At 48.5% G+C, this 54,309-nt stretch carries 47 protein-coding genes and 1 tRNA gene; 29 read left to right on the forward strand and 19 right to left on the reverse strand.

The window, feature by feature from the left end; all coding sequences use genetic code 11:
* The 3 genes from AMS66_RS06570 (at position 1) to AMS66_RS06580 (ending at position 1,740) form a co-directional block, all read left to right on the forward strand.
* Positions 1–71, forward strand: a tRNA-Gly gene (locus AMS66_RS06570).
* 88 nt (positions 72–159) lie between these two features.
* Entirely contained in the window at positions 160–798 is a 639-nt protein-coding gene (locus AMS66_RS06575; protein WP_053780036.1) for a pentapeptide repeat-containing protein, read from the forward strand.
* A 336-nt stretch (positions 799–1,134) separates the two neighbouring features.
* Positions 1,135–1,740 carry a short chain dehydrogenase gene (locus AMS66_RS06580; RefSeq protein WP_053780037.1) on the forward strand — a complete coding sequence of 202 codons (606 nt, stop codon included), beginning with the start codon at positions 1,135–1,137 and terminating at the stop codon, positions 1,738–1,740.
* 135 nt (positions 1,741–1,875) lie between these two features.
* On the opposite strand, the gene AMS66_RS06585 is transcribed toward AMS66_RS06580, so the two are convergent.
* Together AMS66_RS06585 and AMS66_RS06590 are read right to left on the reverse strand one after the other, a co-directional pair.
* Positions 1,876–2,736, reverse strand: a complete 861-nt coding sequence (locus AMS66_RS06585) for a CYTH domain-containing protein (protein WP_144424430.1) — start codon at positions 2,734–2,736, stop codon at positions 1,876–1,878.
* Between the two features lie 144 nt (positions 2,737–2,880).
* Complete coding sequence (locus AMS66_RS06590) at positions 2,881–3,789, reverse strand: LysR family transcriptional regulator (RefSeq protein WP_082350596.1); 909 nt, start codon at positions 3,787–3,789, stop codon at positions 2,881–2,883.
* Positions 3,790–3,958: 169 nt separating this feature from the next.
* Here AMS66_RS06590 and AMS66_RS06595 point away from each other — a divergent pair, with 169 nt between their 5' ends.
* From AMS66_RS06595 to AMS66_RS33525, 4 genes are all read left to right on the forward strand, one after another.
* Positions 3,959–4,975 carry an ABC transporter ATP-binding protein gene (locus AMS66_RS06595; protein ID WP_053780110.1) on the forward strand — a complete coding sequence of 339 codons (1,017 nt, stop codon included), beginning with the start codon at positions 3,959–3,961 and terminating at the stop codon, positions 4,973–4,975.
* Between the two features lie 276 nt (positions 4,976–5,251).
* Entirely contained in the window at positions 5,252–6,328 is a 1,077-nt protein-coding gene (locus AMS66_RS06600; RefSeq protein ID WP_053780038.1) for an ABC transporter substrate-binding protein, read from the forward strand.
* An 81-nt stretch (positions 6,329–6,409) separates the two neighbouring features.
* Positions 6,410–8,095, forward strand: a complete 1,686-nt coding sequence (locus tag AMS66_RS06605) for an ABC transporter permease (RefSeq protein ID WP_053780039.1) — start codon at positions 6,410–6,412, stop codon at positions 8,093–8,095.
* Entirely contained in the window at positions 8,092–9,654 is a 1,563-nt protein-coding gene (locus AMS66_RS33525) for an MBL fold metallo-hydrolase (RefSeq protein WP_053780040.1), read from the forward strand. The genes AMS66_RS06605 and AMS66_RS33525 overlap by 4 nt, the downstream gene beginning before the upstream one ends.
* A 162-nt stretch (positions 9,655–9,816) precedes the next feature.
* Here the strand turns inward: AMS66_RS33525 and AMS66_RS06615 are convergent, their stop codons facing one another.
* Both AMS66_RS06615 and AMS66_RS06620 read right to left on the reverse strand, forming a co-directional pair.
* Positions 9,817–10,371 carry a GerMN domain-containing protein gene (locus AMS66_RS06615; protein WP_053780041.1) on the reverse strand — a complete coding sequence of 185 codons (555 nt, stop codon included), beginning with the start codon at positions 10,369–10,371 and terminating at the stop codon, positions 9,817–9,819.
* Positions 10,372–10,412: 41 nt separating this feature from the next.
* The gene (locus tag AMS66_RS06620; RefSeq protein ID WP_053780042.1) at positions 10,413–11,822 is read right to left on the reverse strand and encodes an N-acetylmuramoyl-L-alanine amidase family protein; all 1,410 of its coding nucleotides are present in this window, start codon (positions 11,820–11,822) and stop codon (positions 10,413–10,415) included.
* A 562-nt stretch (positions 11,823–12,384) separates the two neighbouring features.
* Here AMS66_RS06620 and AMS66_RS06630 point away from each other — a divergent pair.
* Positions 12,385–13,614 (forward strand): anhydro-N-acetylmuramic acid kinase, encoded by a 1,230-nt coding sequence (locus AMS66_RS06630; protein WP_053780044.1) that lies wholly within the window; start codon positions 12,385–12,387, stop codon positions 13,612–13,614.
* A gap of 124 nt (positions 13,615–13,738) precedes the next feature.
* Positions 13,739–14,578, forward strand: a complete 840-nt coding sequence (locus tag AMS66_RS06635; RefSeq protein ID WP_053780111.1) for a MurR/RpiR family transcriptional regulator — start codon at positions 13,739–13,741, stop codon at positions 14,576–14,578.
* A gap of 148 nt (positions 14,579–14,726) precedes the next feature.
* Here the strand turns inward: AMS66_RS06635 and murQ are convergent, their stop codons facing one another.
* The gene (murQ, locus tag AMS66_RS06640; RefSeq protein ID WP_053780045.1) at positions 14,727–15,632 is read right to left on the reverse strand and encodes an N-acetylmuramic acid 6-phosphate etherase; all 906 of its coding nucleotides are present in this window, start codon (positions 15,630–15,632) and stop codon (positions 14,727–14,729) included.
* 22 nt (positions 15,633–15,654) lie between these two features.
* Complete coding sequence (locus AMS66_RS06645; protein ID WP_053780046.1) at positions 15,655–16,617, reverse strand: N-acetylglucosamine kinase; 963 nt, start codon at positions 16,615–16,617, stop codon at positions 15,655–15,657.
* A gap of 360 nt (positions 16,618–16,977) precedes the next feature.
* Between AMS66_RS06645 and AMS66_RS06650 the strand changes: the two genes are divergently transcribed.
* The 7 genes from AMS66_RS06650 to nagZ all read left to right on the forward strand — a co-directional run bounded on the left by AMS66_RS06650 (position 16,978) and on the right by nagZ (position 25,177).
* A complete protein-coding gene (locus AMS66_RS06650; RefSeq protein WP_053780047.1) occupies positions 16,978–18,330 on the forward strand; it encodes an ABC transporter substrate-binding protein in 1,353 nt (450 codons plus the stop codon).
* Positions 18,331–18,385: 55 nt separating this feature from the next.
* Positions 18,386–19,309, forward strand: coding sequence for a carbohydrate ABC transporter permease (locus AMS66_RS06655; RefSeq protein ID WP_053780048.1), 924 nt, complete (start codon positions 18,386–18,388; stop codon positions 19,307–19,309).
* Positions 19,310–19,346: 37 nt separating this feature from the next.
* Positions 19,347–20,180 (forward strand): carbohydrate ABC transporter permease, encoded by an 834-nt coding sequence (locus AMS66_RS06660; protein ID WP_053780049.1) that lies wholly within the window; start codon positions 19,347–19,349, stop codon positions 20,178–20,180.
* Between the two features lie 49 nt (positions 20,181–20,229).
* Positions 20,230–21,339 carry an ABC transporter ATP-binding protein gene (locus tag AMS66_RS06665; RefSeq protein ID WP_053780050.1) on the forward strand — a complete coding sequence of 370 codons (1,110 nt, stop codon included), beginning with the start codon at positions 20,230–20,232 and terminating at the stop codon, positions 21,337–21,339.
* Between the two features lie 208 nt (positions 21,340–21,547).
* Entirely contained in the window at positions 21,548–22,258 is a 711-nt protein-coding gene (locus tag AMS66_RS06670) for a hypothetical protein (protein ID WP_053780051.1), read from the forward strand.
* On the forward strand, positions 22,258–23,424 hold the full coding sequence (locus tag AMS66_RS06675; RefSeq protein WP_053780052.1) for an exo-beta-N-acetylmuramidase NamZ family protein: 1,167 nt from the start codon (positions 22,258–22,260) through the stop codon (positions 23,422–23,424). Before AMS66_RS06670 ends, AMS66_RS06675 begins: the two co-directional genes overlap by 1 nt.
* 67 nt (positions 23,425–23,491) lie before the next feature.
* Positions 23,492–25,177 (forward strand): beta-N-acetylhexosaminidase, encoded by a 1,686-nt coding sequence (nagZ, locus tag AMS66_RS06680; RefSeq protein ID WP_053780053.1) that lies wholly within the window; start codon positions 23,492–23,494, stop codon positions 25,175–25,177.
* Positions 25,178–25,296: 119 nt separating this feature from the next.
* On the opposite strand, the gene AMS66_RS06685 is transcribed toward nagZ, so the two are convergent.
* On the reverse strand, positions 25,297–26,703 hold the full coding sequence (locus AMS66_RS06685; protein ID WP_053780054.1) for a serine hydrolase: 1,407 nt from the start codon (positions 26,701–26,703) through the stop codon (positions 25,297–25,299).
* A gap of 263 nt (positions 26,704–26,966) precedes the next feature.
* Here AMS66_RS06685 and AMS66_RS06690 point away from each other — a divergent pair, with 263 nt between their 5' ends.
* The 8 genes from AMS66_RS06690 (at position 26,967) to AMS66_RS06725 (ending at position 37,229) form a co-directional block, all read left to right on the forward strand.
* Positions 26,967–28,940, forward strand: a complete 1,974-nt coding sequence (locus AMS66_RS06690) for a methyl-accepting chemotaxis protein (protein ID WP_053780055.1) — start codon at positions 26,967–26,969, stop codon at positions 28,938–28,940.
* Between the two features lie 285 nt (positions 28,941–29,225).
* Positions 29,226–29,900 (forward strand): AzlC family ABC transporter permease, encoded by a 675-nt coding sequence (locus tag AMS66_RS06695; RefSeq protein WP_053780112.1) that lies wholly within the window; start codon positions 29,226–29,228, stop codon positions 29,898–29,900.
* A complete protein-coding gene (locus AMS66_RS06700; RefSeq protein WP_053780056.1) occupies positions 29,891–30,220 on the forward strand; it encodes an AzlD domain-containing protein in 330 nt (109 codons plus the stop codon). The genes AMS66_RS06695 and AMS66_RS06700 overlap by 10 nt, the downstream gene beginning before the upstream one ends.
* Before the next feature lie 96 nt (positions 30,221–30,316).
* The gene (locus tag AMS66_RS06705; RefSeq protein WP_053780057.1) at positions 30,317–31,120 is read left to right on the forward strand and encodes an NAD-dependent epimerase/dehydratase family protein; all 804 of its coding nucleotides are present in this window, start codon (positions 30,317–30,319) and stop codon (positions 31,118–31,120) included.
* Positions 31,121–31,228: 108 nt separating this feature from the next.
* Complete coding sequence (locus tag AMS66_RS06710; RefSeq protein ID WP_053780113.1) at positions 31,229–31,885, forward strand: SGNH/GDSL hydrolase family protein; 657 nt, start codon at positions 31,229–31,231, stop codon at positions 31,883–31,885.
* A gap of 213 nt (positions 31,886–32,098) precedes the next feature.
* Positions 32,099–34,117, forward strand: a complete 2,019-nt coding sequence (locus AMS66_RS06715) for a heparinase II/III domain-containing protein (protein ID WP_053780058.1) — start codon at positions 32,099–32,101, stop codon at positions 34,115–34,117.
* 19 nt (positions 34,118–34,136) lie between these two features.
* Positions 34,137–36,077, forward strand: coding sequence for a hypothetical protein (locus AMS66_RS06720; protein WP_053780059.1), 1,941 nt, complete (start codon positions 34,137–34,139; stop codon positions 36,075–36,077).
* Between the two features lie 15 nt (positions 36,078–36,092).
* Positions 36,093–37,229, forward strand: coding sequence for a glycoside hydrolase family 88 protein (locus tag AMS66_RS06725; RefSeq protein WP_053780060.1), 1,137 nt, complete (start codon positions 36,093–36,095; stop codon positions 37,227–37,229).
* A gap of 255 nt (positions 37,230–37,484) precedes the next feature.
* Here the strand turns inward: AMS66_RS06725 and AMS66_RS06730 are convergent, their stop codons facing one another.
* A complete protein-coding gene (locus tag AMS66_RS06730) occupies positions 37,485–38,102 on the reverse strand; it encodes a methyltransferase domain-containing protein (protein ID WP_053780061.1) in 618 nt (205 codons plus the stop codon).
* Between the two features lie 212 nt (positions 38,103–38,314).
* Here AMS66_RS06730 and AMS66_RS06735 point away from each other — a divergent pair, with 212 nt between their 5' ends.
* Complete coding sequence (locus tag AMS66_RS06735) at positions 38,315–40,690, forward strand: Ig-like domain-containing protein (protein WP_236703248.1); 2,376 nt, start codon at positions 38,315–38,317, stop codon at positions 40,688–40,690.
* Between the two features lie 220 nt (positions 40,691–40,910).
* On the opposite strand, the gene AMS66_RS06740 is transcribed toward AMS66_RS06735, so the two are convergent.
* From AMS66_RS06740 to AMS66_RS06775, 8 genes are all read right to left on the reverse strand, one after another.
* Positions 40,911–41,456, reverse strand: coding sequence for a chromate transporter (locus tag AMS66_RS06740; RefSeq protein ID WP_053780063.1), 546 nt, complete (start codon positions 41,454–41,456; stop codon positions 40,911–40,913).
* Between the two features lie 3 nt (positions 41,457–41,459).
* A complete protein-coding gene (locus AMS66_RS06745) occupies positions 41,460–42,050 on the reverse strand; it encodes a chromate transporter (RefSeq protein WP_053780064.1) in 591 nt (196 codons plus the stop codon).
* A 12-nt stretch (positions 42,051–42,062) separates the two neighbouring features.
* Complete coding sequence (locus AMS66_RS06750; RefSeq protein WP_053780065.1) at positions 42,063–42,557, reverse strand: Lrp/AsnC family transcriptional regulator; 495 nt, start codon at positions 42,555–42,557, stop codon at positions 42,063–42,065.
* A 277-nt stretch (positions 42,558–42,834) separates the two neighbouring features.
* Positions 42,835–43,947 (reverse strand): PAS domain-containing sensor histidine kinase, encoded by a 1,113-nt coding sequence (locus tag AMS66_RS06755; RefSeq protein WP_053780066.1) that lies wholly within the window; start codon positions 43,945–43,947, stop codon positions 42,835–42,837.
* Positions 43,940–44,590 carry a response regulator gene (locus AMS66_RS06760; protein WP_053780067.1) on the reverse strand — a complete coding sequence of 217 codons (651 nt, stop codon included), beginning with the start codon at positions 44,588–44,590 and terminating at the stop codon, positions 43,940–43,942. Before AMS66_RS06760 ends, AMS66_RS06755 begins: the two co-directional genes overlap by 8 nt.
* A 121-nt stretch (positions 44,591–44,711) precedes the next feature.
* On the reverse strand, positions 44,712–45,710 hold the full coding sequence (locus AMS66_RS06765) for an ABC transporter substrate-binding protein (RefSeq protein ID WP_053780068.1): 999 nt from the start codon (positions 45,708–45,710) through the stop codon (positions 44,712–44,714).
* Positions 45,711–45,827: 117 nt separating this feature from the next.
* On the reverse strand, positions 45,828–47,438 hold the full coding sequence (locus AMS66_RS06770) for a helix-turn-helix domain-containing protein (RefSeq protein WP_053780069.1): 1,611 nt from the start codon (positions 47,436–47,438) through the stop codon (positions 45,828–45,830).
* Between the two features lie 216 nt (positions 47,439–47,654).
* Positions 47,655–48,086, reverse strand: coding sequence for a GAF domain-containing protein (locus AMS66_RS06775; RefSeq protein WP_053780070.1), 432 nt, complete (start codon positions 48,084–48,086; stop codon positions 47,655–47,657).
* 385 nt (positions 48,087–48,471) lie between these two features.
* Between AMS66_RS06775 and AMS66_RS06780 the strand changes: the two genes are divergently transcribed.
* Positions 48,472–49,248, forward strand: a complete 777-nt coding sequence (locus AMS66_RS06780) for a Crp/Fnr family transcriptional regulator (protein ID WP_236703249.1) — start codon at positions 48,472–48,474, stop codon at positions 49,246–49,248.
* Positions 49,249–49,509: 261 nt separating this feature from the next.
* Positions 49,510–50,580 (forward strand): serine hydrolase domain-containing protein, encoded by a 1,071-nt coding sequence (locus AMS66_RS06785; protein ID WP_053780071.1) that lies wholly within the window; start codon positions 49,510–49,512, stop codon positions 50,578–50,580.
* Between the two features lie 143 nt (positions 50,581–50,723).
* Here the strand turns inward: AMS66_RS06785 and AMS66_RS06790 are convergent, their stop codons facing one another.
* From AMS66_RS06790 to AMS66_RS06795, 3 genes are all read right to left on the reverse strand, one after another.
* A complete protein-coding gene (locus tag AMS66_RS06790) occupies positions 50,724–51,254 on the reverse strand; it encodes a GNAT family N-acetyltransferase (RefSeq protein ID WP_053780072.1) in 531 nt (176 codons plus the stop codon).
* Positions 51,255–51,340: 86 nt separating this feature from the next.
* Positions 51,341–51,496, reverse strand: a complete 156-nt coding sequence (locus AMS66_RS32950; protein WP_181014094.1) for a hypothetical protein — start codon at positions 51,494–51,496, stop codon at positions 51,341–51,343.
* Positions 51,497–51,649: 153 nt separating this feature from the next.
* A complete protein-coding gene (locus tag AMS66_RS06795; protein WP_053780073.1) occupies positions 51,650–51,940 on the reverse strand; it encodes a hypothetical protein in 291 nt (96 codons plus the stop codon).
* A gap of 223 nt (positions 51,941–52,163) precedes the next feature.
* Here AMS66_RS06795 and AMS66_RS06800 point away from each other — a divergent pair, with 223 nt between their 5' ends.
* Both AMS66_RS06800 and AMS66_RS06805 read left to right on the forward strand, forming a co-directional pair.
* Positions 52,164–53,672 carry a DUF6359 domain-containing protein gene (locus AMS66_RS06800; RefSeq protein ID WP_236703263.1) on the forward strand — a complete coding sequence of 503 codons (1,509 nt, stop codon included), beginning with the start codon at positions 52,164–52,166 and terminating at the stop codon, positions 53,670–53,672.
* A 145-nt stretch (positions 53,673–53,817) separates the two neighbouring features.
* On the forward strand, positions 53,818–54,309 hold a 492-nt coding region (locus AMS66_RS06805; RefSeq protein WP_236703253.1), incomplete at its 3' end, for a diadenylate cyclase.

The raw sequence follows: 54,309 nt of genomic DNA on the forward strand, positions 1-54,309 counted from the left end.
GCGGGTGTAGTTCAATGGTAGAACTTTAGCCTTCCAAGCTAATAGCGTGGGTTCGATTCCCATCACCCGCTTCATGGTATCATCAAAGAGAGCTCTTGCTTACTGCAGGGGCTTTTTTTGATATAGTAATTTTATATAAGACAGATTGTGGGAGGACTTATGAAAAATAAAATGGAAACACCAAAGATTCCCTTGGAGCTTGAAGACTTATCGTTAGCTTTAGAAGCATGGGAGAGTAAAGAAGAAATCAAGCATGGGCGATTCAGTAATATCTCTATTGAGAATCAGAGCGCCAGCAGGGTTTCATTCGATAAAGTGGTCTTTGAGAACGTGATCTTTAGCGAGTCCTCTTTACCGGAAGTCGAGCTAACCGATGTGATTTTTGATAAATGTGATATATCCAATATGAACTTTAACGGCTCTTTCCTCCACCGGACAGAATTTAGAAACTGTAAATTGCTTGGTACCAATTTTGCAAATAGCAGGCTCCAAAATGTAAGCTTTCAAGGTTGTGTAGCTGATCTTTCTTTATTTCGATTCTCCAAGTTTAAACAGGTGAAGTACACGGAATGTTCTCTGGTGAGTGGCGATTTCTTTCAAGCTGCTCACCAAAAACTGGAGTTCTCTGAATGCAATATAGACCAAGCTCTTTTGTCTGGTGTTAAGCTTAAGGGAGTGGACCTTAGTGACTGTAGCTTTGAAAGGTTACATGTAGATATTGAGGATCTGGACGGATGCATCATCTCAGATTCTCAGGCAGCCTCTTTTGTTGGACTATTAGGCTTAATTGTGAAGTAGCTCTGCTCGGACTCGTAGTGAGAGAAGGAATTCGCTCGCGTTCGAGCTGTCACTTCCCTTGTTTTGCTTGCGCAAAGCCAAAAGTCGTTCCATTTCGATCACTTGCTCATGCAATATACCGTTTTATTGAAACTTGTTTACACAAGTCCAGCTAAAAGGAATGTCCTAATTCGCAAAATTTCGATTCAATATCTAGTTTTCAAAGAACAAGCTTCATGCAAAAGCAAGTGGCTATTCCTACAGTCAGCCGTTTGATTATGTGAATGAACTTTGTTTAAATGAAGAGATCAACGAATGAACAATTTCATGCTTTCACTGATAAAAAGGAGGCGTATTATGAAAAGGGCTCTGGTTATTGGAGGAAATGGGACATTAGGCAAGGCGGTTGTTGCGAAGCTTCAGGAATATTCCGTTGAGGTCATTACAGCCGGCAGGCAATCCGGGGATTACCAGGTGGATATGACCTCGACAGAGAGTATTACATCCCTTTTTGAAACGGTGACTAATATTGACTATGTCATTGTTGCAGCAGGCCAGACCCATTATGCGAAGTTGGAGGAGCTGACCCCTGAGAACAACATGATTAGTGTGCAGGGGAAATTACTCGGTCAGGTGAATATCGTCTTGATTGGACAGCACTACATCAACGACAAGGGGAGTTTTACGCTGGTCAGTGGCATTATACAGGACCATCCCATTCTGAAAGGCGCATCCAGTGCTATGGTCAATGGTGCAATTGATTCGTTTGCCAAAGCAGCAGCGTATGAGCTGCCCCGAGGTATACGTTTGAATTCCGTTAGCCCTAACTTGTTTGTTGAATCAGCGGAAAAATATAAAGGTGTGTTTATTGGATTTAATCCGGTGCCTGTGGAGCGTGTCGCCAATACGTTTATCCAGAGTGCACTCGGGATCGAAACAGCCCAGACCTTCAAAATATACTAACTGTAGGGAATAGTGAATATAAAGGAGATCAGCAGAATGTTCCTGCTGATCTCCTTTTGTTTTGGATGAAATGAGATTTAGGCTTTATTTACGGGGCAGACAGGACGAGCACCTGTTTGAACGATTCGATACCAATTAGTATCTTTCCAAAATCAGCTGAGTTTTCAGGCCATCGGCAGGAATGAGCCAGTTTTTGTTCTGAAGCACTTGCATCAATTGGGTACGCAGTCCGGAAACAGTCGTAGTATCTGTTGTTTTAAACGAAATCTCTACAATATTCTCTACTCCTGTGCCTGCTGCGTTACGAATCGGCCACACTTCAAGGGTAAGTTCTTGTCCATTCCATGTGCCTTCATAGCGTTGGAACGTTACTGGGCCGTAGGCACGGGATTGTGTGAGTTGTTGTTTACCCCAGTTGGAGGAGGACCAATTTTTTAATTTTCCAGGTAGCTTGTCCAATAACATGCTCAATGCTTCTTGCTGTGATGGAAGTTGTACGCCTGTAGCTTTGGTATCTACCTTTTTAGTGTTGGAGAAGCTCAATGTTTGTTTGCCATATCCCCAATCAATTTCAGCTTCGTAGTTATCATCTGATGCATCAAATCCCTCTTGATTAGCCAGAGTCAAAGCCGCATTAACATCACCATTGATAACAGGATAGCGCTTTTTATAAGTCAGTTCATAATTGTTCTTGTCATCTTTTTTCCGAAAACGGACGTTCCATCCCTGTTGATCGAGATTCAGCGCGTTAGTGTCGAAATACTCTGCGCTAATGCTTCTTGCTGTGGAGCTCAAGCCAAGCGTCTGGATAACTTCACTGCGTGGTGTCCCATCTGTGTTCAATACCAGCTCCGGCTTAGCCAGGAACTTCACTTCATAGGCAGGAACGGCATTGGCTGCTGCTGAAGCCTGAGGTGCTTCCAGAAACGTCAGTCCACTTCCCAATGTCACGATGCTCAACATGAATGAGGCGGTTACCTTTTTCCATTTTTTCAAAACCAATCACTCCCTAGGCTGGATTAACGTACAGTCTCACTTTATCGTCCGAGTATATGAAAGCGATTAAATGGAAGGACTCGTTGCGTTAACCCTGCATAGATTTGATGAATGCCAAGCGATAGTTTATATGGGATAGCAGGATTATGAATTGAAAAGAGAGAAGCTATGGCTCCTGTCCCGCAACACTTCTTTGAAGCGGTTGACCTGAACTGAAGGATGACGATCCTTGTTGTGGACGGTGTAAATATGTCGCGGAGCCTGCTCCCCCGGAATGGGGAGAACCTTGATTAGCCCATGCTGTTCTTCCCATTGTACGGCCATTCGTGACATAAACGAGATATGACCGCCGAGTAGAACCAACTGCTTGATCGCTTCCAGAGAATCCATCTCCACGGTGCTCCGCAGACGAATATCATGTTGCTCCAGCCATTGGTTGGTTAAACGGCGAGTGCTGGATTCATTCCCATGCAGTGCAAAAGGGACCTGTGCTATATGCTCCGGTCTCAACACATCCCTTTGGGCCAAGGCATGCTGTGGAGAGCAGATTAATACCAGATCGTCTTCACACAGCGTTTCTGCTTGCAGTACCGGACCCACAAATGGTTCGGAAGAGATCACACCCAGATCAATTTGGTGGCGGATCAACATTTCGCGGATAACGGGTGAAGGCTTGACCGATAACATAATTCGAATACCGGGGAATTCCTGAGAAAATGTGTTCAAAATAGGTGGCAGCAGATACGTTGCAGGTACATAGCTCGCTCCAATGTGCAGGGTGCCCCGATATAGGCTGTCGTATTCCTGAACTACTCTGCGTGCTTCCTGGGTCAGGGCATTGATTTTGACGGAATAATGTAACAGGGCTTGTCCAGCCTCGGTGAGAAACGTCTTTCCACTACGCGATTCGAATAATCGTACCCCCATCTCTTCCTCCAGAGACTTCATATGAAAGGTAACGGTAGGCTGCTTGATGCCGAGAAGCTCGGCCACACTGGTCATATGATGATGCTTATCAATGAGTTCAACAATTTGCAATTTAATCAGGTTCAACGAACTCAACACTCCTCTCCGGTAACTTGAATCACCTTATATAGATTTAATCTATGAACATCAACAGAATTCATCTAAAAAGTTAATTCCAATTTTACATTTCTAACATACAACTCGCGAAAGCGGACGTTAGACTGAGAACAGTACAAGAAGACAGGCAGGGATGCTTATGAAAATGGAAATTACGGGAATTCAAAAATCATTCAATCGCACTCCCGCGCTGCTGCCCACGGATTTAACGCTTCAGCATGGACAGTTTACGACGCTGCTCGGCCCATCAGGCTGTGGCAAAACGACGTTGCTACGCATGCTGGCGGGGCTGGAGCAACCGGATGCGGGAGAAATCGTCGCGGATGGCAAGAGTTTCTACTCGGCGACGAAGCGAATAGATGTACCGACACATAAGCGTAATCTGGGTATGGTGTTTCAGGACTTCGCATTATGGCCGCATATGACAGTATACGAAAATGTGGCGTTCGGCCTGAAGGCCGGAAAGCAAAAATCGGATCTGCGCCAGAAGGTGACCGAAGCACTTGGTATGGTTCGCCTGCAAGGCATGGAGGATCGTTATCCTCATCAGCTGTCGGGAGGACAGCAGCAGCGGGTTGCTTTTGCCAGAGCGGTAGCAGTGAGACCGGGGATTATCCTGTTCGATGAGCCGCTAAGTGCACTGGATGCCGTACTGCGGGAAGAGATGCGGATTGAGATGATGTCATTGGTGCGGGATATGGGACTGACCGCGCTGTACGTCACCCATGATCAGGTCGAGGCGATGTCGATGTCGGATGAGATTGTGGTGATGGAGAAGGGGCGAATATTGCAAAAAGGAACCCCGGAAACGATCTACGGATCGCCAAGCGACCCCTTTGTTGCTTCGTTTATCGGAAAGTCCAACTGGCTTACGCCTAATCAGTCCATGGTGAGACCGGAACATGTCTCCTGGAGCAAAACAGGTCATGACGATCTGTGTTATCAGGCGGTGGTGCTCAGCGTCAGTTATGTAGGAGAGCGTTATGAAATTCGGGTGCAGCTGGAAGGGCTGGGGGTATGGACTGCCTATCTGGATCGAAGAGTGCGCGTAGGGGAGAAGATTCAGCTCTATGTATCCCCGGAGCGAATCTGCCGAATGAATGGGGAAGACACTCCGAAAGTGAAGCCAAGAGAGTTCATTGCAGCAGCCAACTGATCATGATGAGCATAGAGACCTCGGAGACATGAACAGGAATATGCACAGGCCCATGAGCAGAATCGGGAGTAATGAAACGGATCATCAAGGAAGTGTAACTTCTAGACAGTGAATTATCAAGGAAACTTACCTTCCTGAGAGCGTAGTATCGGTCAGTCTTATGAATAGAGGCATGTGTTGGCGGAAATAGCGACGATAGCGGGAATGGCGTAAACAGCGTGAGTTTGCAGAAACTTGAATACGACTATAATCAGAAACCAAGGGAGATGGAATGAAATGTTGGGTATGAAAACACGGAAAAGAAGCGCGATGCTATTATTATCAGCGGTAATGAGTATCAGTTTGTTCGGATGCAGCACAGGTAATTCAACCACTGGGAATACGGGTCAAGCTGCGGGGGAAGGCAGTACGGCGACTGCATCGGCGGAAACGACAAAACCAGCTGGCGGTAAGCTGGTTTTGTACAGTGCAGGACCGCAGAAGCTGGCGGATAACATCATCAGCGGATTTACAGCCAAGACGGGCATTGAAGTGGAGATGTTCCAAGGTACGACAGGCAAAATCCTGGCTCGCATGGAAGCTGAGAAATCCAATCCGGTAGCGGACGTCGTTATTCTCGCCTCCCTTCCTTCAGCACAAGCGCTGAAAGCGGATGGACTGACACTCCCATATCCTGATGCCGAGAATGCAGACAAGCTGAACAAGGATTGGTCGGATGCGGAAGGCAACTATTTTAGCTCCAGTGCTTCTGCGCTCGGAATTGTCTACAATACCAAGCTGGTATCCACGCCACCAACCAGTTGGGCTGAACTTGCTACACCTGCCTGGAAGGACGTAGTCAACATCCCGGACCCTACGCTGTCTGGTTCGGCACTGGACTTCATTACGGGATACCTGAGTGTGAATGGAGATAAGGGCTGGGACTTGCTGGCCAGCTACAAAGCGAATGGTGTAGCGATGGCAGGAGCGAATCAGGAAGCGCTTGACCCAGTCATTACCGGAGCGAAAAGCATCGTAGCAGCTGGTGTAGATTACATGGCGTATTCCTCCAAAGCCAAAGGCGAACCACTGGACATCGTATATCCAGAGGAAGGGACTGTAATCAGTCCAAGACCGGCAGCGATTCTGAAATCGAGTCAGAATGTGGAGAATGCCAAGGTGTTTATCGACTACCTGTTGTCCGATGAGGCACAAAAACTCGTTGCAGATGCTTATCTGATTCCGGGACGTGAAGACATCGAGGCGACTAACCGGGCGAATCTGAAAGACATCCCGCAGCTTAAAGTGGATTGGAACTGGATGAGTGAACACGGAGATGAGACAGCGGCACGTTTCTCCGAGACTTTTAAATAAGCAGAGTATGATGACGAGCAAATCGAGCAGCTAGAGTGAAGAGACGATTGTCTTGTGGAAGTCATGTGAGGTGAAATCGTAGTGAAACCTGTTGTAGTAGACAACAACCGTATTTTTCGGAGAGTGGGCGTGATTCTGGCCCTCTTTCTGCTAACGATAAGCATTGGTGTACCGCTCTTGTTGATTTTCTGGCAAAGTGTGTATCCAGATGGGCAATGGGATTGGATGGCTCCGATTCGGACCATTACCGGACAGCATTTATCCGGGGTGCTACTGAATTCCGTCTGGCTGGGGATCTGCGTGGTGGCTGTAACAACGCTGCTGGCATTGCCACTGGCCTGGATGATGGCGAAGACCCGCATGGGTCAGCATCGCTGGGTGGACGTGATCCTGATGATTCCGTTCATGACCCCGCCGTATATCGGCTCTATGGGATGGATTCTGTTTATGCAAAAAGGGGGATACCTGCAGCAATGGGTGCCCTCCGCTGCAAGCTGGAGTGAGTTGTTCTTTAGCTTCTGGGGCATGGTGCTCATTATGAGCCTGCATCTGTTCCCCTTTCTGTATCTGTTGCTTCGGGATGCAATCATTCGCATTGGGGGCAATCTGGAAGAAGCGGGAGCGGTGCACGGGGGACGTGCGGGATACCGATTCAGACGCATTATTTTACCACTGCTGTTGTCTTCGTATGGCATGGGTATCATGCTCGTCTTTGTCAAAACGATCGCAGAATTCGGAACGCCAGCAACCTTCGGACGCAAGATTGGCTATTATGTCATGACCTCTGAAATCCACAAGTATATCTCCAGTTGGCCAATTGATTTTGGCAAGGCGACTTCGCTCGCTTCCGTGCTGTTGTCGGTCTGTCTGGTGATGTGGTACATGCAGTCTGCCATGAGTCGTAAGTTCACGTACCGTCTGGTAGGGGGCAAAGGACAGCGTTCCAAACGATACTCGCTACGCGGCGGAGCGGGTTGGTTGTGTGGCTTGTATCTCGCGTTGCTGCTGATTCTGTCAGTGGGCATTCCGTATTTCTCTATTATTGCTGCGTCGACCATGAAGCTGCGGGGCTCAGGATTGTCCTTCGACAATCTGACGCTGGATCATTACCGGGAATTGCTTTCCTGGGGGTCAGTCAGTATGAAAGCAATCGGGAACAGTCTGGGACTGTCACTCGCAGCTTCGACGGTTGCGGTTATTATCGGTACAGGTTTTGCCCTGACGATTGGCAAATCGTCTTCCTTTATGCAGCGTGTCATTGACCTGTTCAGTCTGCTGCCGAATACGGTGCCTGGCATTGTCATGGTGGTGGGCCTCATCCTGTTCTGGAATTCACCATGGATGCCGTTCACCCTATACAACTCGTACGGCATGGTTGTTCTGACGTATGTGGTGCTCTTCTTGCCGTACACGGTGCAGTATGTTAAATCAAGCTTCACCCAAATTGACGGAACGTTGTTCCAAGCGGGTCAGGTCTTTGGAGGAAAACCGCTGTATATTCTGCGGCGCATTCTTCTACCACTGATCATCCCCGGCATGCTGGCCGGGTGGATGATGACGTTCACCATTGCTACCCGGGAACTGGTAGGATCGCTGTTGATTTTACCTCCATCGATGCAGACCTCGGCTACGTATATTTTTGCACAATTTGAACAAGGTCAGGTCTCATTGGGAATGGCAATGGCCGTGGTTACTGTCGGTATGACGGTACTGATGCTGCTTGGTATTGAAGTTCTGAATTCGAAGAGAAAGTGGAATGCATCATGATCAAACTGAAGGTATGGGGCGGTGCAGGGGAACATGGACGTTCCGCCTATCTGCTGAGTGGGGGCCGGGTTCAACTTTTGCTGGATTGTGGCGTGAAAAAAGAAGGAGCCGGCGAGTACCCGCTGATTGAACCGGAAATCGTTAAAGAGCTGGATGTAGTGCTGTTGTCTCACGCCCATGAGGATCATTCTGTCGCTATTCCCTTGCTCTATAGGATGGGGTATCAGGGCGAAGTATGGACGACGCGGGAAACCAGGGAGCAGCTTGACACCTATTTCAGAGCTTGGCGCAGGAATATGGAGCGAGCAGGGCATGCCCTCCCATATGAAGAAGGCGATGAACAATTGATTCGTTACCGGTTTCTGGAGGACAAAGCCGAGGGTGGAACCTGGTTCGAACTTTTCCCTGGCGTCTCGGCGGTCTGGGGGCGCAGTGGACACCTTGCAGGATCGGTATGGTTCGGGCTGGAAATGGAAGATAAGCGGATATTTTATTCCGGTGACTACACGTCGGAGTCCATGCTTTTGCAGGAGGATTGTCCAGCCGATGTGTTCTGGCAGGCAAGGTTGCCACGTAACAAGCGGGGCCTTGATGCTTCAGTTAATACACGTTGGAAGCTGGATACACTAACTGCCGTGAATGGTGGGCATGTCTTGGCAGGAGAGCCATCCGCATCGCATACCTTGGCCTCTGCTTCATCCGAAGTGGTGTTGCGATCATCGGTATCAGCAGGAAGGTTTGTAGAGCAACGGCTTGGCAATTCCACATCTAAGGAAGCAGAAGTGACCAAAGCATCTCCAATCAGCTTGCTGGATTTGGCGATTGTGGATGCCGCATACGGTACAGATCGCGATACACAGGGCAACAAGTTGGAGCAACTGGAGCATGTCATCCGTGAGACGATTGCCCGGGGTGGAAAGGTGCTGATGCCTATGCCTTCGGTGGGTCGTGGTCAGGAAATCATGCTGTGGGCACAGCAGCAGTTCCCGGACGTTCCGATTGTAGTGGAACAAGGCTTGGTAGACGGACTGAAGCAGCTTTTACGTGCTCCATACTGGTTAAAGGAAGAGGAAGAACACATACCGGGTGTTGTGAAGGATGCAATTGCGCATTTTCTGAACGGGGATGGATGGGAGCTACCTGTGACAAAGGAAGAACGAGAGCGGCTACTGAATCACCATGCTGCCTCTTTGTGGTTCATTCCGGACGGGATGATGCAGTCCTCTCTTGCTCGCTGGTACTATAACCAGTTTGCGGACAGCGGAAATAATCTGGTGCTGCTGACCGGACATGTCTCTGCTGGCACCTACGCTCACAGACTTTTGCAGAATTCTGCAAAGTACGGCGCGTGCGAGGTGCGTAAAATACGTTATAAGGTGCATCAAGGTTGGAAGGATGTTGAGAGGATGCTGCACCAGGTTCCTGCAAGGCATACGGTGCTTGTGCATGCGGACCGAGCAGAGACGGATAAACTGAGAGAAGGCTTACTCGGAGAAAAATGGGTCTCGAGGAAGGGAATACTTCATTCGCTATCTCCTGGAGATGAGCTGTATCTGTAGGTGGAATTTTATTTTATAAGGGTTGGATCTATGTAGGGCGTCCCTGTGGACGTCTTTTTGAATGTTGATTTTTATAAAAAATGCATGATGAGAAGCTGTGCTTCTCATCATGCATGGGAGGTGATTCAAGGAGAGAATCACCTGGTGTCTTATAAAATTAGATTAGGGCTCGCGCTGAATAGGATGCTCGAGCTCTGAATGACCCATCAAGCTATCCAGGACTTCACCGTCCACCAGTATATCGATACTTTCTACTTCATCGTATTGAAACATCGTCTGGGTCAGTGCATCCAATGCAAGTAGCTCGCCACTGGTTCCCAATTTGGCCTCATCCGGAATATGAACATCCAAAGTGACTTTGCCCTCGCCGTACTTTAGGGAGAGCAATTCGACCTTTTCCCAGAGGGATACGAGCTCCGAATCGGTATTGTTTTGTAAAGCTTCAAATGTTTTTTTGTATTTCTCGGAATCGTCCTTGAATTCAATTTCCTGCTCTTTTTTCTCTAGTTCCAGTACCTGTGAATCTGCGAAATACACATCAACCGCTTGTGTGTTCATAGTGCCCAGATCCACCTTTGTTTCGGATGGGTTTGGTGACTGTCCCCCCTGAACAGCAGGTTCGGCCGATCCCGATTCACTGACTGGCTTCTGAGCACAACCAATGCCAACAATCATGAAGAAGGATAAGACGAGTGCACATCCCAATTTCGTTTTCAATGGATCACATCCTCCAGTGTATTTACATTATGTTCTATCATTTAATTTATACCCAGATATTCCTTAATCCCATCTGCTATAGCTTGAGCGGCTTTCATCTGAACGACATCGGACGACATCAGTTCTTCATCCATAACATTACTCAGGAATCCCACTTCCAAAAGTACTGCAGGCATGGTCGTGTCTCTGATCACTTCCAAGTTGCCATTTTTCACACCACGGTCTTTGAGACCCATGGCTTTAACCAAACGTTGATGAATAATATTAGCTAATTCCTTGCTGCTACTGCGTTGATAGTAGAACGTCTCCGTACCTGTCGCCTGGGGTGAGGACTCCACATTATTGCCATGGATAGATACAAATACATCCGCGTTTAGTTGATTGGCGAGCTGAACACGCTCCGGGCGGGTGGGATAGGTATCACCGTCACGAGTCATCACCAATTCGATATCCGGCTCATTGAGAAGCAGTGCTTGTACTTTGAGAGCCAATGCCAGATTATATTCTTTCTCGGGTTTGTTGGTGATGCTGGTTGAACCTGGATCTCTACCACCATGGCCTGGGTCGATGACAACAACCTTGCGCCCTGAATCCCCTACAGGAGTTACAGGAACGGGTGTGACGTTGTCGCCCGAAACATTCAGATCAATAATCAGTTTATCGGCAATTATGTTCTGGCTGTATTGGACATCCTTCACATGATTCAATTCTACGACAATTCGGACTTGACCAGGGTCTTGTTTAAAAAGAGAATATCTAACTTCCGTTACATTGGGGTATGCGTCAACATCCAATTTGCCATTCATGTTTTGATTCAAAGGTTGTGATAGATCACCAAACACTGCTCCGGGCAGATCCACGACCAGACGATCCGGATTCTTCAAAGTCGTCATCACGGGTTTGGATTCACCATCCATAGACACGACGAGCTGATTGTTGGCAAATTGGATATCGGTAACATGTGTTAGCGATGTTGGGCTACCGTTGCCCGGCTCAATAGTGGGCTCCTTACTGGTGTCGGTGTTGATTAAGTATACAATCTTCTCCTTGTTGTTCCATTTCACGTTGAGTCCCATTTGTTCACTGACAAATCGAATGGGTACCACCATGGTGTTATTTAAAATGAGTGGGGCTGTGTTCAGCGTGACTTGCTTGTCAGCAACCATGGCTTGCTTCTGATCAACGGTTAAAGAAATGGTCTTGTCATTTTGCTGGATCTTTACATTACGTGCATTTTGATTCCAATCAACTTTGAATTTCAAGTTTTCGGCAACGACACGAATCGGAATCATCACGTTCTTATTCACGATGGTCACCTGAACGTCACTTGGGAGGATTAATTCCTCGCCGTCCAAGAAGATTTTCGACGTGCTTGCAGCGGCATTTCCCTGATTAGGGAGTACAACCAGCAAGAACAGACTTAAAAACAGGAGTAAAATCGTTTTTTTCATTATGCACCTCTACTATTTAGATCGTTACTGTGTTGGATACTTATCCAGCTTGAACCATTCGGCAAACTCATTACGGCTGATTTTCTTAACAGGCTTCACCTTGTTACTCTCTATGCTATACCTATAAAGTATCAACTGATCAGATGGGTACTCACTGATGTAATCTAGTATTTTTCCGTTTTTTTGCCACAAAATCAGATTGTTACTAATATCGTCAATCCCCCCAGTAATAGCACAGTTGAAAACCAAATAGCAGCATTATTCATCCTTGCTTCTCCTTCCGCTTGTGACAGTTTATAAGCCTCAAAATATCGACTCCAAAATATACCTTCATTATATAAACGGTAAAATTGTAAAAATGTTTCTTTTTTGATCGTTATTTATCTATTTTTATTCATAGAAGCATCTTGTGAGCATTCCAGTTCAGACAAAAAGTAGCTATAGTTAGAAGAGTGTAATTAAATTTCATAAAATATTTGACTTGTAAAATTTTATATCATATACTTGGTGAAATTATGGCAGGATGACGTGTTCATCGGGTCTGGAGGGAGGTTGTGAATGGATGGATACAGGCAGCTATCCGATGTGGGAGCAATATCGCTTGAAACGGGAGCATTACATCATTGGACTGATGTCAGGCACGTCCCTCGACGGGACGGATGCGGCATTGGTGCGTATTCTGACAGATGACAGCGGGGCATTGCAAAAGATCGATCTGGTTGACTTCGTCTGCGTACCGTACTCCAATGAATTGAGAGAAGTGCTGATTCGGCTATGTTCACCGGAGACGGCACGCGTGGATGAGCTGACGGCTGCACATTTTGGCGTATCGGAGTGGTATGCACACAGTGTCAGAGAGCTTATTCAATCCTCAGGAATCCCATCCGGGCAGGTGGATGCGATCAGCATGCACGGACAGACCGTATGGCACGCACCCATTGCTTCGGCATTTCCAGGGCCAACAGGCGGGAGTCTTCCCGTGGTGTCCACGTTGCAGATTGGCGAATGCGCCGTTGTACGTGAACGAACGGGCCTGCCCGTGATCGGCAATTTGCGGGCACGGGATATGGCGGCTGGCGGGGAGGGGGGGGCTCTCACGCCTTACGCCGATGCGTTAATGTTTCGTAGCCCAACGGAAGGGCGGCTGGTACAAAATATCGGCGGCATTGGCAACGTCACGGTGCTCCCGGCAGCGTCATCTGCCGAAGGTATTTCGGCTTTTGATACGGGACCTGGCAATATGGTAATGGACGCGATTGTACGCCAGGCGACAGGTGGGCGGCAGCATTATGATCCGAATGGAAGCATGGCCGCACAAGGGACGTTTGATCAGGGTCTGGTGGATCTATGTTTGGACGATGATTATTTCAAAAGGCTCCCTCCCAAGAGCACGGGACGAGAAGTGTACGGTGAGGCATATGCAGCACGCCTGATGGAGATGGCCGATACGCGTTCCTTATCTCTGGAGGATACGCTGGCTACCGCCACTTGTTTGACCGCGGAGACGATCGTGCGGGCAGTGGAAGATTTTGTACTGCCTAAGGTGCAAATATCGGCCATGCTCGCCTGCGGTGGCGGCACTTCCAATGCCACGTTAATGGAGATGATCCGTCAGCGATTACCGGAAGGCATTCGTTTGGAACGAACAGCGGATTATGGCATACCGGATGATGCCCGCGAAGCAATTGGATTTGCCCTCCTTGGCCATGAGGCACTAATGGGCAGAACCAACACGCTTCCAGCTGTAACTGGTGCAAAACACGCCGTAATATCGGGTAACTTGACATTGTAGTGCAGCAAGGTTTTTGAATGAGCTGGTTATGCAAGGGCGTTTAAACCGATTAGACTCCATTGGAATTATAGGATAAAATGCTTGTACATGAATGCAGTACGGAAAGGAGGAGCGGATGGAAGGCATGAAGGGTGGACTTGTACGTTTACGCGCATTAATGGATGACCTGACTCCGTCGGAACGGAAGATCGGAGCCTATATTCTCGATCATCCCCAAGAGACGGTTCAGTCCTCGGTGGCACAGCTGTCTGAACAGAGCGGTGGCAGCCCGGCTGCCATTATCCGTCTCTGCAAATCGCTGGGTGTAACGGGTTTTCAGGAGCTGAAGCTGAAGATTGCCGGAGATTTGCAGACAGGTGAGCAATATCAATATACGGAGATTCGTCCCCAGGACTCCATGGAGAGCATTATTCAACATGTGTCCGCAAACAATATTCAGTCGGTGAAGGATACGGTTCATATTTTGGACCCGCGTCTGGTGGAACAGGCAGTGGACGTGCTCCATCGGGCGAACCGAATCTTTTTCTATGGGGTGGGGGCCTCCAACCTGATTGCGCTGGATGCACACTACAAGTTCATGCGAATCAATCGTACAAGCTTTTCGTTCGCCGATCCGCATATGCAGATTTCGTCCGCAACGACGCTACGCGAAGATGATGCGGTGGTATGTATCTCGTATTCAGGGGAGACTTCGAACGTGATCTCCTGTCTGAAGCATGCTCGTGAAGGCGGCGCTGCGACGATTAGCATTACCAAGTGGGGCAGCAATACTCTCAGCAGTCTGGCGGATGTGCCCCTGATGATTACTTCCACCGAAAGCGATATCCGGAGCGGAGCAACTTCGTCACGGATTGCACAGCTGAACGTGATCGACATTTTGTATCTGGCGATTGCCAGCCGCGACTACAGCCAGTCGGTGGAATATTTGGAGAAGAGCCGTCAGGCTATTCTGGAGCATAAGTGAAGTAGAACCATATGAATCCCTTTCTGTTTATACAGGAGGGGTTTTTTTGACAGATGATATCTGCTTTTATTTTGAAAAAATCAAAAGAGCCCAGACCAATGTCGGGCTCTTTTGATTTCAACTTTAAGGGCTGTGCGCCCTGCATGGCTCAGGAAGGCCCCACAATGGCGCTGCGGACAAATCCATCAGCCAGATCCAGTCTGCGCTGAGCTTCCACGGCGTCCACGCCTGCCATCAGCATAACGATTGCCGTTTTCACATGACCGTCTGCACCGGCAAAAGCCTGTTCAATGTCCGCTTCGTTCGCTCCGGTTGCCAGATGGATCATGCGTTTGGCCCGATGGACAAGCTTCTCGTTCGAGGGGTTCAGATCCACCATGAAATTACGGTAGACCTTACCCAGACGAATCATGGCGGTAGTGGTCAGCATGTTCAGAATCATCTTCTGGGCGCTTCCTGCCTTCATGCGTGTTGACCCCATAACAACCTCCGGTCCGACAACAGCCTCGATACTCACATCAGCCAAAAGAGTCATCGGCGTACCTGCGTTGTTACTCAGGCTGATCACAGTAGCTCCGATCTCCTTGGCGTGTCTCATCGCACCCAGCACATAGGGGGTTCGCCCGCTGGCTGCAATGCCAACCACGACATCGTTTTCGTCTAATCCATGTTCATCTAGGTCCGCAGCTCCCAATTCCTCGCTATCTTCAGCACCTTCCACCGGGTCCTTCACTGCACGGAATCCCCCTGCAATAATACCCTGTACCATGGATGGAGGGGTTCCGTAGGTAGGCGGGCACTCCGAAGCGTCAAGTATTCCTAATCGTCCACTTGTGCCTGCGCCTACATAGAACAGCCTGCCGCCAGACTGAAAGGCCTTCAAGATCCGGTCCGCCGCTTGGGCAATGACCGGGATCAGGGGCTGAATCAGCTCCGCAATCCGTTGATCTTCCTTATTAATCAGTTCCATAATTTCTGCCGAAGGCAATTCATCTATATGATCCGTTAGTGGATTGGGTTGTTCCGTTAATAATGAGTTCAGCATGTGATTCATCCGTATGGCCTCCTTCTCTCTTTTAAAATGATTCATTCAAGGAACAGCGTCTTCTTGCCAGTTGTGCTGCCCCTACCGCTGGAGCAGGGGCATCTTCACGATATACAAAGTCCAGCTCTTCATAATATCCCGACAGCTTCTGGATAAATGTATTTCGGAAAAGAGCAGCGTATCGAAACAGAGATCCAGACAGGACAACCTGAGCAGAAGCAAATTCGGGATGACGGGCAATCAGTGCTTTTGCCGTATCTGCCAATTGTCCGGCTTCATCGATGATCAGCGCCCGGGCAGCCTCATCCCCAGATTCCGCAGCTTCTATAGCAAGACGAGCGATGGATGCGGTCTCGGTTTTGCCCCAATCCGCCTGGTACACCCGTGCCTTTAGCTCCGATATATCCCGAAGGTTCAGCTTCTTTATAAGAAGCGGAGATAAACGGGTTGGAGGAAGAACGCCGTCATAGCTCTGCATGACCGCTTGAAGTGCACGTTGTCCAATGCGATAGCCACTCCCCTCATCTCCGAGCAGATGACCCCAGCCTCCTGCCCGGTATCGTTCTCCTTCGTGCGTAAATCCGTACACGATGGACCCTGTTCCAGAGATGCACAATACACCGTGAGTATGTCCGAGAGAGGCCATCAGGGCGATCTCTCCTTCGGATACAACCCAGACTGGACAGGCATCTGATTTGTGTCGATTACTGTTCTTCATATAGTTATTTACTGCGTCAGCTATTAGTTGCCGTTCTTGGATCGTATCTACACCTGACATTCCGAGGCATATACCTTCACAATTTGTCGATAAATCACTTCTTAGATTAAATAGCTGTTCCAGCACTCGTTGCAATTCAAAAAGGGCCTGTTCAGGTGGTACGCTGTGAGGGTTCGTGGGACCGCCGCTGAGCCGGGCAAGAATTTCTCCAAATTCAGAAATGATTGCTGCATCAGTATTGGTACCGCCTCCATCTACGCCGACATATACTCGCAAAGTGGCTCACCTCGCTTGCTTGAGTTTTCTTTTTACATAGTATAGAGGCATGAAATGAAAAAGTAAAATTAAATTTTATGATAAAAAATAATGTTGAATTTTTATTTCATAGCTCATATAATGAACTCAATCTACAATTTTGGAAGGAATTAATACTGTTAATGTCAACTAAGTTGACGTTAATATTGCATTAAGAGATTAATCCTGCGTACGCTCAGGTCTAATCCATAAGGGAGGTGCAATTTCCTTACTGCCACGCTCATTAGTCAGTTATGCCGTTTAAGGATGGATGATTTCAAAAGGGGTAGCATGGTTAGGCAATGCAATAATCGGGAGACGACACGCGAAGGAGATGAAGGGATGAAAAAGAAGGGTCTGGTATGGGCAATGTTGTTGATGATGGTCTGGGTTACTGCCTGCGGGAACAGCGGTGGTGCTGCTTCAGATGATCCCAATGCAGAAGATACGGTGACGGTATGGACTTATCCGGTGCATGGGACGTATGAAGATGAACTGAAGGATCTAATCGTTGATTTCAATAAAGAACACCCGAACATTACCGTGAAGACGGAAATGCTCTCCTGGGCGGAAGGGCCCAAAAAATTCGATGTCGCTCTGAACGCGGGTAACCCGCCGGATCTTTACTTTCATAGTGTAGACGGCACATATGTGAATACGGGATTGGCAATTGAGTTGGACAGCTACCTGACACCTGAAATCAAGGATGACTATCTGCCGGGTACGCTTGAATTGGGCCAGATCCAAGGGAAACAGTACGGACTGCCGTTGTATCAATTCCAATGGGCATGGGGCGGTAACAAACGCATCCTGGAGGAAGCGGGTATAGACTGGAAATCTATTCAGCAAAATGGCTGGACCTGGTCTGAATTCAACGCTGCCGCAGCCAAGCTGACCAAAACGTCGGATGGTGGGGCTAAACAGTATGCACTGGTTACCGATGGAACCTCTCTTGATTTCATTGAAATGCTGTCCCGAAGCAACGGCATGATTGACGTTCTTGACAAAGACGGCACATTCCAATGGAATGATGGCCGCATTCTGGATACGCTCTCTTTTATCAAAAACCTGATGGATCAAGGTTATATGCCGAAGGAAACGGCAGCTCTTGCTCCAGCGAAACGAACGGATATGTTCTACGCGGGTGAAACGGCACTCATCTCCAAAGCGATTCCTTATTATGATGTGATGATTCAGAACCGCAACAAGGATATTGATGATGGCAAGGTACAAGGGGAGAAAATTGATTTTGTCCTGCTGCCTGTACCGCATAATGACGATCAACCTGCGGCGACAACGATGGGTGGCGAAGGGTATGTAGCCTTCAAGCAGAAGAAGGATAAAGGCGAGCAGCATGCCAAGAATACGTTCCTGGTCATGGAGGCGCTTAGTGGTGCCAAAGCAGGAAATTCGGCCAATGAATTGGCGCTCCCATTCGTAAGACAATCCCAGGTGGATCTGTTTAAAGGAAAAGAGCTTGGTCAACCAGATAACCTGGCTGCTGCGAAAGTAATGGCAGAGAATATCGCTATGCCGGTTGTACTGGAACTGGATATCGACAAAGCATCACAGCAAAAACAATTCAAGGAACAAGTTGTGAAGCCTAACATTCAAGCGCTGTTCTCGGGTGAGAAAACACCGGAGCAGATCGCAGAAGACTTCAAGAACAAAGGCCAGCAAATGTTCGGACAATAATTCTGACCAATAAACATAACGCAAAACCACACTGATTAGGAGAGGAGGATTCGCCATGCAGACCGCCCTTGCGCCAAAACCGTCTGTACCCCGGACTTCCCGGGTTGCCCGGTTTTGGCGAGACTACGGGTGGGCGTATTTGTTCATTTTGGCGCCTGTCCTGCTGTTTCTCATTTTCACACTGTATCCCGTACTGACGGCTCTCGTGATGAGCTTCCAGAAATACAACATCATGAATTCGACGTGGATTGGATTGGATAACTACGAGCGACTGGTGAAGGATGAGACGTTCTGGAAGTCGATTAAGAACACACTTATCTTTACTGTAGGTACAGTACCAGTCAACATTCTCATTACATTTGTGCTGTCCTACTTTATCTTCCAAATGAAAAGCAAGTGGCAGACGTTCTTCAAAGCAACATTGTACCTGCCTGCGGTAGCATCGGGGGTAACCATCTCCATCGTATGGCTGGCGATCTTTGACCCGACGGATTCGGGTCTGTTGAACCGCTTCCTGGGCCTGTTCGGTCTTGATCCTGTGATTTGGTTGGGTCAGTCAGGTACGGCACTCTTTTCACTCATTCTGATGAACTGGCTCGGATCGCACGGCGCGGGTATCATTCTGTATCTGGCAGCCATGGGCGGTATCCCGAAATCGCTGTACGAAGCGGCGGATATTGATCATGCCAGCGGCTGGACTCAGTTCAGCAAGATTACATGGCCGTTGCTCAAACCAACGACACTGTATCTGCTTGTGACGGGTGTGATTACGTCCTTCCAGGTGTTCATCTCGGTATATCTGATGACACAGGGTGGACCGAACTTTGCGACAACGACGATTGCTTATCTGATATACGAGACGGCATTCAAATTTTATGAGTTCGGATTGGCTTCGGCACAGTCGTTCGTATTGGCGATCATCATCATTGTCATCTCCGTCATTCAGTTCAAATATTTCTCCAGCGATATTGAGTACTAAGCACGTTGCATTAAGCATCCGGGGGTGAATGAAATCCATGAAATCAACACAGAAAAAGACACTGCTCGTCGTTGCATCCATTCTGTTGGTGGCCTGGGCGCTGGTGACGGTCATTCCGATGTATTGGATGCTCGTCGGTTCGGTGCAGGATAGCGCGATGTCGGCTTCATTTAGACCGCAGATGATTCCGGAGCAGTTGTCGTTATCACCATATGAGCGCTTTTTTGCCAAAACCGATGCCTGGCGCTGGCTATATAACTCGCTCCTTATCGCGGTCATTCTGACCGTGACGAATGTGTTCTTCGCCTCCCTGGCGGGATATGCGTTCGCCAAATTGAAGTTTCCGGGGAGCCAGGCGGTATTCTGGACTCTGCTGGGTACCATGATGATTCCGGCACAGGTAACGCTGATTCCTTTGTACATTCTGATGGTCAACGTGTTTGACCTGGGGGATACGTATACAGCCATTATTCTGCCTGCTGCCGTCAGTGTGGGCAATATCTTCTTGATGAAACAGTTCATGTCAACACTGCCTACATCGCTGATTCATGCGGCACGGATTGATGCATGCAGCGAGTTCGGCATCTTCTGGAAAGTGATTTTGCCGATGGCGAAGCCGGGGATCGCGGTGCTGGCGATTTTCACGTTTGTCGCTTCATGGAACGAATTTTTCTGGCCGTTCCTCATTACCAATTCCAACGAGATGCGCACCGTTCAGGTGGGGTTGGCCTCGTTCGTATTTGCCGAATCAACGGACTTCGGTGCAATGATGGCAGGGGCGACGATTGGTGCGCTGCCAATGATCATTCTGTTTTTCTCGCTGCAACGCTATTTCTTACAGGGCATTACGATTGGTGCAGTAAAAGGTTAAGGTGAACGGTTAGTTCAGGACAAGCGACAACGTAAAGGGGGATCTACCTATGGCACGCGTGGAGTTTCGCCAAGTGCGCAAAGAATTCAAAGACGATCATAAAGGAACGTTCACGGCTGTGGCCGGTTCGGACTTTGTTATAGAAGATAAGGAATTCGTGGTTTTTGTGGGTCCTTCGGGCTGTGGTAAGACGACGTCACTGCGGATGATTGCGGGACTGGAAAAACAGACGAGTGGCGACATTGTCATCGGGGAACGGGTCGTGAACGATCTGCATCCGAAGGATCGCGATATCGCGATGGTATTTCAGGATTATGCGCTTTATCCGCATATGACGATCCGCGAAAATCTGTCCTTTGGCCTAAAAAATCTCAAGAAGTCAAAGTCCTTTATTGATGAACAGGTACAGAACGCAGCCTCCATTCTTGGGCTGGAAGCGATGCTGGAGCGCAAACCGCGCGAGCTGTCCGGTGGTCAGCGCCAACGTGTGGCGGTGGGGCGGGCAATCGTCCGTGATCCGCAGGTATTCCTGTTCGACGAACCGCTCTCCAATCTGGATGCCAAGCTGCGGGTGCAGATGCGGGTGGAATTGGGTGAGCTGCACAAACGACTCGGTGCCACGATTGTATACGTAACGCATGATCAGGTGGAGGCCATGACACTTGGGGAGCGCATCGTGGTCATGAATCATGGAGATATACAGCAGGTGGCTTCACCGAAAGTATTGTATGCGAGTCCACGTAATATGTTTGTTGCCGGATTTATCGGTTCCCCAGCGATGAATTTCATTGATGCCCGGATTGAAGGCACGCAGGTTGTTGTGGAGGGGGCATCATTCACCCTGCCAGAGGATGTACTCGCTCGTCTTCAGAGCTATCAAGGTAAACCGGTGATTATGGGTCTGCGTCCAGAGCATATTTTTGGTGACGACGTCGCTCCGAATATTCCGACAGACCATATGCTGCAGGCGCGGGTTCAGGTTGTAGAGCATTTGGGCTCCGAGAATCTGGTGTATTTCCATTCGGGTGCCCGTACCGTTACGTCCAAGGTTCACCCGGAAACACATGCTTATGTAGGAATGGACAAAAATTTTGTACTGGACCTGCGTAAGGCGCACTTTTTTGACCCGGAGACGGAACTGGCGATTGGACGGGAATAAGCTATATCAGCTGAATCAGAGATTTTACACTGTACCACTGCGCAGTCAGAACCATCTTCCGATCGCAGTTATCCCCAGATTTTTTGAATCCCTTATACAAAGGGGAAATCCGGGGATAAAGTCGAACGCTTCGCTTCTCCAGATTGGTTCTGCCTTCTCCGTTATCGTGTAAATGTTTAGTCCAACTTATATAGAAGGGAGAATGAAAATGCGTAAGCTGAGTGAAGTGTTGGTCAAGTCGGGGGCGGAAATATATCGGGATATTATTCCGGTGGCCCTATACAGTGTTGTCAGCTCCATCGTGCTGGTACCCATTCTGATGTTTGCCCCGCTGCCAATCGCGGTGCTGCTTTTGGCCGTGATTTATATGCCAATCCTGTTCGGTGTCAGTTATGCCGTACATCACAGGCTGGAACGCAAGGAACGCCGCAATGGGCTTAAGGATATCTGGAACGGAACGATGAAGGGATTCATCCCGGGAGGGGCAGTAGGTGTGCTTTTCGCCGTGCTTGGCTTCATTCTGTGGTCAACCTGGTGGTATTACGGCGGACAGGGCGGGATTACAGGCACAGCGGTGAGTATGTTCCAAACGTTCTTCGTCCTCATGGCGCTGATGTCGCAGTTCTATACCTGGCAGCTCGTTCTGCAAAAGAACATGGGCATCATTCAGGCAATGGGGGAAAGTGTGAAGCTATTCTTCCGTCATCCGGGGTACACGATGGGAGCCTGTTTTCAGGCGCTGTGTCTGACGGCTCTGCTGATGCTGACGGTTGTTGGATACGGGGCACTGTTCTCGGGCATGTTTGCCATCTATCAGCATAAGGTCGCCCTTAATGTACTGGAACCCGAAGAGGAACCATCCACATCTGGCGGCAATGACCACCAGCATACAGGGTGGGTAAGCCAGGGGAATGTGTAATGGGCGTCAGAACTGGAACGGATCTATTGTCCAAGGGATTATCCCACCCGTGGTTAACGGATACACGAATTGGCCTGATGACGAATCCAACCGGAATTACCGCCGATTTTATCTCAACAGTGGATGTGTGCGCCGCATTGTACGGTGTCGAGCTGACAGCTCTCTATGCCTGTGAGCATGGACTGGATGGTGAGCTTCAGGCTGGTGTCCGATTCGGGGATAAGGTGCACCCACGTCTCGGCATTCCAGTGTTCAGCCTCTATAGTGAACACAAGAAACCCACGCCTGCAATGCTGGCTGAGGTGGATACCGTATTGTATGACATCCAGGATGTGGGTGTCCGGTATTACACCTATGCATCGACCTTGTTTCATATGATGGAGGCCTGTGCTGAAACGGGCAAACGACTGCTCGTGCTGGACCGCCCCAATCCGTTGGGTGGAGATATGGTGGAAGGAGGCGTGCTGAGCGAGGGGTATGAATCACTCGTTGGCGCTTGGCGTGTTCCCGTCCGCACCGGATTGACGGTCGGTGAGCTGGCCCTGCTGGTGAACAGCGAGATGGAGGTGCCCTGCAATCTGGATGTAATTTCGATGGAAGGATGGCAGCGCTCCATGGAGTTTACGGACTGCGATTTGCCCTGGATGCTGCCTTCTCCCAATATGCCTACACTGGACAGTGTGCGGGTGTATGCAGGTACGTGTCTGTTTGAAGGTACCAATGTATCGGAGGGCAGAGGCACGACCCGCCCATTTGAGTGGATTGGAGCACCGTGGGTAGATGGTGAACGACTGGCGGAACGCTTTCGTGATCATCAAGTGGAGGGAGTGCATGTGCACCCAGTGTACATGTCGCCGACTTTTTCCAAACATGCAGGGGAGTTGTGCGGGGGTGTAAGGATATTCGTGACGGACAGTAGCGTATTCAGACCAGTAGATACGGGTATGGTGCTTTTGCATGAACTGGCATCGCTCTATCCGGAGCAATTTCGCTGGTTGGAGCCACCGCAGGCGGGTTCGCGCTATTTTATTGATTTGTTGACCGGAGGCAGGAAAGTCAGGGAAATTATACATGACCGAGTGGAAGTAACTCACTTAATTAAATCGTGGAAAGTACAAGCAGAGGAATGGAAGGAGCGGCGGAAGCCGTTTTTGCTATATCTATAAAAGTAAGGTCCATGAGAAGAATATCTTGTAATAATGGATGCTTGGTATTGGGAGGAGGAGGCATGGAATGAGTGGGCAAAACGAGCTGTACCCGGTGAAGCTGGAGCAGATGACTCTGCGTGAGAAAATCGGTCAAATGCTGCTTTGCGGCTTTCATGGCACCGAAGCTGCTGGTGATGTGGATGACTTTCTCCGAAAGTATCCCATCGGCGGCGTAATCTACTTTGCACGCAATGTGGAATCGCCGGAGCAGGTAGAGCGACTATCATCGGGGCTGCAACAAATTGCTGTAGACAGCGGTAATATACCGCTCTGGATATCCATTGACCAGGAGGGCGGCATGGTGGCCCGGGTTACTGAAGGGATTGCCCTGATGCCGGGACAGATGGCGATTGCCGCAGCAGGTTCCATCGAGGATGCATACCAGGCAGCCTACATCAGTGGTGTGGAGCTAAGATCCATGGGCATTAACATGAACTTCGCTCCGGTCCTGGATATAAACAACAATGCCGCCAATCCGGTAATTGGTGTGCGCTCATTTGGGGAATCACCGCAGTCCGTGGCAGACTATGGAGCCAAGAGCATTGCAGGAGTACAGGATGCTGGCATTTCCGCGACAGCCAAACATTTCCCGGGGCACGGGGATACCGATACGGATTCACATCTGGATCTCCCGGTCATCACCCATACTCGGGAACGGGTAGAGCATGTGGAACTGCTTCCGTTTCGGGCTGCCATAGCGGCAGGTGTCGATGCGATGATGTCGGCACATATTTATTTTCCGGCTCTGGAGCCGGAGCGTCTGCCTGTAACGCTATCGCGAGCCGTGTTAAGCGGATTGCTTCGTCAGGAACTGGGTTATGAAGGTATGATTGTAACGGATTGTATGGAGATGGACGCGATTGCCGCCAACTATGGCACTGTCGATGCAGCTGTGATGGCGGTGGAGGCTGGCGCAGATCTGGTGTTGATCAGCCACACAGATCATCTTCAGGCAGGGGCGTTTGAAGCGCTGCTAGCAGCCGTGCAGAGCGGGCGAATCAGTGAGGCTCGCATCGACGAATCCGTAACTCGGTTGCTGAAGTACAAGGCGAAACGAGGTCTGCTGGAGAATGGAATGGGCGCAGGTAATGATGAAGTGCATGATGAGGTAGCGACTTCGCTCTTCGCTGAGGCATTAACTGATCCAGCTTCATTCAAGCACCAAGAGCGTAACCATTCGTTACACCAAGAGGTGGCCCGACGAATCAGTGAGAATAGTATCACGCTGGTGCGTGACCAGCTGAATATGCTGCCTTTGAAGCCGGAACGTACGCTGGTCATAACGGTTACTACAGCTGTGACGACGATTGCCGACGAACAGCTGACTCAGGTGGTGACTCTAGGCTCCGCTTTGTCGCATTGCAGTCTGGATGTGGTTGATTTAACCGTCACACCAGAGGAAGTTGCCATTCGTTCTGCCCGTCTGCTTCAATCTGCGGAAGAGGATGATATTCGGCAGATTGTGGTGGGGACCTATAATGCGGGGAGCCCTTCCGGCGATCCGCAGTGCAGGTTGATCGGCTGGCTACAGCAATTGGGCAAGCCGCTGGTTGTTGTGGCGCTCCGCAGTCCCTATGATCTGCTGGCAATCCCGGAGGTGCAGGTCTATGTAGCGGCTTACGAGAGCCGCCCGCTTGCTATGGATAGCGCCGCTCGGGCGCTGATGGGGCGTATTCCTTTTGCCGGGAAGCTTCCTGTATCCATAAAATAGACAGACGTTAAACGACGAGCGAAGCGAAATTGAGATTCTCTTTACGAAGACACATATAGAAGAAGGGGCGTTCCTTTAATGGACCGTCCCTTCTTCTATATATATCAAGTAATTAAAAATTATTGCAGATTCAGTGCCTGGGCTGTCTTAGCCTCGACCTCATCCATAAGTGAAGTCATATCCATACCCGCATGATTACCGAGCAGAATAATCGTAATATCATCTGTTAAATTGCGCGAGAAGGCTGTGGCAAAACCACCGCCGCTGCCGTTATGGAAGACGGTACGATTCTGATTCTGATCGTTTCCCTTGAGAATCCAGGCGTAGCCATAGTTTTTATCCGAATACGGCTCATACATCTGTTCAATCGTATCCTGACTCAGAATTTTGTCCGTGTACAGTCCCCGATCCCACTTCAGCAGATCGTCCACGGTGGAGTAGATTGTTCCTGACCCTGATTGTGAAACATAATAAGGCGCAGGCACCCACTGTTTATTTTCCGCAACAAATCCGCTATTCGTATGGACCTTGCGGGAAGCTTCACCGGAATTCTTCATGCCGAGCGGCTTCAGAATGGTCTGTTGCACATAATCGGCATAGCTCATGCCGGACACCTGTTCAATAACATAGGCCAGCAGAACATAACCACTGTTACTGTACAAATAGGCACTACCGGGATCGAATTTCAATGTTTTGTGCCGAATTTCCTCTACCGTTTCTTCCAATGAAGTGCCTTCACCCCGGCCGAAGGCGGATGGAAGACCTGAAGTCTGGGATAACAGCATATGGAGCGTGATCTGATCTCCCTTGGGTATACCTGTGATGTACTTGGAGATTGGATCTTGCACATCCAGCTTCCCTTTTTCCACCAAGCTGAGAATGGAGGCTGCGGTGAAGGATTTGCTCAGAGAGGCGATTCTGGTCTTCTGATCCGGACGATTGAGCGTCTGTTCATCCGCTAGTCCATAGCCTTGGCGAAGAAGGACTTCTCCATTACGGGCAATCAGAGCCATGCCTGGGAAATCAATTTCGCGTAAATAGCTGTCTACACTGGCAACTTGACTATCTAATAGGCTTACTTTGTCCGTCTCGATATTAACACTCATCTGTCCAGAGGCTGTACGTTGTACTTTAATATCTGCCTTGAGTGCATTGGCAAGTGCTCGGACAGGTAACATCAGGGTGCCGTTAATCGTGCGGGATTCGACACCGGAGGACAGACGAACATGGTTAACTTGGATGAAGTCACTGCCAGCCTGGTGAACCAGCTTGTCTTGACCAACGGTAATGGTAGCCGTTTTGGTACGAGCTTCCCATTTCAAGGTGCCATTTACAGAGGTAACAACATCTCGCAGTGGAACATACGTTGTGCCTTTCAATACAAGGGGGGCATTTTTCCACGATTGCTCTTGACCATTCACTTCAATGTGAACTGTTTGCGTCTCTTGTGCTGCAGATGCCGTGAAACTGGCTTGTCCCAGAACAGGGCCTGCACAAAGAATGAGGGCTAACAGAATACGGAACATGGATGAATATAATCTGGAAACAGGTTGTTGCTCATGTGATGTGCGTAAGATTCGAATCCTCTCCTTCCAATCGTTTCATAGATAACCAGCTTATGAGCATTGTAAACGATCTCGTAGAGAGGGTCAAAACAGGGAATGAGCATCATTTTCTTTTATCCTAACAAAAATAAAGTAATTTCGATTCATTTTAGTATCCATACATAATATTTTTACTACGTTTGTCCGATAAAAGAGGGGTGAAGATGATGATGGGGGATATTTAAATGAAGAAAAGGATTCGCAATTGGTTTACATTAACGGTTAAGAAACGTTTGATCGCCGCACTGCTTCTGTTCCTGATTGTGCCGAGCATTAGCGTGGGATGGTTGTCTTATTTAAAAGCTGCAGACCAAGTCAGGGAAGAAATCATTCATTCTGCACAGGCCAAAACGGAAATGCTCAGTCTGCAAATTACTCAAATGCTGGATATGGAGAAGGATAACGCAGCACAGTTTGCCGCGGGTATTGCTTCAACGGATATTATCAATAAATCACCAGCTGTTCAGAGACAAATGGATCGTATGTCCAAGGCTCACAAAGAATTGGGTGTATTAACCGCAGGTGCTGAAGATGGCAGCTGGATGAAATCCCCTGATCCCGGAAAGCAGATCTATGATCCACGGGAACGCAGCTGGTATACGATGGGTATGTCACAGGATGAACCAATTATCTCGGACACGTTCCAGTCGGTAACCACGGGTGAATGGGTTGTCACCGCAGCTGCCAAACTGGCCGATGGGAAAGGGGTATTTGGAGCCAATGTAAGTCTCAATCATTTGAAAGAATCCGTTGATAAGATACATATTGGTGAAAAGGGAAAACTGTATATGCTGGATAACGGCGGGAAGTTCCTGTTCCATTACAATATCGAATCCGGTGTGCAGTCCAATGAGAGCTACATTAATGAGATGTACACGAAAGACCAAGGTACTGTGCAGTACACGTATGATGGACAAGAGCTGGAAGCTGTGTTCTTTACAAACCCCGAAACGGGCTGGAAAATTGTCGGTGAGATGGTTCCTTCCGAAGCGGCAGATGCGGTAAGACCTATTTTGATCCGTGCCTACACTTTGGTAGGGACCTCGTTGATCATTGGTATTATTCTGCTTGTGTTCATTATTCGCAGTATTCACCGTCCATTGTTGCAACTAACGCAAGCAGCATCCAAAGTAAGCGCGGGTGATCTGACAGTTCGTGTAGGTTTACAGCGCCGTGACGAGTTTGGGCAACTCGGGGCAAGCTTCGATACCATGACCTCTTCGCTACGTAACGTTCTGGGCGAAGTGCATGATACATCGAGCCAGCTAGCAGCATCTTCTGAGGAGCTTATGGCGAGTTCTGAACAGACATCCAGAGCAACTGAACAGGTTGCTGAATTGATGCAGGATGCAGCGTCAGGAACGAACAAACAAAACGCCAGTCTTGCTGCAACGGGTCAACTCGTCAGTGAAATGTCTATAGGGGTGAAAGAAATCTCATCGAGTGCAGAAGACACGGCTCGCATCGCTGTAGAAGCATCTACCAAGTCCGAAGCGGGTATGGTTACGGTGGAAGAGGCGGTTGCCCATATTCAGCAGGTCAATGACGAGAGTGAGGCCATGGCTGCGGTCATTCAAGATCTTCGGGCGAAAAATGATGAGATTGTTGAAATTGTGGCCGAAATTACCGGTATTGCGAAGCAGACCAACATTCTTGCCCTGAACGCATCTATTGAAGCTTCAAGAGCAGGTGAACAAGGGCGGGGCTTCGCCGTGGTTGCCAATGAAGTGAAGTTGCTGGCCAACAATTCGGGCAGTGCAGCCGAGCGTATTAATGAACTTATGCGTGAGATGCACGAGAAAACGAATGCGGTTCAATCTACCTTTGCCCGTACAGGAGAAGGCATGATTAAAGGTTCGCAAATGATTACGGAAGCGGGAGAGGCTTTCAAAAATATCCGTAGTGCCGTGCAGTTGGTTGCTGCTCAAGCTGGAGAAGTGTCGGTAGCTTCCCGTCAGATTGATGGAGGCATGAGCCATGTGTCCAAGGAAGTGAATGGCACCATTGAATTATCCAATCAGATTGCTTCAGGAACCGAAGATGGTTCAGCTGCTGCTCAGGAGCAACTCGCTACGATGGAAGAGGTTGCAGCTTCTTCTGCGGCATTATCCCGTATGGCTGAAGATCTGCAAAGCATGATTGAGAAATTCAAGTTATAGTTCAATAGCATTTCTCGAAGGAGACTGTGGGGTTGTAACCCTTCAGTCTTTTTCTTGTTGGTGTTTTTTCGTTAATCAACGGTGTATGAAGACTCGGAGCAGATCTGTTCTGTAAAAGTGAATCTGTCTCTCCCTGAATATCTCATCCTGTGGTATATTTCTAAATTAAAAGTAATCCGTAAGATGTGGATTGAATGGAGAGGGGATGAACCGGATTTGGATAAATCCATACCACTGACATCCGGACCCGCAAATACCGAAGAGGTGCAGGATGATGCTACATTTATGCAAGGGGTTAAGGACTGTATCCCAACACTGCTTGGATATTTAAGTATTGGCTTTGCAGCGGGTGTCATTGAAATGACGGCAGGTCTAAGTTTGGCGGAAACGGCTCTGCTCAGTCTGATTCTCTATGCTGGATCGGCTCAGTTTATTGCCGCAGGCATGCTTGCCTCGAATGGGTCAGCGACTGCTATCATTTTCACCATATTTTTCGTGAATCTTCGCCATTTGCTGCTGAGTGCAGCCGTATCACCGTACTTTCGCCATCTGACACCGCTTAAAAATATGTGGATCGGCTCGCTGCTTACCGACGAGTCTTTTGGCGTGGCGATGACGCGAGCGATTGGCCGGAAAACGCTGAGTGAGCGCTGGATGCACGGGCTGAACATTACAGCATATCTGAACTGGTTTGTAGCGAATATGGCGGGGGCTTACTTTGGACGCTGGATAACCAATCCCGAGCGGCTTGGACTTGATTTTGCCCTGCCAGCAATGTTTATTGGTCTGGTTGTGCTTCAGCTGATGCAGCGCAAAAATAAAAAATTACACATCAATGTAGCGATCATCGCCGTTGTCTGTGTGATCTTCGCCAGCATGGCTTCGCTTGGCAGCATGAGTGTCATTGTGGCTGCGGTCATTGCGGCAACGATGGGAGTAGTGATGGAACGATGGAAGTAAGATGGGATGTATTCTGGATTATTATGGGTTCGGCTTTGTTGACATTCATCCCGCGCGTATTGCCGCTCATGCTGTTCAGTAAAATACAGATTCCGATGTGGCTGTTACGCTGGCTTGAATATGTACCCGTGGCGGTCATGGCGGCACTGATCGGTCAGGAATTGTTTATGGCGGACAACCAGTTGGTGCCGATTACGCAGAATGCGGCCCTGTGGGCGGCATTGCCTACCATTGCAGTGGCAATCTGGACTCGGAGTCTGCTTGGAACCGTACTTGTCGGTATTGTTGCGATGATGATTTTGCGGTATTTGATGGGTTAATAAACAGGTCCTTTATAGGAACAGGTAAATCCTTCGCTCTAACGGTTAATAATGTCCTATAAGATCGTAGTAAATAGGGCGAAGGGAGTTAGATCCATGAGCAAATCGAAGCACAGACTATTGATTACAGGAGCAGCTGGAGTCATTGGCCGCAGTCTGCTGAAGGGACTAAGGGAAAAGGACAAGTATGACATTGTGGCTGCCGATCTTCATGATGATCCTCAATCAGGCATTGTAGCGATGGATGTGACCGACGGAGAACGGTTGAAAGAGCTGATGCAGGGTGTTCAGACGGTGCTGCACATTGCATGGGCCAAGGACGAAGAAGATTTTCTGGGCAGAGTCCTGCCGATCAACGTAACAGGGGCCTACCATGTGTATGAAGCTGCACGGTTGAATGGTGTACAGCGGGTTATTTTTGCGAGTTCAAATCATGCGACAGGGTTTTATCCAACAGGAGAGGATATCGAAGTGGATGATCCATATCGGCCAGACAGTTTCTATGGGCTTAGCAAATGTTATATCGAACTGCTTGGACGCTATTACGCGGACAAATATGACCTGTCGTCATTCAACATTCGAATTGGCAACTTCTCGGGCGATGCGCATCCACACTCTGAGCGTTCCGCACATATCTGGATCTCTCCCAGAGATATGGTGCAGCTTGCCGAGTGCTGCATTGAGGCGGATTCAAGCATGAAATATGTTAATCTATATGGGACTTCAGCAAATACGGACAATTATTATGATATTGGATATCTGGAACAGAAGATTGGGTACCGCCCGGAGGACGATGCGGCAAAGTTATGGGACCAAGCGAAACGTAAGGGAGCACCGGATAAGCAGGACGAGACGGAATATCAGGGCGGAGGATATGTCGCGAAGAACCCGAAATCCTGAAATCTTAAAGATCTGAAAACGCTATTTTCTATTGCGTCCGAAAGGGATAAAATGGAGACTGAAGGGTTGAGGTTTTCATTTTACATACAGGAAGGAACGGTTTTGATTATGAGTACACATTCATCCGTTATACTTTTTCAGGGAGACTCCATTACAGACGGGGGAAGATCACGCAATGATGATCCGAATCATTTTCTCGGGCATGGCTATGCGTATCTGATCTCAAGCAAACTGGGCGTGGAACTGGCAGCCAAGCAGCCGACGTTCTACAACAGAGGAATCAGCGGGGATCGCGCCTCCGATCTGTATGCACGCTGGAACGAGGATACCTTTAGTCTGAAGCCGGATCTGATCAGCATTCTAATCGGTGTTAATGACGCCTGGCGTACCATGAATGGTGAACCCAGTGGAGTGACGGATCGTCTTGGACGTGCCTATCGTCATTTGCTGGAGGAAACACGCGAAGTGATGCCGAATACTGGGCTGGTTTTAATGGAGCCGTTCATTCTTAAAACGGGAGCTACAGTGGAGCAATGGGACACTTGGCAGGAACGTATGGAGCAGTATCAAAATTTGGTTCGTGAACTCGCCAGTGAGTTCGGGGCGGTCTGGGTACCTTTGCAGCAAACGTTCAATGATGCCCTCAACGAGGCCGATGCTGCCTACTGGTTGTGGGATGGTGTACATCCAACCGCAGCCGGTCATGAGCTGATCGCACGTCAGTGGCTGTCTGTTGTACAGAATTCTCCACTTGCGATTGGTTAATAGACATTGGATATATCAAGTCTGCGCTAAAAGCTGAATGAAACGAGGAACCCAGGTGGGTTGCTCGTTTTTTTATATCTTGGAACAGGAATTCTGTGGTTAATTTGGTTGGATATGATGGATAACTCTTCAAATGTACAGCAATATCCGTTAAAATGAAATCGGTTACATATAATGAAGGTTTCGTATTCCATATAGATTAGGGTGAATTCAATGGAAAACACCAATCAAAGTAAAGTCAGATCCATCTCCATGCCGGATTCTACGGTCATTCAGAAGGTAGTACATCGGATGATGAACGGAAGACAAGGGAATCAGCATGTCCAGCCTGCTCCAATGAGAGCTTTAGTCTGCTCTACGGATAGCATCGGACAGGCGTTGCTGCAACCGGAGCTGGCTTCTTTTTTCACAGATCTGAACAACTATGGGGAGCGTGCCCTGAACGAAAGCTTGCCTTCGCTATCATTTGGTCTTTATCGGAAGTTTGGGGACACAGGGGAACGTAAGTTGTATGAGGACGCGTACTTTGAACGCAGGGGACGTCTTGCGGCAATAGCGCTGCTCGCTGTGGATTCGAATGGCGCGGGATGGATAGAGACATTGGAAGATATGTTGTGGGATGTATGTGGTGAGTATACATGGTGTTTGCCTGCACATTTGGGTACGGGGGGAGTGGAACAGGTTAACGGTAATATTGATCTGTTTGCTGCTGAGACAGTACATATGCTGGCCGAAATCGTGACGATTCACGCAGATCGGCTGGATACACGCATTATCCATCGGATTAGGGCTGAGGCCGAGCAGCGCATCTTTACACCGCTCTATCGGGAACAACGTACCTATCACTGGCAAGATGCAGATCATAACTGGTCTGCTGTGTGCAGCGGATGCTGTGGCATGGCTGGATTATTACTGCTGGAGGAAGAAGCGATTCTGACGGAATCGGTAGGTCAGACGATTCGATCAATGCAGGCATTTCTGAGTGGATATGGCATGGATGGCGGCTGTGCAGAAGGCATTGGTTACTGGGTGTATGGGTTTGGCTATTTCGTCTATTATGCCGACATGCTGCGCGAATACAGTGAAGGTGAGTTGGATCTGCTGAATGGTTCGAAAATAGCGGCGATAGCAGCCTTCCCACTGCGGGTTCATCTGTCGGGAGGAACCTTCGTGAATTATTCGGATAGTGCGGAGCAGCAAGAGATTCCTTCGGGCTTGCTTTCACTTCTGGCATCTCGTTTCGGTATACAGATAGATCTGCCATTTCATATTCCTTTGTTTACCGATGATCCCTGTCATCGTTGGGCTCACCTGCTGCGCAACGTGATGTGGAGCAGTTCGGCAATGGTCCTTCAAGAAGCGGGGGCTACTCCGGCGGAACGAGGGATCATTATGGAAGATTTGGGCTGGATGATTGCCAAGGGAGTCCTTGATTCTTCGAGTGCAGATCTTACCAGAGATGAACCTCTCGCTATTGCTTTTTCCGTCAAGGCCGGGCATAACGATGAACCCCATAACCATAATGATCTTGGGCAATTTATTATCCATTGTGGCGGCGAAAACATTCTTTGTGATCCGGGAGCGGGGCTGTATACACAAGCCTATTTTGCTCCGGGTAGAGAGCAGTTGTTCCACATTAGCTCGTTCGGGCATAGCGTGCCCCGGATTGAGGGAAAAGAGCAAACCTCGGGGCGCCAGGCGCAAGCACAGGTTCTTGAGGCGAAGGTTTCGGACGATGATTGTACACTGGATGCCTGTCTGGAACTGACAGCAGCTTATTCTGAAGCGGCTTCGCTCGTCTGCTATACACGCCAGTTGCATTGGAGCGGTTCTGCTAAAGATATCGGGACCGTAGCAGAACTGCGTCTGAAGGATCGATTTCAATGGAAAAACAGAGCAATGTCTTCATCAAGCACGTTATATTCGGTAGAAGAACTGCAACGGCCGAGTGTGACGGAGCGGTTTATGAGCAGAAAGGTACCTGAAAGGGTACATGAGGGGCAGATTCAATGGCAGGGTGAACTTGCAACCTTAGGTATGACGTATGATGCAAACCAATGGCAGGCTGATATAGAGGTCATTAATACAGTTGATCATGACAATGAGCCAGTTATATTCTATCGGACTTCCCTGGAATGGCGAGAGCAACCTGATAAGTGCGATGTAAGAAGTGATGAAGTTAATCCGCTGGAAACGGTGTGTGAGCTGAAGTTCACGATTGAACCCAAGTGAAAGATGGAGGTGAGCATACGTGAATAAATATGCGGCTGCATCAACGTACCCTTGGAGAGATACGCTCGAAAATTACCGTACACTGGCGGAACAGGCGGGGTCTGCTCCTTCAGATGGTTGGAATCAGGCTCGCAAATTGTCCCTTGTGGAGAGTGTTGTTCGAGCTTACACACCTTATCAGGATAGTGAAGGCGCCATTATTGATCCATTTTCAAAGGTGGAGCGATATTACTCCACGCCAGCCTTTGCAATGGGCGCATCGGTTCTTGTTCAAGCGGGACATATGGACCTGCTTGCTTCAGCCGCATCGGCCCTGTCACACAGCATTGATCTTGTCGTGAAGGGATGTGCGCCGGATCATCACCCGGACTTTTTCCCCGTGTTGATGATGAGAGCATACATCCTGTTGAAGCCGCATATGCCTGAGCAGGCAAAAATCTGGGCAGAGGCCCTTAAGAAGATCCAGCCTGAAGAAGATTATGTCTTTACAATGAGCAAAATGAACAACCCCAATCGCATGATCAACTGGAACGCCATTATGATCTCCGGAGAATATCTGCGATTGAGGGAACAACTTGCCAGTGAGGGTACGGATTGGATGGACCGTTATCTGGATCTGTATCATTTGACACGATTTACGCCGCTTGGACTATATCAGGACGGGCCGCTGGACCGTCCAAATTGTCCATTTTCCTATGATATTGCGACGCGCTATCATCTGGATGTCATGCTTGAAGCGGGATATGACGGGTCATGTGCTGGTGAGTTGAAGGAACAATTACGCCATGGTGCATTCAGCACGCTGCTTACACTTTCACCGCTGGGAGAGATTCCTCCGCGTGGACGCAGCTCCCAACATCAATGGAATGAAGCGGCAGCAGCCTATGTATGTTCTGCTCATGCAACGCAGGCTTTACAGGCTGGAGATCGGGTGATGGCAGGAGCGTTCACCCGAGCTGCCAATCGGTGCTTCGAAGCTGTGGAACGCTGGAAAATGGATGATGGGCGTCTGAAAATTGTTCGTAACGAGTATCAGCCCGAGGCACGTCATGGGTACGAAATATATACGAATCATACCGCCTACAATTTGTGGACGGCAGCGGCGCTGGCCCATGCCTGTCTCAGCGATCCTGGTGAAGGTGTAACGGGCATGTTCCTTCCTTCCGAGGTAGGCAACCGGGTGTTGCAGGCCGATGGATGGTTTGAAACGATCATTGCCTCTGTACCAGGTCAACAAATGATCCTGCATACAGCTATGAATGATCCATACACGGTTCCCGGCCTTGTGCGGATACAACAGGCGGGATTACCGGGGCTAATCGGTCCCTCCGCTGCTGGACATGCGCAATCCGGATTCACGGAGTTTGCTGAAGGGAAAGTTGGTCCGCTGAGCTACTGTCCTGCCTGGAAAACACCGGATGGGAAATGGCACAGTCTTGCCGGGGGCATTCCGTCAGGTGTTGATTATGACCGGGATGCCGGGATTAATCCTGCCGATGGCGGGGGTTCCATTTTGCTTGAATTGGTAGATCAAGAGGTAGGAGATAATTCAGGTTCTCCAAGGGGAGATGACGGAAAGCATCAGGATCAGGTCAATGGGTTTACAGTGACATGGCTCGGCCCACTAACCGGGATTGATTCACTGCGTACCCGTTATGTACAGCAGGCGGATTTGCTCACTGTGACGTATGAATTCGATGGTGAGCTTGAGGCTGTCGGAGCACTCATTCCATTAATGTTCAGTGATGGTCATGAACAGGCTGCCATTACGCTTTCCAATCAGGCTGTGCGCAGCGAGTACCGGGGAGCTTATGCGGAATCGACCGTATTGGACGAAGGAGCCATCATTCATCTCAAGGAACAGCCCGTGGCGTCCCGCAATGGACTGCTGAAGGAAGTACGGATGGAAGTGATCGGTGGACGAAGTATAACATTTACGATCAGATTGGGAATCGATTAGAGGAGGGATAGGTTTATGAATACATCAATATCTGTGAAATGGCTGGAGGAAGCATGGCGGCAGGGAGCGGCCAAAACGATTCGCAACGCGCAGCGCATCAAGGATACATTTCCGCACACCGCCCCGCAGGGCATGTATGACCGGAATGATCCCGAATGGTGGACTGCCGGCTTCTGGCCGGGATTGTTATGGCTTGTCTATGGCGAGTCGCCGGAAAATGAAGCTGTAGCCCTGTTATCTCGAATTGCCGAAAGTTGTGAGCGGCAATTGGAGGGTTGTCTGCGTGATCCCGAATCGGTGGATCACGATCTGGGGTTCATCTGGCTGCTTAGTGGCGTAGCCAACTACCGCCAGACAGGCAGCGCAGACGGTCGGCGGCGGGGAATGCTCGCCGCCAACCTGCTCGCAGCCCGCTTCAACGTGCGCGGTGAATTCATCCGCGCCTGGAACTTCAGCTCGTCAACCATGGATACGCGCGGCGTAGCCATCATTGACAGCATGATGAACCTGCCGCTGCTCTACTGGGCATCCGAGCAGAGCGGCGACCCTCGCTTCCGCTGGCTGGCGGAAGCGCATGCGGACACCGTGGCGCGCGAATTCGTCCGCGCTGACGGGTCCATCTGCCACGTGGTGGAGTTCGATCCACCCACGGGGCAGATGGTGCAGGAGCATGGCGGGCAAGGCCATGCTCCAGGTTCCGCCTGGGCGCGGGGTACCGCCTGGGCGCTGCACGGGTTTGCGCTGTCTTTCCGGTACACGGGCGAAGCCCGCTATCTGGAGACAGCGGAGCGAGCGGCCGATTTCTTCCTCGCCATGCTTGGCGAAGAGATCGTGCCGTTGTGGGATTTCCGCGCACCTGCCGAGCATCAGGTGGCGTGGGATTCGTCCGCTTCGGCGATTGCCGCAAGCGGTCTGTTGGAGCTGGCGAAGCTGTCGCCGCGCGGTGAGAAGTATGCAGCTGCGGCAGAGCGTATCCTCCGCGGGCTGCATGAGAAGTACAGCTCCGGTGTGACGGCAGCGGAAGAAGGTCTGATCATGCAGGGCACCGTGCATTATCCAGAGGGCCGTGGCCTGAATGTGCCGATTATATACGGCGATTATTTCTATATGGAGGCGCTGGCGAAGCTGCGTGGCCGTCCGGGATTATTTTAGAGAATCGAGAATCAGGAACATCACACGTCGAGCAGCGAGTATGAGTGAGGGGGATGAGTATGCGACCCACCATACAACTGTTCGAGTGTGCCTGCCTCCCAGGAGCAAAAGTTATTCCTGTCTCGGAGGCGGAGCACACCTAAGGAGAAGCTGCAATGGAAGGGAGTGCATAGGTTGCCGGGCTAATTCCGTTTTCTATAGAAATGACCTGGTAAAGGTTGAATGGCTCCGGTTCACATGTTAGCTCACGCAGGTTTATTTTTGATTTCCGATTTCAGATGTGCGTCTTAAGATGACAAAGTCGGCCGAGGACTGATCGGGATATCGTTGAGGAATAATCTCCTGCACTTTAAACTCGGGATAGTTGAACAGATAATCAAAAATATTTCGGTCCTCAATGGTGCTAACCCCTGGATTCCCGTTTTCCTTTAGTCGAGTGTACAGCACAACCCACCCTGACGAAGAGTGCAGGATGTCGTGGAGTGTGTTGTGGAAATCTGTTTCATCCGTAATATGGTAGAGTACATCCAGACAGACGGTGAGATCCGCTTGCAGGAAACCGCGGTTAATCCACAGACCTGGCGTGTATAACATGAAGCTCTTGGAGGAATCGTTGGCAAACTTGGAGGCACAGAGCCGTACCGACGAACCGGCTACATCGACACCCAGATACGTCTCATAATTCATATACTGCAGTTGATTCCCATCCCCGCAACCAAATTCAATGACGCTGGAGATACCCTCACGCTGAATCAGTCCGTTCACTACCTCTGCTTTGAATTCTGCCAGTACACCATAAGAACCTCTTCCCGATGTCTCGCCTGAGCTATACGTTTGTTCCCAATATCCTTTGTAATCAAAAGGCTGACTCATGTTTCTCCCCCGATCAAATGAAATAACGTCTCAAATAGAGTGACTATACATAGGTTATGCTTAATATTTGCGGGTATGAATCATTGGGAATTCGATAGGTCGGAAGGATGAATTCCCACGAATTACCCTGAAAATTCCCTGAAAGTCTAAACATCTGGAAAGAAGTTGCCGACATTAAACCTAAGGAACAAAATGATAAGAATCGGGGGGAAATGATGTTAAAGCCAAGATTGACCAAGTACATGGTGATGATGCTGGTATTGGTGCTGAGTATTTCCAACGTAGGCTTGGCCGCTGCGGCAGATAAAGAACTGTCCAAAATTGTAGTTTCCAAAAATGAGCTGTCGCTCGAAGTGGGTGATTCCAGTTCGGTTACGGTGACAGGAGTATATACCGATAATACATCGGCTAACGTAACAATTAGTTCATCCTGGAGTAGCAGTGATACTTCGATAGCGACTGTATATAATGGTGCCATTACTGCCAAAAAGGAAGGTACGGCGACCATTACAACATCGTATCAGAGTCAGAGTCAGACGGTTCAGGTGAATGTAACCAAAAAGGTCAAAGCCCTTTCCAAAAACGTGCAGTCGTTGGACTTGCGCACAGGAGATAGCAAAGACATTATTTTGACAGCAACCTATAGTGATAATACGACGAATGCAGAAGCATCCAAAGTTGCTGAGTGGTCATCCGATGACGAGAAAGTGGCAACGGTTGTGAATGGTAAAGTTACTGGACAAAGCGCTGGTACAGCGGTTATCACAGGTAAAGTGGGCAGTCAAAGTGTGACTGTGGATGTAAATGTTGAGGTTGTTAAACGTGTAGATGTGGACAAGAAGCAGGTCAATCTGCTGTTGAATAAAAGCGAGAGTGTAAAATTAACAGCCACCTATCCAGATGGCACAACCAAAGATGTAACGGATCTGGCAGAGTGGACGTCGAGTAATGAAAAAGTAGCAGACGTGTTAAAAGGTGAAATCACAGGATACTCGGCAGGTTCTGCCAAAATTACCGCCAAATACGGAACGAAATCTGTATCGGTAGATGTCGATGTTGATTTGACAAGTAAACTGAGCGTGGAGAAACAGAGCATTTTCTTCCGTTTGAGCGAGTCCAATAAAACGGCAAATGTCGTATTGACTGCCTCTTACCCGAATAGCGCTGATGTGAATGTAACGGATCAAGCGACATGGACATCCAGCAACGAGAAGGTAGCTACGGTATTCAAGGGACAAGTTACAGCGATTGGCGCGGGTTCTACGACAATCAAGGCAACGTATAGTGGCAAAACCGTGGAAATCACTGTTGACGTGGATACGGCAAGATATCTGGATATTGCGGGTATTGAAGATAAACTGGCAATGAGTGTTACTGGCGATAACAAAACCAAGAAACTCGTAGTCAATGCAGAATATATTGACGCAAGTACAGAAAACGTAACTTCCAAAGCAACTTGGACATCCAGCAATGCGGATGTTGTATATGTTTCTGACGGCGAACTGATTGCCTATAAATCGGGAACAGCGACCATCACTACAGCTTACGGCGGCAAAACCGTTAAATTTACCGTAAATGTAGATGTTCCAGACAAGTATGAAATGGACAAGAAAAAAGGTTCCGTAGCCGTTGGTGGCACATTGTCTGTGAAAGTATTGGCCGTATACGGTGATACATCCAAAGACGTGTCCGAAGATGCGGATTGGAGCAGCAGCAGTGAAAAACTCGCTGAAGTGGACAGCAAAGGTGTCGTGACGGGTATTGCAACAGGTAAAGTAACCATCACAGCCAAAATTGAAGGTAAAACGTTGACTCTGCCTGTTGAAGTAGGCATGGCTAGTGGGCTGGAGGCAGATGTGAACTTTGTGGTGTTGTCCTCCAAGGAAACACAGCAAATCGTACTCACAGCAACGGATGAAGATGGCTTGTCCAAGGACGTATCCTCCGATGCAACATGGAAATCAAGCAATTCGCGCGTAGCCGACGTGAAAAAAGGGGTTATCACTGCAAACAGCAGCGGTAAAACCAATATCACGGCTGAATATGGTTCCAACAAAGTGACCATTCAGGTTGAAGTGGACGTTATTTCACGCATTGAAGCATCTGAACCGGCTCTTTCCCTGAAAACCGGTGATTCTGCTGATCTTACGGTTACTGCGTATCTGAGCGATGGCAGTGAGCGTGATGTCACGGACAAAGCGGAATGGAAAACCAACAGCTACAAAGTAGCTCAGGTAACTAAAGGTAAAGTAAAAGCAACAGGTTCAGGTAAAGCAAAAATTACAGCCAAGTACGGCAGCAAGACGGTAACCATTGCAGTCGATGTAGATACACTGAAATATTTGCAAACCGATAAGGTCACTCTGACCATGAAGCCTGGTGACAAGGTAACCTTGGTTGCTACAGCAACGTATGCTGATGGCAGCGAAGCGAACGTATCCAAACCAGCGCTTTGGAAATCTTCCCGTATTGCGACAGCATCGGTGAAGGATGGTATCATTCAAGCCAATGGTAAAGGTAAAGCAACGATTACCGTGACTTATGCAGGTGTGAAAACCAAAGTAGCAGTAGTCGTAGAGGCGAAATAATCCTATATTGCGAATGTAAAACTCGCACTCCCAAAACCGGTGATGTCAGCTTAAATGCTGGCATCACCGGTTTTTTTATAGTAAACGACATTGAAATGCGATGGTGCAGCTTAAAAAATGGAAATAAGAAAAAGGAACATCCCGGAACCTTTGCATACACTCGCAATGAGAGTGCATCCAAGTTGTTCCAGAACGTTCCTTTATTATGTTCATGAATGAATTACATCGTATGAGACAGAACCAGCGCACCGTATGCAAAAGCAATGACGATGAGGATGGCTGGATGCAGCTTGGTCTTGGTCATGACCCAGAGCGAGATACCTGCAATGATCAGCGTCTGCCAAATGCCGATGGAATTGGTGGATACCTGACCGAATTCCCATGTAAGTAAGATCATGAGTACAGCGATAACCGGCTGTACAAGCAAGGTCATGCCTTTCACTTTTGGAGAAGTACGATGCTTGTTCAGCAAGCGGAGCAGCAAAATTAGAGCAACAGCCGAAGGTACAACTGTGGCGAAACTGGCGATGAATGCGCCAAACCAGCCAGCCACCTGATAACCGACAAATGCGGCGATTTTGGTCGCGATCGGACCGGGAAGTGCATTGCCGATGGCGAGTACATCCCCGAATTGTTCCGTGGTCATCCACTTATAGTGATTGACCACTTCTTCCTGCATTAACGGAATGGAGGCGGGGCCGCCCCCGTATCCCAATATATTGGCTACAAAAAATCCCCAAAACAATTCCCACCATGTCTGAAGCATCGCTTAAGATACCCCCTTGTCGGAATTGTTGCCCCTGGATTTGAAGCGCTGGACCACATCCAGATGGAAGACACCATATCCGAGGAAGACGGCAATTACAATACCGGGGTGAATATCGAGCAGCTGCAACAGTACAAATGCAAGGACACCGAATAGGGCGGCAAAGGCCGTGCCGAGTCCCTTCCATGCTTTCTTGGCGAATTCGTAAGCCATCATGCCGAGCATGACAAAAATAACCGGCCGCACGGCCGCCACCATGCCTGCTACGATTTTTGATTCACGCAGCGCGTACATGGAACCAAGAAGCGCAATGATGGCGATGCTCGTCGGCAGAATGTGGGCCAGGACCGACACAATGGCGCCCAGCACGCCTTTAGTTTTATACCCGAGATACGCGGCCATCTTGGTGGCAATGGGACCCGGTAGGGCGTTTGCAATGGCCAAAATTTCGCCAAACTCATCATCGCTTACCCACTTATAGCGGGTAACGGCTTCATAACGGATCAGCGGAATAACCGAAGGGCCGCCGCCATATCCCAAAATTCCGGTTCGTACCATTCCCGTGACGAGACCGTTGTAATCTTTCCAACTCATGCTGATTTCCTCCTAGAGTCTCATGCCCATTCGGCTTTTATATCGTTTTAACAACAGCTGTGACTCTACCTTGACGATGCCCGGCATCTTGTAGAGCTTCTCCAGCAGAAACTGCTCCATCTCTTCCATATCTGCAAAAATACCATGCATGTGCAGGGTACTCGGTCCTGTCATATGATAGAGGCTGGTTACTGCGGGCTCTTCGTCCAGCTTCTCTGCCACTTGGTCGAGGAACTGCGGTTCTACATCGACGTTGAAAAACGCAGAGACCTGAAGTCCAACCATGCCTGGGTTGATGACTACCGTGAAGCGTTCAATGACGCCTTTTTCGGATAAAGCATTAATGCGGGCCTGAACGGCCACACGGGACAAACCGATCTGCGTACCCAGATCGGTGTAGGATATCCGGCTATTTTGGTGAAGAGCGGCAATGATTTTACGATCGATTGCATCCAAATTGTGCATTTGCGGGATTTCTCCCCCTTTGGAGGAGCGTTTCTCTGACATGATTGACCATCCTTTTTTTTAACTATATAGAATAAAGAATTATGATAGGATCTACGTACAATGTGTATGTAGCATTCATATTTTAATGACGAATCGTAATTGAAGTCAATATATTTATTGTGAATGTTGATTTTATCTGATTCAGAGCTTTCATTTTGTCATTTTTACCAATCGGAAGAATGAAAGGGGAGCGGTATGTAAGCATGAATCGAAAAAGAGACTGTTCACGGAGCTCATCCGTAAACAGTCTTCTATATAAAGTACAGGTTGGATCAAGTTAATGAACGGTTTTGGGTAGGCAAAGGGTAACTAGGGTCCCTTCCCCTGGCTCGGAAGATATCGTTAGCGTACCTCCGGCTCCGCGGGCTCGCTCTTCCATGCTGAACAGACCAACGCCGTTACCAGCTGTCGTACCGTTGAACCCTGCGCCTCGGTCCTCGATTTTCACAACCGTTCCTTCTTCCGAATCTTCCACCGTCACATGAGCTTCTGACACATCGGCGTACTTGGCCACATTGGTTAATGCCTCCTGGATAATGCGGTACATCGCGATCTCCCGGTTCATCTCCAGTCTTTTTCGCAGATTGCATTCCAATTCCACTTCAATTCCGTAGTGCCGGGTATAGTTCTCGATATACGTGCGAATGGCCGGAACGACACCAAGGTCATCCAGTACGGACGGTCTCAGCTCCCATGCCATGCCGCGTACGTCCTCCATAATGCCCGTAACCTGTTTCCGCAGTGCTTCCACGCCGGATTGGGGCTGGTCGGCCAGCAGCCGATCCATCTGAATGACAAGGGAGAAGAGACTCTGTCCAATGCCGTCATGCAGCTCGCGAGAGATGCGACGTCGTTCTTCTTCCTGAATGTTCATGACCTGGGTCATCATCGTCTGTAACTCGGCTTCGACCCGCTTCAGCTTGGTTACCTCACTACGAACGGCCAAATACTGATAGGGCTCACCATCATTATCGAGAAAAGGCACGATGGTTGTATTCACCCAATAATGGCTGCCATCCCGGGCACGGTTACGGATCTCTCCGTTCCATACTCGTCCGGAAGAGACGGTTTCCCACAGATTCTTCATGAAATTTTTGCCGTGATAACCGGAATTTATGATCCGGTGATCCTGACCGATCAATTCTTCCCGATCATATTGTGAGATTTCGCAAAATTTATCGTTCACATACTGGATCTTACCCTTGCGGTCGGTGAGGGCTACAATGGACGATTCATCCAGGGCGAACTTCAGATCACTGAGTTGATGCAGAGAACCTTTCAGTCTACTGCGGAATTCCGTATCTGTAATATGACTGTCGATTTCCTCCAATAACTGACGTACAGGCTGGTCGGCAAATCCGCTAAGTCTGTTTTTACGTGTGCTACTCAAAGTTCAGCAACCCCTTTTTCATCGCAAACTTCACCAGTTCCGGTCTGGTTCGGAGGCCGAGCTTCTCCATCAGATTGCTTTTGTGGGATTCGACCGTTTTAACACTGATTACCAGATGTTCAGCGATTTCCTTGTTGGCATAACCCTTGGCAATCCAGGACAAAATCTCTTTCTCTCGCTCGGATAACGTGTCATACGGTCCGGCGTTCTCCTGCTTGGCTTTGTCCAGATATTCACTCATCAGCCGCTTGGTCGCACTGGGGTACAGATAGGCGCTACCCTCTGCTACGGAACGAATAGCGGCGAGCAATTCTTCATGTGGCGCACTCTTGAGAATATATCCGGAGGCTCCCGCGTGAATGGCGCGGAACAGATATTCTTCATCGTCATGCATGGTCAGTATCAGAATGGAGACATCCGGCATCAATTTCTTTAATTCAGCGGTAGCGGTCAGACCGTCCTTGCCTGGCGGCATGCTGAAATCCATCAAGACCACATCCGGCTTCAGTTCTTGTGCCTTGGCGATAGCTTCATCGCCATCTGCTGCATCTCCAACAATATGTATATCATTCTTTCCGTCGAGCAGGGCAATCAGCCCGGAGCGTACAACTACATGATCGTCGACAACTAATAATTGAATCACATCATTTTCCTCCTGTCCGGTTCCACAGTTCTTTCTTTATCATACCAAAAAATAAAGCCATTCAGAGGTTAATCTCTGAATAGCTTCTATTCTCTGCAGATCGGATAAAAGGAAATAAACTTTAGTTCTCTGTTTTACCGAAACGTCCCTTGATCATGTCTGCAATTTCCTGAACCTGTGCCTCCACGGCAAGTGGATCATAAGGCCAGAAGCGTTCTCCGTCGAGCTTGAACACGCGATTGTTCTTCACGGCGTCCAGAGACGACCATACGGGTGAACCCTCATCCAGTGAGCCTCCGTTGGACAAATCCAGGAAGATATAGTCACCTGCGTAATCTGCCAACTTTTCCTCGGATATCGCTACGGTATCTTTATCCTGATCAATAAGCTCTTTCTGTACAATATCTGGTGCTTTCAGTCCGAGTTGTTGATAGATGGCCTGTCCACCGCGATTGACCCCATCCCCGTTGATGTACCATTCCTTGCCGAACAGGCTGAAGTTGGAAAAGGTTGTACCTTCCTTGACCAGTCCTTGAATGGACTCTTTGGCTGTCTTCACTTTTACTTCGAATTGGGACAACCAATCTTTGGCTTCTTTTTGTTTGTTAATGATTTCACCAAAAGCAGTGATTTCCTCATGGACATTGTCATATGTTCCGTAAGGGATGATGAGTGTCGGTGCGATTTTACGATACTGCTCATTCAGTTTCTCATCTCCACCTACGGTAACGATCAGGTCGGGCTGGAGCGACAGAATTTTCTCCACTGAGCCGCCGTCGATCCGACCAATGTCCGCTACGCCCTCAACCAGATCAAGCACATAAGGGCTCTCCAGCTCATAATCTGGTGCGCCTACAGGTTTGACGCCAAGTGCCAGAAAATCAGCAAGGTAACCTTGCGTAACGATACGCTGAGGATTCACGGGGATTTCAACATCTCCGTTAACCGTCGATATGACCTGTGTTTCTGCTGCGCTGTTCTCTGGTTGCTCTTCTGTTACAGCAGGTGCGGAAGCTTTATTATCTGTTGTTTCTTCCGCTTGATTGGAGCATCCAATAATTCCTATCACCAGTACCAGGATCATAAACCCGGCCCACCATTTTGATCTAACCCCTGTCATTTTTCTTCTCCCCAATCAATAATGATTATCTTTCTCAATAAAACCTCCTATGTATCGTAGCTTTTGGGCACAAGTATCGTCCATCTCAAAATGTGACCAATTCAGTATGGACAAATGTTACCTGGCCTTAACGCTATTCTCCCGAATCAGGATGTCTACCATAAGTTCAAGTTGCTTCTCCAGAGACAAGGCATCATTACACCAGAATTGTTCCAGCTGGAGTGGATATATGCGGCTATTTCCGTTATTCATAAACTTGCGCCAGCCCGGGCGTTCTCTGAGTATATCTGGTGAATCGTGATAGAGGCCGCCTTCATGTGCCGGAAGAACAAGAAACATATGATCTGCTGCATATTCGGTCAATTGATCTTCATCGATGTATTGCTGATTATCAGGTTCCAGAACATCTCGGAGGATGTTGGGGTGGGGAGTAAGATGAAGTCCATAATACACGTTGTAGGCCGCTCTGGCCGTTGCATTCCAGATACATATGGTGCCGTCTTCCCACATTTCATACAAACCAACCGTTTCTCCAGGCTTAATAATATCCTTTAGTCGATCAGATTCGGTTCTGGCCCGTGCCGTGTAATGTTCGATCCACTCCTCGGCTGCCTGTTCTCGCCCTATAATTCGTCCAATCAGACGGACAGTCTCCAGTCGATCCAGTCGATTCCAAGGGAGAACAATGACTTGGGATATACGTTCAAGTTGTTCGAGCTTGTGCGGCAAGTAGTACAGGTAATCCGGTGCGATGATCAAATCAATCGGTTCAGCGCGCAGTAATTCTTCCACCCCATGCTCATCCAAATCAATTACATCATGCAGTTCATCCTGGATCAATGGAGACAGGGCCCAGGGAAGAAAGGAAGCGGCAACGGGTTTAATGCCAAGGGCAAGCAGATCCCCAGTATATTGAACAGTTGCAATCCGTCTCGCACGTGGCTGCAATCGATACTCACTTGGGCTGATCCCGGTGAACTGCTTAAACTTGCGGCTTAAATATAAACCGTCAGCATAGCCTACCAGCAAGGCAATTTCATTCAATGTGGCCTGTGTGGATAGGAGGTATTGCTTTGCCTTATCCATCCGAACTCGGGTCAGATGAGCCTGGAAGCTGCGCCCCACCTGTTTTTGAAAAAATCTAGAGAAATAGCTTGCGTTAAATCCGGTCATGCGGGCAATGTCTTCCCGGGTGAGATGATCGCCATAGTGATGATTAATATAGTAAAGAGCATCCCGAATTACACTGTCCACCATTTCTGTAACAGGTTTAACCGCCAGTTTGAACAACTCAAGCAGCTCACTCAGCAGAAAATGGGATCGGGCTTCTTCGGTTTGGATACTACCTGAACGTTTGTTGGTAAGTTCCTGGATAATGGCAAGAATCCGTAGCCCTTGTGAACTTGCTCCAGTCTTTGATCCATGTACAGGCAAGTTTTCTGATGTAAGTTCATAGACACGCTTCTCATGAGTCTCTTTCGTTAATCCGTATTCCAGAAATCCGATATGGTAGACCGTGAAGGGAGAAGCTGGAACATGCATAAGCTCCAGGGAGCATGGGGGATACAAGAAAAGGGTTTGGCCTTTATGTAAAACGCCATGTACCTGACCATAATGAAAGTTCACCGTGGCCGTACAAGTTACCAGGGACGGAGATTCTATGGAAACGGAGTCCGTTTCCTGTGCCGCTTCCCAAGGAATCACACTGGCATTTGTCAGTACGAGCATATCAGTAGCCTCCTAGCTATATGTTCTATATTTAAGTCAATCGATGTATGGACTCGATTATAACAATCTGTATGAGTAACGTCGATGGACACAAGGTGAGTGAAAAAGATGGATAGGTTTAGGCTTATTCCAAAATGAATAAACCATAATAAAAAAAGTCCTGTTACTCCCACAAGGAAATAACAAGACTTCTTAGCGTATTACAGAAAACTACATTTATCCAAATACTTTTGGCTGCAACTGTATAGCGACCTGTTCGGTCTGACGGACGATCTCCGGGGAGAACGCGCAAGGCAGTCTGCTGCCAACGAGCAGCACAGCACCAGGTACGTTTCCTTGCTGGAACACAGGGACTGCTATGGCACAGACCAACCGCTCCGCAAGCATTAACGGGCAACGACCGGGTGTATGCTCCCCGGTAGATTGTGCATCAGATAGAGCGGTGCGTCCAGTCCGAAGCGCTGTGCCTACCAGGTCTTGTCCGGGGCGCATCTCCATGCGTTTCACCCGTTCGTTGCTAGCCCCGGATGTATACTTCCAGCGCAGCATCGTCCCGGACAGACTGGCCAGTCCGCAAAAATCGCTGGAGGTATTCAGGCGCAGGCTGTCGATCATCTCCTGAATGCCAGATGGCAGTTCATCATGCATGAGAGGACACTTCCTTTTTTGGAATCATACCGTACGTTACGGTGTAATCATTATCAATATCGTTAACCTGTGGTCAGGGAACATCTTAAAATAAGGGTATTTCGCCACTGCTTCTATTGTAGCCCCTTTCTTCCGTATTGTAATTCAGGGAAAACCCCTATTTCCGTTCTGCAATTTGCTGATCCTGTGTATGGACAGGCATCCAGACCATGTAGGGCAAGGCTTTATTTTGATTGCGGAGTCGTAAAGGTACCTCATAAGTGTGATTTATCTCACAGCAAATTCAGGGAGTTTCCCGGCGAGGTTCAGGTAATCCCCCGATAACCCCCACGCTAAATTCGCGGTATGATGGATACATAAGGAAACACCGAGGGGGACGATGGTAATGGGTACGGTATTTAAAGAAAGAACAACCCAGGCGACACAAGATGAACAGACGGAGGCGAGCAAGATGACACGGGAGACAGGTGGAATCCTTTCGTTCGTGACAGCTGAACAATGGGGCTTGATCGAAGCGAAGATGCAGCCAAAACGGGTAAAGTCGGGGTACAGTCTCTTTCTGGAAGGCGATGAAGCCGGATACCTGTACTACATTCGCTCGGGAAGAGTAAAGCTGACCAAGTCGACTGAGGATGGGAAAGAAATCATTTTATCGATTCAGCAAACCGGGGATCTGATTGGAGAGTTTGGCGGTATCGGCGGATTGACTCATAGCTACAGTGCAGAGATGACAGGCAAAGGAGAGCTGGGGATCGTATCGCTCAGTGACTTGGAAAGTCTGCTTAGCAAACATGGCGATCTTGCCTTGAAATTCCTGCAATGGATGGCGCTCTCCCAGCGCATCACCCAGTCGCGTTTCCGTGACCTGCTGCTCTACGGCAAGGCAGGTGCGCTTGCATCGACGCTGATTCGTGCCAGCAACTCGTATGGCAGAGTTACGCCGGATGGCATCGTGTTGGACATGAAGCTGAATCATACCGAGTTGTCGGAGATGATTGGTGCAACGCGGGAGAGTGTAACGCGCATGCTGGGAGCCTGGAAGGAGCAGGGAACGCTGGACACCATGGATGGAAAATTGATGATTCGGGATCTGGCAGCCTTGCGCTGTATGTGCGGATGTCCTACATTTCCAAGCTGCCCGGTAGAGCTGTGCCGATTGTAATGAAAGCAAGTTGAATAGGTTGTACCTTCGATGGCGATTGGGGTCGTTACGGAGAAATCAAAAAAGCTGATGCCCGTTTTACTCGGGGTCAGCTTTTTTTGGCGTGGTTAACATTAATGAAGTAATTTTGTTAAGCTAACGGGGCAGGAAAATCAGGGATTGGAAACGAATACATAGTTTGGTTTGCCCAAAATAGATTGATTAAACGTAATTTCAACATTTGAGTAATGAAAGAATCATAAAAAAGGAGTAAATTTTACCATGATTGATTTACAAAGTTTTGTTTCAGATTACACAAAAGATAAGAAACATTTACAGCTTGTTATCGGGATTGTTAGGGAGGGAGATGTTGAATACTATTCATTTGATAATAATAAAAAGAAAAGTATGATCCCTCCTGAACATATGTTGTTTGAGATCGGCTCCATAACCAAAGTTTTTACATCTATACTTTTATTAGAAATGGAACAGGAAAAATTGCTTTCCTCGGATGACATTGTTGGTAAGTTTGTGCAAAACGTTGAAAATGATTATTTGAATAAGATTACCTTGAGAAGCCTTGCTACTCATACCTCTGGATTACCTATATTGGCAACCAACCACAATTTGGCTAAAAAAAGATCCAATCCTTATTCAATGTATAGCGAGCAAGATTTAACTGCTTTTTTATCGAATGCTGATTACACGGATAGCATTGGTTCGTTTGGATATTCCAATATCGGTGTGGGTTTACTAGGATACATACTATGTAAGGTGTCAGGAAGTACGTATGACGACTTGTTAAAAAAATATATCACAAGCCCATTAAGGATGAATGAGACAGCCGTTATGCTTGATTCAGAACAGAATGGCAGGTTTTTGAATGGACATGCTTTAACTGGGAAAAGAGTCCCTCATTGGGATCTTTCTATACATGAAGGAGCTGGGGGTATTAAGTCATCTGTTAGGGATTTGAGTTTATTTGTCCAAGCCAATCTAAATGATGATCATCCGATAGCCTCTACACTACAAAAAAGTCATCTCCCTATATGGATCGGAGATTCAAACCGTTATTTTGGCTGGGGTGAGGATCAACTTCTAGATAAAGGTATCCTTTGGCATAACGGGGGTTCAGCTGGTTTTAATAGTTATCTAGCTTTCAACAAGGAACTCCGTGTAGGAGTTGTATTGCTATCCAATTATTCTTTTTTCTCGAATTCTCTTATGGATTATTATTTTGCTCAATTAAAAAAATGGATTACTAAAAAAGAGCCTTCTCAAGGAACGATGATAGACTTTACAGGTAAAAAAATATTAGAAGAAATCATGCAAAGAGTAGCGTCATTAAAGTAACGGGAAACAATAGCCGTATTAGCCACCTGATCATTAGGTGGTTTTTCTTATGGTTAATGACTCCCATCCAAGATAACTAATACATGATAAAAAGGAGGGCACGAGGATGCGTTATCGCCCTCCCTGCATCATACTCAGGTTATTCACTCACCTGTATATTCCTTTGCAAGAATGGAATATAGATACGAATCATGATATTCCCCTTTGTAAAACCAATGCTCTCGCATCAGACCTTCACGTTGCATGCCAATCTTCTGCATAACCTTCTCTGAAGCCATGTTGTTCGGGCGGCATTTCGCATAAATACGATGTACGCCAAGTGTATTGAAGCCAAAGCCAAGCATCGCTCGGGCTGCTTCGGTAGCATACCCTTTTCCCTGATAAACGGGATTGAGCACATAACCGATCTCTGCGTTCGTCTTTTCGATGTGAAGGCCAACACCGCCGATCAGGATGCCCTCATTTTTCAAGCATATCGCCAGTTCGAAGCCCTCTCGTGGTTGTGTTTGCTGTGAATTCAGCACAAACTCCACATAAGCTCGCGTATCTTCTTCGGTATTCGGTCCCCATGCCGTATGCTGAGTAACTTCTGTCATGGCTGTGTAGCTATGTATACTTTCCCAGTCTGTCTCCAGAATATCCCGGATAATGAGTCGTTCTGTTTCCAATTGCATCACTGTTCCCTCCTAATAAAACAAAATAGCCCAATAACCGATTCATGTAAAGAATGGGTTATGAGCTATGTAAGTATAAAGGCATGTTATTGTGGTTGTTTACATTCAACTGCGGGATAAGTATAAGCCAGCTTGCGGATAATTTCCTTTTGCCATTTGGTGTCACCCAGGTTGATTGCCAGGTTCAGAAGATCCAAATAATCATCAAGCTGCAGATCAGCCTTTTGCAGAGTTGTATTCATTCGATGTTCGTTCCCCTTTATCTATAAAATCGTTAAGTCATGTACAGTAGACAGAAGACCTGAGACAAGCTCAAGAATGATAATCATTATCACAGTTATATGTTTATTATGCAATGAACGATGGCAAAATGCAATGCCAAGGCTCGAATAAACTTAACTTTTTTTCGAAAATAGGCTCATCCACAGCAGATAGGGAATGTACACACCCAGGTATGCGGACGGATAAAGGAACCATCCATTCAACAGGAAATGGTGTATTTCTGTGGTGAACGTCGTCATATGGGCATTTGTAGCATATACATCGCCTGCAATGACAGTGGCTGCACTATAAAAGCAGAGCAGGGCAAGTACATGAAAAATGCGGGTCACCATCCGGGAGCGAAGCGCAACAAATGCCATAATAAGTGGAACAATCAGCAGGAGCAGAAGGAATAGAAGCTTCATCGTACAGGTCTCCTTTGGGATACTTTTGTTAACCAGTATGGGCAAGCGATGTAAGTTCCAAAAGTTTTTTTAAACATTTTACAAAAAGAAAGAGGAATTCAGCATATGAACGATTAAATTAAAGGTGGATAACCCATTATCAGGTAATTACGAGGAGGAGAAGGCAAGTATGAAAAAAGCGATATGGCAGCATTGGATCGGGGCATTCCTGGTGTTCATCATGATGGCAACAGCATTGCTTGGGCCTGGTTCGCAAGGTCCTGTTCAGGCCGTTGCAGCACCAATTACGGTATCGCAGGCCATCGCTGCCCAGAGTGGCGGAGCAACAGCAACGGTCGAAGGATATATTGTTGGACATGCTACCGGCTCGCTTACAGCCAAGTTCACATCTCCTTACGCTAATGATTTCAACTTCCTGATTGCGGATTCAGCGACAGAGAAGACCAACGCGAAACTGCTCGATGTGCAGATCCCCGCATCGTACCGTTCACAATATGGACTGGCTTCAAACCCGAATCTCGTGGGGCAGAAGGTGATCGTAACCGGAACACTTGGTGCATACAACAGTTATGCCGGGGTTAAGAATCCTACTTCAATCGCACTCTCCTCTGGAACAACCAATCCTGATCCTGATCCAGGCACAACGCTGCCGGGTGGTACAGGGAAGAAAGTATTGTTCGACAACGCGCATGCTCAGACAGCCGGGGCTGCGGACTGGGTTATTGATGGAGCATTTTCAGACTTTGCGAATGGTTTGCGAAACGCAGGCTTTACCGTGGATCAGCTGGAACGCAGCATCCCGTATACATTCGGTGAACAAGCAATCACCTTTAATAAATTGAAAGATTATGATGTCTTCGTTATCGGCGAAGCGAACGTGCCTTTCAAAGCGACAGAACAGGCAGCGCTGCTGCAATATGTACAGAATGGTGGCAGTGTCTTCTTCATTGCCGATCACTATAACGCAGACCGGAACAAAAATCGCTGGGATTCCTCCGAAGTATTCAACGGCTATCGCCGTGGTGCATTCCTTAATCCGGCCAAAGGCATGTCGTCGGCAGAAGCCGAATCTCCAGCCATGCAAGGCGTGACCAGTTCCGATTGGTTGGCATCCAACTTCGGTATTCGCTTCCGCTACAATGCACTGGGTGACGTGAATGCAACGGATATCGTTGCACCTTCGCAGTCGTTCGGCATTACAACGGGAGTGAGCGCTGTAGCTATGCATGCAGGTTCCACCCTTGCCATTATTGATCCGAACAAAGCTAAAGGTCTGGTGTATGTGCCTAGCGGTGTATCCAAATGGGGCAACGCAGTCGATCAGGGCGTATACAATGGCGGCGGACGGGCTGAAGGAGCCTACGCGGCGATCGCCAAGGTAGGAGCAGGTAAAGCGGCATTTATTGGTGATTCCTCACCTGTTGAAGATGCCACTCCAAAATATCTTCGTGAAGAAACAGGCGCTGCCAAAACAACGTATGATGGCTTCAAGGAAGTGAATGATGGCGTATTCCTCGTGAATACCGTGAAATGGCTTGCAGTGAAAGAAAGTTACACAAGTCTGTCTCAGGTATCTGGACTGACATTGGATACGCCAACAAGCCTGCTTGCGATTGAAGCTCCGGCTTCATCCACCGAGCCACAAACGGAGCCATGGGCTGTACCGGCTGCCGGCTACAAATGGTATGATCCTACAACGTTCAAGGCGGGTTCGTACGGCAAAGCGCAGTAATAAAAGCAATAAGGTAAATATACGGATAATCGGCCTGTCCGCCACGATATCGGACAGGCTTTATTTTGCATAAATGCCCGAAGCAGAGGGAAACGTAAGGGTAATTATGAATGATGAGCGAAATGCCAAGGTGAGGAGGAAGACCATGATGAATCGGCAAGCAGACTGCGACAGCTCAACCATGAGGCAGAAACTCAAAGGAGACCTTCATCGTGTGGCAGATCGAATGAATCAGACGTTATCCACCTTTGATCATGACAGTGTATGTCTGCTGGGCCAATTTGCGGAGATTCGGGCAGAGATCAAGCAGATCGAGGTGCTGGCGTCTTCCTTTTATCTGGATTGTTATCTGTCTCCCTTCACGGAGAAATTTGCCGAACTGACTGCCAGTGTACAGCATTTGTCGGATCGCAGATATGGTGCGCTCATTGTAATTGAACGGGAAGTGCCACTTGAACCAATTATCCACTCAGGGGTTGCAGTAGATGCTCGGGTAACTCATGCGCTGCTGGAGTCTTTGTTTATACCGGGTGCACCTCTGCATGATGGGGCTGTGCTGATTCGGGGCAATCAGATTGTATCGGCGGGCAATGTATTGCCTCTGTCACAGGCCATTGCGCATGAACGGAAGATTGGC

Origin of the sequence: Paenibacillus xylanivorans (assembly GCF_001280595.1) — a bacterium.
Classification (GTDB): domain Bacteria; phylum Bacillota; class Bacilli; order Paenibacillales; family Paenibacillaceae; genus Paenibacillus; species Paenibacillus xylanivorans.

Bases quoted from the DNA above. Each gene is read 5' to 3' on its own strand.
- AMS66_RS06700 (WP_053780056.1), top strand. From the start codon at position 29,891: ATGGAAGTAAGATGGGATGTATTCTGGATTATTATGGGTTCGGCTTTG.
- AMS66_RS06795 (WP_053780073.1), bottom strand. From the start codon at position 51,940: ATGAAGCTTCTATTCCTTCTGCTCCTGCTGATTGTTCCACTTATTATG.
- AMS66_RS06650 (WP_053780047.1), top strand. From the start codon at position 16,978: ATGAAAAAGAAGGGTCTGGTATGGGCAATGTTGTTGATGATGGTCTGG.
- AMS66_RS06580 (WP_053780037.1), top strand. From the start codon at position 1,135: ATGAAAAGGGCTCTGGTTATTGGAGGAAATGGGACATTAGGCAAGGCG.
- AMS66_RS06730 (WP_053780061.1), bottom strand. From the start codon at position 38,102: ATGAGTCAGCCTTTTGATTACAAAGGATATTGGGAACAAACGTATAGC.
- AMS66_RS06655 (WP_053780048.1), top strand. From the start codon at position 18,386: ATGCAGACCGCCCTTGCGCCAAAACCGTCTGTACCCCGGACTTCCCGG.
- AMS66_RS06670 (WP_053780051.1), top strand. From the start codon at position 21,548: ATGCGTAAGCTGAGTGAAGTGTTGGTCAAGTCGGGGGCGGAAATATAT.
- AMS66_RS06750 (WP_053780065.1), bottom strand. From the start codon at position 42,557: ATGTCAGAGAAACGCTCCTCCAAAGGGGGAGAAATCCCGCAAATGCAC.
- AMS66_RS06765 (WP_053780068.1), bottom strand. From the start codon at position 45,710: ATGACAGGGGTTAGATCAAAATGGTGGGCCGGGTTTATGATCCTGGTA.
- AMS66_RS06685 (WP_053780054.1), bottom strand. From the start codon at position 26,703: ATGTTCCGTATTCTGTTAGCCCTCATTCTTTGTGCAGGCCCTGTTCTG.
- AMS66_RS06745 (WP_053780064.1), bottom strand. From the start codon at position 42,050: ATGAGTTGGAAAGATTACAACGGTCTCGTCACGGGAATGGTACGAACC.
- AMS66_RS06740 (WP_053780063.1), bottom strand. From the start codon at position 41,456: ATGCTTCAGACATGGTGGGAATTGTTTTGGGGATTTTTTGTAGCCAAT.
- AMS66_RS06660 (WP_053780049.1), top strand. From the start codon at position 19,347: ATGAAATCAACACAGAAAAAGACACTGCTCGTCGTTGCATCCATTCTG.
- AMS66_RS06630 (WP_053780044.1), top strand. From the start codon at position 12,385: ATGGATACAGGCAGCTATCCGATGTGGGAGCAATATCGCTTGAAACGG.
- AMS66_RS06675 (WP_053780052.1), top strand. From the start codon at position 22,258: ATGGGCGTCAGAACTGGAACGGATCTATTGTCCAAGGGATTATCCCAC.
- AMS66_RS06735 (WP_236703248.1), top strand. From the start codon at position 38,315: ATGATGTTAAAGCCAAGATTGACCAAGTACATGGTGATGATGCTGGTA.
- murQ (WP_053780045.1), bottom strand. From the start codon at position 15,632: ATGAATCACATGCTGAACTCATTATTAACGGAACAACCCAATCCACTA.
- AMS66_RS06770 (WP_053780069.1), bottom strand. From the start codon at position 47,438: ATGCTCGTACTGACAAATGCCAGTGTGATTCCTTGGGAAGCGGCACAG.
- AMS66_RS06715 (WP_053780058.1), top strand. From the start codon at position 32,099: ATGGAAAACACCAATCAAAGTAAAGTCAGATCCATCTCCATGCCGGAT.
- AMS66_RS06785 (WP_053780071.1), top strand. From the start codon at position 49,510: ATGATTGATTTACAAAGTTTTGTTTCAGATTACACAAAAGATAAGAAA.
- AMS66_RS06690 (WP_053780055.1), top strand. From the start codon at position 26,967: ATGAAGAAAAGGATTCGCAATTGGTTTACATTAACGGTTAAGAAACGT.
- AMS66_RS06665 (WP_053780050.1), top strand. From the start codon at position 20,230: ATGGCACGCGTGGAGTTTCGCCAAGTGCGCAAAGAATTCAAAGACGAT.
- AMS66_RS06705 (WP_053780057.1), top strand. From the start codon at position 30,317: ATGAGCAAATCGAAGCACAGACTATTGATTACAGGAGCAGCTGGAGTC.
- AMS66_RS06600 (WP_053780038.1), top strand. From the start codon at position 5,252: ATGTTGGGTATGAAAACACGGAAAAGAAGCGCGATGCTATTATTATCA.
- AMS66_RS06595 (WP_053780110.1), top strand. From the start codon at position 3,959: ATGAAAATGGAAATTACGGGAATTCAAAAATCATTCAATCGCACTCCC.
- AMS66_RS06780 (WP_236703249.1), top strand. From the start codon at position 48,472: ATGGGTACGGTATTTAAAGAAAGAACAACCCAGGCGACACAAGATGAA.
- AMS66_RS06710 (WP_053780113.1), top strand. From the start codon at position 31,229: ATGAGTACACATTCATCCGTTATACTTTTTCAGGGAGACTCCATTACA.
- nagZ (WP_053780053.1), top strand. From the start codon at position 23,492: ATGAGTGGGCAAAACGAGCTGTACCCGGTGAAGCTGGAGCAGATGACT.
- AMS66_RS06635 (WP_053780111.1), top strand. From the start codon at position 13,739: ATGAAGGGTGGACTTGTACGTTTACGCGCATTAATGGATGACCTGACT.
- AMS66_RS06695 (WP_053780112.1), top strand. From the start codon at position 29,226: ATGCAAGGGGTTAAGGACTGTATCCCAACACTGCTTGGATATTTAAGT.
- AMS66_RS32950 (WP_181014094.1), bottom strand. From the start codon at position 51,496: ATGAATACAACTCTGCAAAAGGCTGATCTGCAGCTTGATGATTATTTG.
- AMS66_RS06725 (WP_053780060.1), top strand. From the start codon at position 36,093: ATGAATACATCAATATCTGTGAAATGGCTGGAGGAAGCATGGCGGCAG.
- AMS66_RS06775 (WP_053780070.1), bottom strand. From the start codon at position 48,086: ATGCATGATGAACTGCCATCTGGCATTCAGGAGATGATCGACAGCCTG.
- AMS66_RS06620 (WP_053780042.1), bottom strand. From the start codon at position 11,822: ATGAAAAAAACGATTTTACTCCTGTTTTTAAGTCTGTTCTTGCTGGTT.
- AMS66_RS06790 (WP_053780072.1), bottom strand. From the start codon at position 51,254: ATGCAATTGGAAACAGAACGACTCATTATCCGGGATATTCTGGAGACA.
- AMS66_RS06575 (WP_053780036.1), top strand. From the start codon at position 160: ATGAAAAATAAAATGGAAACACCAAAGATTCCCTTGGAGCTTGAAGAC.
- AMS66_RS06800 (WP_236703263.1), top strand. From the start codon at position 52,164: ATGGCAACAGCATTGCTTGGGCCTGGTTCGCAAGGTCCTGTTCAGGCC.
- AMS66_RS33525 (WP_053780040.1), top strand. From the start codon at position 8,092: ATGATCAAACTGAAGGTATGGGGCGGTGCAGGGGAACATGGACGTTCC.